Origin of the sequence: Pseudorhodobacter sp. MZDSW-24AT (assembly GCF_002794355.1) — a bacterium.
Classification (GTDB): Bacteria; Pseudomonadota; Alphaproteobacteria; order Rhodobacterales; family Rhodobacteraceae; genus Pseudotabrizicola.
The window spans coordinates 114214-171884 of the sequence record NZ_PGOI01000003.1 but is presented as its reverse complement, the minus strand read 5'-3'; the positions used below and the strand labels follow the sequence as shown (position 1 = coordinate 171884).

Genomic DNA, 57671 nt, shown 5'->3' with positions numbered 1-57671 from the left:
CCCACAACTCCCCCGGGTTCATCTTGTCAGACACGTCATGCTGAAAGCCGCCCTCGGTGGTGCGTGGCGCATCGCGCATCAAGCGGTTCGCCCAATCGTCCAGCACAGGTTGCCAGCGCGGATCTCTCGTCTCGCCCCACAAAAGCGACAAGGCCAGCATCGGCGCCGTGGTGTTGATGTTCAGCGCAGGCAAACCTTGGTCCAACTGCCGTGCATACCACGCTTCCAGCAACGCTTGCAGCGCGGGGTCACGATGCCGCCGCCACAGCTGCGCCAGCCCATACAGCCCCACGCCCTGAGGCCATTCCCAACTGTCAAAGCTGATGTAATCCCCTGCCGTCCCGTCAAGATTGGGCTCGTCAAACTGGCCTTCATGGCGCAGGTCGGTCAAACCCCGCACCAATTGCCCCAGCTTCTGCCGGATCAGGTCCGCCTGTGGTCGCATCTTCCCCCCTTGAGCCCGCTTTTTGAGCCGTTCTCAAATCATGGCACTGCAAAAAATTTGCACAAGATGAAAGTTTTTTGCAGAATGAAACGTCATTCAGGAAAGCCCCTCTCATGCGCACTGTTCCCTCTGGCAAAAGCGGCAAGCCCAGCCGCAGAATACGCCTCGATGATCTGGCAACCGCCTGCGGCGTCTCCGTGGCCACTGTCTCGCGCGCGCTCTCCGGTGCGCCGGGGGTCCGCCCCGAACTCGTCGAAAAGATCCAGCGCAAGGCGCAGGAGTTCCGCTACACCCTGCCCTCCACCCTCGCAGGCCAACGCCTTCTGATCCTCGCCAGCCCTGCCGCGATGGAGGATTACGCCCGCAGCCAATTCACCCTGAATGTGATGCAGGGCATCGAAGAGCGGGTGCGCCTCTTGCGGGCTGAACTGGTGACCCAAGCCATCACCTCCACCGCGCAAGAACGTGAGGCGCTTGCCGAAGCGGCAGCCGATCCCCGTGTCGCGGGTCTGTTGTTCCTGACGCTGGATGACGAAGACATGCTTGCCGCCGCCCGGCACTTTCCCAAGCCGGTGGTGCTGGTGAATGGGGACGATCCGCTGATGCGGCTGTCGTCTGTGGCACCTTCCAACCGTGCTGCCGCCGCCATGGCCACCGATTACCTGATGCGGCTTGGCCATCGCCGCATTCTCTTCCTCAGCCACCGTGGCCGCCGCACAATCGAGCGGCGGGTCGAAGGCTGGCGGGACCGCATGACGGCGGGCGGCGCTGTCCTAGACCCACAGCTTCAGATCGATCTCTCCGACTGGCTCCCCGACCGCGCATCCGAGGCCTTGCGAAAGCGTGTCGACTCCAAAGGGTTGGATTTTACCGCCGTTCTCTGCGCCAGCGACAGCCTTGCCTTGGGCGCGCTGCAGGGCCTTGCCACTTTGGGAATTGCGGTGCCACAGGATGTCTCGGTGCTGGGCATGGATGGTCTTGCACAGGGCGCCTTCTTCTCTCCGCCTTTGACCGCCTTGGAAATTCCGATGCAACACATCGGCGCCGCCGCTGTCGATCTGCTGCGCGACCTGACCTTGGGCACCCACATGCCCGCCCGCCGCATAGAACTGGCCTGCCGCCTCGTGGAACGTCAGTCTTGCGGCCCGGCACCCGACCGATTGCCGCAAAACGCAGGTTGACGCTCAGGCGCCGTCTTCGCCCCCAAAGCCGATGCCAAGCCGCCTTTAAAGCCTGCGCTTGCGGTGCAACCACATCCACACCGCAGGCTCGCAACACCTCCGGGTCGGCAAGCCGCGTTCACGCCTTAAAACCGCCCCGGGCTTTCGCACCGCCCCGCTCTGTCACAGGCCAACACGTCGATGCCTCGCGCGACCGAGTTCCCGTTGAATGAAGACACGTCACGGAATGACCCCAGAAGAAATCAACCAGCACGCGTTCCCCGCACACCACGCGCGTCAGAGCGAAGCCACGCCACAGCACGTCCCTCACGGCAGGCCATTCCCCTGTGCAGAAAAGAAACGCAATTGTTTTCAAGGATAATGGCGGACAGTGAGGGATTCGAACCCTCGAGACGGTTCCCCGCCTACACACTTTCCAGGCGTGCGCCTTCGACCACTCGGCCAACTGTCCGTGGCGGTGTCTTAATCGCGACTGGAACAAAGATGCAAGAGGGGAATTCGGGAAACCGGCACGGGATGCATTTTGGTCAGCATCGTTGCGGTCAAGGATGGAGCTGCCTGCGTCTCGATCAGGTGAATGTCCCGACACTGGCGCTCGCCCCCCCGCTTTTCGGCCCGAAACGCCACTGCATCCCCGACTTCGACTTCGATCATCGGATTGCGCCAAGCGGTCGGCCCGCGTGCCAGTCCCAGATCCCGGGAATCATCGCACCAGATGATGGCGCGGAAATCTTGACGAGAATACCAGATCACAACGCCCTGCATGAGCATCCGACTCTCTCCCCTATTCCGGGCGCGCCCCCGCAGGCCCGGCCCTTGAAATCTAGGCCTCTGACCGACTTGCAAACAGTGCATCTTCTGTGTCAGCGCTGACGCTGAACAACATCAAGACTTGCAGGACGTGACGCGCTTTGGCATCAATTTCGCGTCCCGCTGTTGTGACGATCGCGGGTTCAGCGCAGGACCGGATCACCAGATGACACGACGCGCCTCACCCAACCCGGCAGACCTCCGGATGATTCTGGGAGACAATCTGCGCCAGATGTCCCAGTCCTCGCCTTCGATCAGCGCCTTGTGCCGAACCATCGGGGTCAACCGCACGCAATTCAACCGCTATCTCTCGGGGGCGGCCTTCCCACGCCCCGATGTGCTGTTCCGGATCTGCACCCATTTCGGCGTCGATGCAAACATCCTGCTCCACCGTCTCGATCCGCCTGCCCAGCCCGTTGGTTCCGACGCCCCCGCACCCGCGCGCCTGACCATCGACACCAAACGCCCCTTTGACCACTACCTGCTGCCGGATGGCATTTATCGCTACTGGCGCAAATCCTTTCGCCAACCGGAACGGGCCTATTGCGGCATGGCGCGGATCTTTCGCAAGGGCAATGAGAAGCTGTGGAAAGGCTATGACATTCACGATGTGGCCATCCGCAGCGGCACCAAGCGCCATGCACGCTCCACCGGATATGAAGGGCAATTGTTCCAGCAATTCGATGGTTTCGCGCTGATGTCACGCACACCCTATAACGATCAGATGAACGTGACCTATTTCGAATATGGCCTTGATGCCATGCCCGATTATTACAGCGGAATCTCCTTCGTCACCCGCCGCCGCCTGCCCGAGGCCAATCGGCTGACCGCGATCGTGATGCAGCGCGTTGAAAACAGCTGCAGCAGCCGGCTGTCAGCCGCCCGCGCTTGCGGAACGCAGCCGCTGCAATCGCTCGCGCCGCATATACAGACGGCCCTGAACCGGGTGCCAGACAGGCTCTGAACGGCTCAGGCCGTCAGTGTCACGGTGACACGCCGGTTCTGTCGCCCTTTTTTCTCGATCTTGGAAATGTCGACGCGCCCGATTTCTCCGGTGCGCGCCACGTGGGTCCCGCCACAGGGTTGCACATCAACCTGATCCGGTCCCGCGCCGATTCTGACCAAGCGCACACGCCCCTGCCCCATGGGCGGCATCACCGACAGTGTTTTCACCAAGCCCGGGTTGGCACGCAGTTCGGCATCCGTGATCCAGTCATCGCTCACGGGCAGATCCCGGCCAATCAGGGCGTTCAAGGCGCGCGTCAGCTGCTCCAGATCGGCTGGCGGATCTGGCATGTCAAAATCCAGACGCCCCCGCTCTGCCCCGATCTGGCCACCGGTCACGGGCAGCGGGATGACCACCGACAAAAGGTGCAGGGCGGTGTGCATCCGCATGTGCCGGTGACGCCGCGCCCAATCCAGACGCTGGAACAGCTCGGTGCCGACCGGGGGCAATGCCAAGGGTTCGGCCGGAACCAGTGCAATCTGCCCCCCCTCAACCTTGACCGCGGTCGCAATCGTCAGGCGTCCACCGGCCCATTCGACCCAACCATTGTCGCCCGGTTGTCCGCCACCCGTCGGATAGAACACCGACCGATCCACCAAGATCCCCCCCTCGGGGGTGTGCCCGGTCACCCGTGACGCGATTTGCTGGGCATAGGCATCCGTGCGGAAGACGGCCTCGGTCATCGTCTAATCTCCAGATTTCTGCGTGCCGGGCGATGGCTCCGTCATCCCTTCGCCCGGGAATTGGTCACGCGGCAATGGTCCTTCGGGGCGGGCCTCCAATTGCCGCGCAGACGCATTCGCGGGCAGCGCGTTTTCGGTCATGCCAGCGCCTTGCACGCCCGGAAGCTGACGCAACAGATCGGCAATCTCGGCGGCATTGCGCAGCGTCACATCCGATTGGGCAAACGGAATCTCAATGCCTTCCTCGGCAAAGCGCTGTGCGATCTGATGGTTGATCTCGCTCCGCACCGACAGTGAAAAATTGACATCGCGCAAGATGATGCGGATTTCAAAGTTCAGCGAATCCGCCCCGAAGGCCATGAACACCACCATCGGCGGCGGGTTCAGAATGGCCAATGGCTGTGCCTCTGCGATCTCTTGCAAGATCCGCGTCACCTTGCGGGTGTCCGAGCCATAGGCGACGCCAACCGGCACGATCAGACGGCCTGACAGGTTGTAGCGCGTCCAGTTCGTCACGCGCCCCGCCACCAGATCGGTATTCGGCACGATCACATCGGTGCGGTCAAAGGTCTGGATGCGCGTTGATCGCACCGAGATCGACCGCACGGTGCCCTGCACGCCTCCCACCTCGATCCAGTCGCCCTCGCTCACCGGACGCTCGATGAGCAGAATGATGCCAGACACGAAGTTCGACACGATGTTCTGCAAGCCGAAACCGATGCCGACCGACAAGGCACCGGCAACAATCGCCAGCCCGGACAGGTCGATCCCGGCGGAATTGATCGCGATCAATCCCGCCAGAAAGATTCCCACATAGCCAACACCCGAAACAAGCGCATTGCGCGCGCCTTGGTCAAGGGATGTCCGCGGCAGGATCGACCCCCGCAACGCGCCCTGAAACAGGCGCGTCACGGTGATGCCCACACCGAACAGCACGGCAAAAAACAGAAAATTCGTGGGCGAAATCCGGGTTTCGCCCACCGTGAACCCTTCACGCAGGCGCGTCCAGATCTCGGTCAGATCCGCCACCCGCGCGCCCCAGATCAACGCGAAAACCGGCAGAGCCGCCAGCACCAGACCAAAGCCCACCAGCACGGGCACCAGCGCATTGCGCGCGCCGTCCTCGTTGCGGGTGATCACCGCATATACATCGGTCACCACAACCTGCAGGATGTAGAGAAGACCCAGCAAGGCCAAAGAGGTCGCCGCCGGAAAGACCAAAGCCGCCGCCGCCGGAACATATCCGATCGCTCCCAGCACCGGTGCCAAGAAGCCGATCAGGATGGCGCCGCGCCCCAATAGGGAAATGATCCGATTGCGAAACCCGACCTCGTCATCGCCGATCGCGTCGGCAGTGACCGTCAGCCGTATGAGGCGTCCGATACGCACCAAAAGCACTGCGGCCACAAGAATGGCCGGGAAGGCCAGCACGGCGCGTGCCGTCTCGGAAAGCGCCTGCTGATCGAAGATCGACAGCCGCAGCGCCTCAAGTGCCAAAACGACGCCGTAAAGCGCGGTCAGGAACCTGCCCTCCGCCCGCGCCTCCGGGCTCAGCGGCAAGGGCAGAAAGTCATAGTCATGCGGAAAGAGTTGCCCCCCGAGCCAGATCGCGGTGAACAACAGCAAGCCTGCGCCAGGAAGGGCATCCAGCAAGACATTTCCCACGATGCCGAACATGCCCGTCAGGCTTAGCGCATGGGACAATGCCATCACGCCCAAGGTCGGCACCACGATCTGCCCAAGCGACAGGACAAGGGTGCCCACCCGCACGCCACGGGCCGACCACCGCTTGTTGATCCGATCAACCACACTTTCCACCAGCGGTCGCCCGCGCCAGATCAGCACCACGCTGAACAGCAGCAGGAACAGGATGGCAGGCAGGTTGTTCACCAGCGTCTCATGCGCGGTCGGCGCAGCCCAGCGTCGCTGTGTCTCGGCCCAGATGCCCGACAACACGCCCGTCGCCACACGCACCGCTTCGGGCCAATTGGCAGGGTTCAGCGGCGATGGAAACAGCTGCAAAAGCTCATCCGCCTGCCGCTCCCGCAAGGTGCGGTCGATCTCCGAGATCAGACCGTCCGCACGGCGATAGGCTTCTTCTGCCGCGATGCCCGGGGCCTGGAGTCGGGCAAGTTGCTCGTTCAAGGCAGACCGGCGCGCGGCAATCTCTTCGGCCTCGGTCTGCCCTTCCTCGGGCGCCGGCCCGAGGGCCGAGATCTGCTGCCGCAGTGTTGCAATGCGCGAGGAATTGGTGTTCTGCGCCAAAAGCAAGGCCGCGCGCCATTCCACAAGCTGCGCGCGCAACACATCCAGCCCCACGGCGGGTGCGCTCGGGTCGGCCAAGGCAGCCTCGGCCTGTTCCGCCACTTGTTCCCAAGCGGCGTAATCCAGCTCTGACCCTTCCTGTGCCTGCGGCGCGGCCGATGGGGGCGGTGTTTGCACGGCTCCGCCAACACCTTGGCCAATGACTGGCCGCGTTTGCGCACCTTGCTCTGCACCGCCCGCCTGCGCCAAGGCAAGCGCAGGCAACAGCAGCAAAATCAGCGCGCCCAGAAAGGCGCGCAGGCGGGTCACATCACGGCGCATCCTCATGCGTCTTCAAACACGCTGGGCAAGGATTTCGGCGCGGCCTCCAACCAAGCCGGGACCGGTAGGCCCTTTTCGCGCAGGAAGGCTGGATTGTAGAGCTTGGACTGATAGCGATTGCCGTAGTCGCACAGGATGGTCACGATCGTATGTCCCGGCCCCATCTGCTGCGCCATCCGGATCGCACCCGCAATGTTGATCCCCGACGACCCGCCCAAGCAGATGCCCTCGTCCTCCAGCATGTCAAAGACCAAAGGCAACGCCTCGGCATCCGGAATGCGATAGCTGAAATCGGGGGTAAAGCCTTCAAGATTGGCGGTGATCCGCCCTTGTCCGATGCCTTCGGTGATGCTGTTGCCCGGGCTTTCCAACTTTCCGGTGGTATAAAACGCGTGCAGCGCGGCGCCTTCGGGATCGGCCAGACCGATCTTCACGCCCTTGGGCTGCAAGGCCATGCCCACCCCGGCAAGCGTGCCACCCGAGCCAACCGCACAGATAAAACCATCGACCTTGCCACCGGTCTGCTCCCAGATCTCGGGTCCCGTGGTTTCGATATGCGCCAGACGGTTGGCCACATTGTCAAACTGATTGGCCCAGATCGCGCCATTGGGTTCGGTCCGCGCCAAGGCTTCCGCCAGACGTCCGGAATAGCGCACGTAATTGTTCGGGTTCTTGTACGGGGCTGCGGGCACCTGCACCAGCTCGGCGCCCGCCAGCCGCAGCATGTCCTTCTTTTCTTGGCTCTGGGTTTCCGGGATCACGATCACCGTCTTGAACCCCATCGAGGCCCCCACCAAAGCAAGGCCGATCCCAGTGTTGCCAGCGGTGCCTTCCACAATGGTCCCGCCAGGCTTCAATGCCCCGCGCGCCACCGCATCGCGAATGATGTAAAGCGCCGCGCGGTCCTTGACCGACTGGCCCGGATTGAGAAACTCGCATTTGCCCAAGATGGTGCAGCCCGTCATCTCGGACGCGCGCTTGAGTTTCAGCAACGGGGTGTTGCCGATGGTGTCAGCAAGATCGGAATGGATACGCATGATCAGCCCTCTTGTCCTTTGTGTCCTGTGTAGGCAAGTCAGCGGCCAATCTCAAGCAGGGGTGCGCCCGCGCTGACGGGAAAGCGAACAGCGCGCGACCAAAGGAGGCCGCGCGCTGTGCAGGCCGGGGATGCCTCCGGCGGGAGTATTTGGGAAAGGTGCAAGCCTGATGCGGCTTTCTCCGAAGGTCAGCCCGCGACGAGAAGTCCGTCCGCCTTGAGCCCGGCATAGCATTCGTCAAGGCTGGTCCGGGCGCGGTCGATCAGAATGTCGATTTCGGACGGCGTGATCACCAAAGGCGGCGCAATGATCATCCGGTCGCCAACATGGCGCATGATCAGATTGTTGGCAAAGCAGCGTTCACGGCAGCGAAAGCCCACCGTGCCCTGCTCGCCTGCGAACTTTGCGCGCTTGGCCTTGTCCGGCGTCAGGGCGATGGACCCCATCAGTCCAGAAAGCTTCGCCTCCCCCACCAAAGGATGATCGGTCAGTGCCGCCCAGCGCTCTTTGAGGTAGGGATGCGCCACGTTGCGGACGTGTTCGACGATATGCTCTTCTTGCAGGATGCGCAGATTTTCCAGCGCCACCGCCGCCGCCACCGGATGGCCGCTGTAGGTGTAGCCATGGAAGAACTCGCCGCCTTCCGCCACCGTCGCCGCCACCTCATCACAGATGATCGACCCGCCGATGGGCTGATAGCCCGAGGACAGGCCCTTGGCGATGGTCATGATATGGGGCTTGATGCCAAAGGTCTGGCTGCCGAACCAGTTGCCGGTGCGGCCAAAGCCGGTGATCACTTCATCCGCGATGAAGAGGATGCCGTATTTGTCGCAAATGCGCTGGATTTCCGGCCAATAGGTTGCCGGGGGAATGATCACCCCGCCCGCGCCCTGCACCGGCTCGCCGATGAAGGCCGCGACCTTGTCGGCCCCCAGTTCAAGGATCTTGTCTTCCAGCTGACGCGCCCGCTCAAGGCCGAATTCGCCCTCGTCCATGTCGCCGCCTTCGCCCCACCAATAGGGCTGGTCGATGTGCACGATCCCGTCGATCTTGCCGCCATGCGCGTGGATCGGCGCCATGCCGCCAAGGCTGCCGCCGCCCATGGTTGACCCGTGATAGCCATTCTTGCGGCTGATGATGATCCGCCGCTCAGGCTGGCCTTTGACATCCCAATAGCGCCGCACAAGACGGATGTTGGTGTCATTGGCCTCAGATCCCGAACCCGCGAAGAACACGTGGTTTAGATCACCGGGGGCCAGTTCCGCGATCTTGGCGGCCAGCGCGATGGCCGGCACATGGGTCGTCTGAAAGAAGGTGTTGTAATAGGCCAACTCTTCCATTTGCCGCGCCGCAACCTCGGCCAGTTCCTTGCGACCATAGCCGATGTTCACGCACCACAGGCCCGCCATGCCGTCGATGATCTGGTTGCCTTCGGAATCGGTCAGCCAAACGCCCTTGCCACGCGTGATCACCCGCGCACCTTTGGCGGCAAGCCCGTTGGAATCCGTGAAAGGATGCATGTGATGGGCCGCATCCAAGGCCTGAAGCTCGGCGGTCGGCAGATGGTTGGTGATCATGTTCATGGCCATGCCCTTTCGTGTTGCTGCAGGACATCCAAGCCCCGGCTTGCACCGAAGATATGATCAAATCTGGCGCGGAGCAAGGAATTTGATCAAATTTTTACACGCAGAGACAGGCAGGGCCCTTGCTTCTCAGATCCCGCCCTGAGCCAAGGCCAGTTTCACCTGATCCACGCCTTGCGCGATATCGCGCTCAATCGCCTCACGCAGGCCTCCCGCAGCGCCCGCGCGCATCGCGGCCAATGCCTCCACATGGCGGTCAGGCAAGGCATCGCTGCCAAACCGCGTGCAGACCACCCGCAGCGAAGGACCAAAGCGCAGCCACATCGACTGCGCCATATCCACCAGAACCGGCGCGCCCGACGCTCCATACAGACAGAAGTGGAACGCGTGATTGGCTTGCAAATATCCCGGTATGTCCCCGGCGCGGATCGCGCTGTCCACGCTGTTGTCCAGCGCCTGCAACTGGTCGATCAGCGCGGGTGACAAATGTGCCGCCGCCATCTCGGCCAGTTTCGGCTCGATCGTCATCCGGGCAAAGGCCACCTGCTCCAGCACCGGCATTGTCATCCCCGGGACCGCCACCCGGCGGTTGCCCTGCGGCTCCAGCGCGCCTTCCGCCGTCAGCCGCCGGATCGCCTCTCGGACCGGGGTCATCCCTGCGCCCAGATCCGAGATCAGCCCTTGAATGGTCACGGCAGAACCGGGCTCCAGATGCCCGAACAGGATCATGTCGCGCAACCGCGCGTAGGTCACCTCATGGGTGGGAATCTTCCGGTTCTCCGCGTCCATCAGGCCTGCCCCCTCACACTGTCCCCTTATGACGGGTTCGGCGCCGCAATCAAGATGTGATCAAATCCGGTCGTCATATTCGAAACGCGTCACATCGGCCTGCCAGCCCTGCCCGGTCAGATCATGCGCCACCACGCCGACGAAGGCACCGGTAAAGCTCGCATGCTCCCCCTTGCCACCCTCGTCCGAGATCAGCGACGCGTCCAGCTCTGGCCCGATGTCCTGCCCGTTCAGCGTAAATTGCTGCGCGGCCCCGGCCACCCGGACCCCCAGCGTGACCTCCCCGTCCGGGCATGGAACGCGGGCGTGAAAGGTCAGCCGTTCCCGCTGCCAGTCGCCAAGGCAAGAGACAAGGCTCACCACCCGCGCGCCCGCCTCCCGCGTGATCAGCGCGGCATGGAACTTGTGGCGGTTGTAATAGGTGCACATCCCCACCGCCTGCTGCCAGCTGGGGGGATCGGCGCGGAAGGTGGCGCTCGCGGTATAGGCGCTCTCTTCTTGGCGCCGGGCAATCAGGCTTTGCTCATACCAAGACCCAAGGCTTTCCCGACCGGTCAGCCGCAGGCAGGTTCCGGTCATCGTGAACAGCCGCTCCGGGTAAGGCGTGCGCAGCCATTGGAACTCAAGCGGCAGGTCGGGTCCGTGAAAGTCGCAGACCTGCACCGAGCCAACCCGCTGCGCGCCCGCCAGCGGGAGTTCGGTCGGCGCAATCTGCCCGCCCGCCTTCAACCACAGCCAGCCGTCGCGCCATTCCACCTCAGCCAGCCCGGTCTCGCGTCCCGTCGCGCAGAAAGGCCCCTGCGGCCCCGGCATCGGGCGACCGCACAGAAAGCTGTGCCAATGGCGACCGTCATGCCCTTCGACATACTGCCCATGCCCCATCCGCTGCACAGGGTGATCGGGGGCGTGGCGGGCGGTGATCACATGCTGGGCGGGATGCGTCTCATAAGGCCCCTCGATCCGCCGCGACCGCGCCAGCGTCACCGCATGGTCATAGCCGGTGCCGCCCTCGGCGGTGGTCAGGTAATACCAGCCTTCCCGCCAGAACAGGTGCGGCGCTTCGGTCAGGCCAAGATCCGAGCCCGCGTAGATGTCATGCTTCGGCCCGAACAGCCCGCGCTCGGGCGACCACTCCTGCAACTCGATCCCGTCGAACCGGTCATGCGCCGCATTCACCCCGCTCCCGGCCCAGCGGTGGTTCCAGCGCATGTTGACAAACCACTTCCGGCCGTCGCGATCGTGGAACAGCGAGGGATCGAACCCCGAGGCGTTCACATACCACGGGTCGCACCACACCCCGTCGATCGTCTCGCAGGTGGTGATGTAATTGTGGGCGTCCTTGAAGTTGCCCTCCAGCCGCTTCACATCGGTATAGACCAGCCAGAACCGCCCCTCCGACCATGACAGGCAGGGCGCCCAGACCCCGCCCGAATCCGGGTTGCCCCGCATGTCCAGCATGGCCGCCCGGTTGAGGGGGCGCGCCACCAGCCGCCAGTTCACAAGGTCGCGGCTGTGGTGGATCTGCACCCCCGGATACCACTCGAAAGTGGAGGTGGCGATATAGTAATCCTCCCCCACCCGGCAAAAGCTGGGGTCGGGGTTGAAGCCGCGCAAGATGGGGTTCCGGACCATGTCGCTCCCTGTGTTACACATCGCAAATCCAAGCCTTTTCAACGACTTGCCTTTGCCACTTTAACCAATTTTTAACCCTTGCCCGCCTGTCATCTGTTTCCAAATATCCCGCGGGGGGTCCGGGGGGCGCGAAGCCCCCCGGTGCCGACATCCGGGCCGCGCCTACGCCAGAAGCGCGCGTGCCTCGTTGATGCCAAGCGCCTCGGGCCGCGTGCAGGTGGTCGTCAGGGTCACGAACCCCCCGCTTTCCCCCGAGGTCAGACAGGCCATCATCACATCCACCCCGTGCAGCGTCCGGTCGAGCGAGCAGCGCGCGTCGCGGCCCGCCATCAAGGCCTGCACCATATCCGCCAGCCCCGCCGTGCGGTAATTCGCCAGCGCGCCATGCTTGGGATGCTCTTGATTGGGCACGCCAAAGGGATGATCCCAAGGCGCCACCGCCTCCAGGCTGCCGTCCTTGTGGCCAATCTCGACCGCGCCGCCAAAGAAGTTGGGGTCGGGCACGTAAAGAGTGCCTTCGGTGCCATAAAGCTCGAAATGCCCGCGCTTGTGGTGCCAGACATCCCAGCTTGTCGACAGGTTGATCGTCGCGCCGCTGTGGAACTCCAACAGCGCATGGATGTTGGTGGGCGTCTTCACCGGCACGGTTTCGCCGTTGCGCGGACCGTTGGAAATGGTGCGCTCCGCCTGCGCCGAACTGGTGAGCGCCCCCACCCGCCGCACCGGGCCCAGCAGGTTGATCAGGTTCGCCACATAATAGGGGCCAAGGTCCAGCATCGGCCCGGCACCCGGCAGAAAGAAGAAATCGGGGTTGGGGTGCCAATGTTCCATCCCGTGGTTCAACACCGCCGCGCAACCGGCTGTAATCTCTCCGATTTTGCCTTCATCCAGCAGGGCGCGCGCCTGTTGGTGCGCGCCGCCCAGAAAGGTGTCGGGCGCGCAGCCCACCGCCAGCCCCTTGGACGCGGCAAGGGCGCGCAAGGTCTCGCCTTGCTCGAGCGAGAGCACCAGCGGCTTTTCGGAATAGGCGTGTTTGCCCGCCTCCAGAATGCGCTTTGTCACCGCGAAATGCGCGTCGGGTATGGTCAGGTTGATGACCACATCCACATCCGGATTGGCCAGAAGGTCATCGACCGATTGCGCCTTCACGTTGAACTCGGCCGCGCGGGCGGTTGCCGCGGCCATGTTCACATCGGCCACGGCGCGCACGTCCAAGCCTTTGAACAAGGGTGCCAGCCGCAGATAGCTGGTCGAGATATTGCCGCATCCGATGATGCCCAACCCCAGATTTGCCATGTTCAGAACCCCTTGGCGGATGCGATGGCGCGGGTGGCGAAGCGCGCGTGATCGGATGGGTTGTCATGTTCCATCACGAAATGCCGCACGCCGATGCCGCGCAAGGCGGCCATGATGGCGGGCCAGTCCACAGTGCCGTGGCCGACATCGGCCCAGCCATCTTCGGCTGCGTTCTCGCCTGCGGGGGCGATGTCCTTGACATGGGCGGCGGTGATGCGGTCGCTGTAGCGTTCGATCCATGCCAGCGGGTCGGCCCCGCCCCGGATCACCCAAGCCACATCCATTTCCCATTCCAGATGCGGGCCGCCGTTGAAGATTTCCTCTTGCGGGATGGCGCCATCGGCGGTGGGGCGGAATTCGAAATCATGGTTGTGCCAGCCAAAGCCATAGCCTTCGGCGCGGTAGACCTGTGCCGCCTTCTCCAGCCGCGCGCCAAAATCGTGCCAGCCTTGCCCGGTGGTGGGGCGCTCATCCGGCATGACGAAGGGGCAGTAGAGCTTTTCCATCTTCAGCGCGCGGGCGATGGCCAGCACCTTGGGCACTTCGTTTTCCAGCATCTGAAGGCTGAAATGCCCGGTGGGCATGGTCAGGCCGGTGGCGGCCAGCCCGGCCTTGGTCGCCTCGACCGCGGCATCATCGGCATAAAGCGCGCCATAGCCTTCGACCGCCGTATAGCCCGCCTCGGCCAGCATCTCAAACGTGGCGGACATGGGCGGGAAGTTGCGCGAGGAATAGAGTTGATAAGAGAACATGCGGAGAGGTCCTTTCAGGTGCCATAGGTGGCCGCGTGCAGGTGGCGCAGGGTGAATTGCGGTCTGCCCGGAGCAGCGGTGGTGAAGCGGATCACGCGCGGAGCGCCGGGGATCAGCGGAAATGCATTGTCGGAAAACTGCCCCGGCACATCGGATTCAAGTGCGGTGAAGGGGGCAAGCGTCTGGGCGCTGAGCGTGATGTCCCAGTCCTGCCCCTTTCGCGCAACGGTCTGGGTGATCTGCGGCGGGCGCAGCGCATAGGCCTTCCACGGCTGCGGGGCGAAAAGGTCTTCGCCCGTGGCCTCGGCCCCGTCGGACCAGTGCCAATGCAGGATTTCATCGGGGCGCAGCTGCGCGCGGTCGATCACGGTGCAAGGCGTGGCGCCCTTGGGGCACAGGTTGGCCTCGGTCACCACCAGCGGGCGGCGGCGGCCTGCCATGTCGATCGCCTGCACCTGCAGGGTGATCGGCAGGTCATGCCCGGTGTCGTTCACGCCCTTGAGCGTGATGCTGTCGCCTTCTGGCAGGGCGATGACGGTGACCGGGGCAAAGAAGCGCCGCGCCATATGGTGCAACAGCTTCCAGTTGCCGCCATGGTCCAGACTTGACCATGAGCACACCGGCCAAGTGTCGTTCAGCTGCCAGTAGAGCGTGCCCATGCAATGCGGTTTCAGCGCGCGCCAGGCGGTGACGGCGGTGTGGATGGCAAGGCCTTGCTGCACTTGGGACAGGTAGACGAAATGGGGGAAATCCACCGGAAAGCGAAAGGTGCGGAACAGGGTTTCCGCGATGCGGGCATTGCCGCCCGCGTTCTTCTGGTGGCTTTCCATCACCGGGGCGGCGATGTTCCAGTCTTGCGGGTCGGCAAAGCGGGCGATGGCCGACAGCGACGGATAGGATTGAAAGCCGAATTCGCTGCAAAAGCGCGGTTTCACGGCGCGGTAATGATCAAAATCGCGGCCCTCGTGCCAGACGCTCCAGAAATGCATGTCGCCCGAGGAATCGTCATGCCAGGCATCGCCAAAGGCCATCGGGCCGGGGCTGGGGCTGGAAGGCCACCAGTTGGCTTGCGGCAGCGTCTCGCGCAGGGCGGACTCGATGGTGCGGTTGAGGCGGTCGTAATTGACGAGGTAGCGGTCGCGGTCGCGGCGGGATTCGTCAAACCAGGTGAGCGCGCCGATGAGTTCATTGTCGCCGCACCACAGCGCGATGCAGGCGTGGTGGTTGAGCCGCGCGGTGACATCGCGCACCTCGGCCTCGACTTCGGCAAGGAAGTCGGGAGTGGAAGGGTAGAGGTGGCAGGCGAACATGAAATCCTGCCAGACCATCAGGCCCAGCTCGTCGCAAAGGTCATAGAACCAGCCAGGTTCATAGCGCCCGCCGCCCCAGACGCGGATCATGTTCATATGCGCGTCCTTGGCCGATTGCAGCAAGGCGCGGGTGTGCGCGGGCGTGATGCGGCCATGCAGCGCGTCGGCGGGAATCCAGTTGGCGCCTTTGGCAAAGACCGGGCGGCGGTTGACGTGGAAGGCAAAGCTGCGCCCGGCGGCATCGGGTTCGGAGATCAGGCGCAGATCGCGCAGGCCGATGCGGCGGGTGGCGGTGGCGGGGCCAGAGGTGACGGTGAGGATGTGGAGCGTCTGCGCGCCCTGCCCTGCGGGCCACCACAGATCGGGGTTGGCGATGCGCAAGGTGAGGGTGGCGGTGCCGTCAATGCTGGGCGCGGTGGCGGTTTGGCCGCAAAGCGTGGCGGTGGCCTCGGCTTCGGTGGTGGCGATGCGGCAGGTGACTTCCGCGAGCCCCGGGCTGTGGCGCTGGTCGATCAGGATGTCGCCGATGCGCGGGCCGGTGGGGTCAAGCGCGATGCGGCCCCAGAGGCCAAAGCTGGGCAGCGCGATGTTCCAGTCCCAGCCAAAATCGCATTGCGGTTTGCGCAGCATGTTGCCGTGGGGGATCGGGCAATTGGGCTGGTGGTAGGGGATGGGAAAGGGCTGGGCGGCGGCGCGCGCGGCGCCTTCGCGGACGACCGAGCGGAAGGTGATCTCGATGCGGTTTTCGCCTGCCCGCAGCAGGCCCGCCACCGGCACCCGCCAGCGGCGGTGGGCGTTGGCGGCGTGGAGCACGGGCATCCCGTTCAGCCGCAGCTCGGCCACGGTATCAAGGCCGTCGAGCACCAGCTCGGCGTCTGAGCCGTCATGGTCAAAGCTGCGGCTTGCGGTCCAGTCGCGGTCGGCGATCCAGCGCAGGCCGTATTCGTTCTGCCCCCAATACGGGTCGGGGATTGCCCCCGCCGCGTGCAGCGCGCTGATCCCGTCGCCGGGGAGCGCGAAAGGCACGTCATATTCCCCCGCCTCATCGCTGAGACGCCAGATGCCTGCCAGATCCATGGCTGTCAGATCCTTGTCTCGCTGCCCGCGTCAAACAGGCTCGCCTTGGCCATATCCACCCGCAGATGCACCTGGGTGCCGGGGGTCATCCGGCGTTCGACCGGCACGCGGACCGAAACTTGCGTCCCCGCCGCCTGAAGCCAGACCAGCGAATCCGCGCCCATGGGTTCATCCAGTTCCACCATCGCCGGGATCGTGAGGCCCGGTTCGGCATGGTCCTGCACCCCCAGATGTTCGGGGCGCAGGCCCAGGATCACCTTGTCGCGCGCGCCCACCCGCCCGCCTTCGTAGCCCGCGAGCGAGAGCGTCACATCGCCCTTGCGAAAGGCGTTCCCGCCATCGACCGTGGCCCCGGGCAGGAAGTTCATCGACGGGCTGCCGATGAAGCCTGCGACAAAGAGGTTGGCCGGACGGTTATAGATCTCTTGCGGGGCGGCCAGTTGCTGGATGATGCCGCCGCGCATCACCGCGATGCGGTCGGCCAGCGTCAGCGCCTCGATCTGGTCATGGGTCACATAGACCATGGTGTTTTTCAACTGCGCGTGCAGACGCTTGATTTCCACCCGCAGTTCCGAGCGCAGTTTGGCATCCAGGTTGGACAAGGGTTCGTCAAAGAGGAAGACATCCACATCGCGCACCAGCGCGCGGCCAATGGCGACCCGCTGCCGTTGCCCCCCCGACAGCGCGGCGGGCTTGCGGTCCAAGAGCGGGCCGATTTGCAGGATTTCGGCGGCGCGGGCAACGCGGCGGTCAATCTCGTCCCGCGCGACACCGGCGTTCTTCAGGCCAAAGGACAGGTTCCCGCGCACCGTCATTTGCGGGTAAAGCGCATAGGACTGAAACACCATGCCGATGCCGCGCGCGCTCGGCTCGGCCCATGTCACGTTCTTGCCTTTGATGAAGATCTGCCCGTCGGTGATTTCCAGCAATCCCGCAAGGCAGTTGAGCAAGGTGGATTTGCCACAGCCCGAAGGCCCCAGCAGCACCACGAATTCGCCTTCGGCCACGTTCAGGTTCATATTTTTCAGAACAGAGACCGCGCCGAAGTTCAGCGTGAGGTCCTTGACTTCAATCGAGTTGGTCATGTTGCAGATCAGCCTTTCACAGCACCGGCGGCGATGCCGCGAACAAACAATTTGCCGGAGATGAAGTAGATGAAGAGTGGCACCAGCCCGGTGAGCAAGGTGGCGGCCATGTTGACGTTGTATTCCTTGACCCCCTGCACCGAGTTGACGATGTTGTTGAGCTGCACGGTCATCGGGTACAGATCGGGTTTGGTGTAGACCACGCCAAACAGGAAATCGTTCCAGATTCCAGTGACTTGGAGGATGATCGCCACCACGAAGATCGGCAGGCTCATCGGCATCAGGATCTTGGCGTAGATCGCCCAGAAGCCTGCGCCATCGACACGGGCGGCCTTGAACAGCTCTTCGGGGATGGTGGAGAAGTAGTTGCGGAAGAGCAGCGTCAGGATGGGCATGCCAAAGATGGTGTGCACCAGCACCAGCCCCCAGAGCGAGCCATAAAGCCCCATTTCGCGCAAGAGGATGACGATGGGATAGAGCATCACCTGATAGGGGATGAAGGCCCCGAAGATCAGGATGGTGAAGAAGATGTCAGACCCTTTGAACTTCCAGAAGGTCAGCGCGTAGCCATTCACGCTTGCCACCGCGATGGACAGGATCACCGAAGGGATCAGGATGGTGACCGAATTCCAGAAGCCGCGCGACAGGCCATCGCAATTGAGCCCGGTGCAGGCCTGTGACCACGCCTTGACCCATGGTTCAAAGGTGATTTCCACGGGCGGGGCAAAGATATTGCCCATGCGGATTTCGGGCATCCCCTTGAGACTGGTCATCACCATGACCCAGAGCGGCAAGAGGTAATAGACGCTGAAGACCAGCAGCGTGCCATAGATCATGATGTTGCGGCCCGAGAGCGCGCGTTTGGGCTTGGCACCGCGCGGTTCGGCATCGCTGCGGCTGTAGGTGGCGGTGAGGTCAGCCATGTTTCTTGCCTCCGAATTCAAGGTAGGCCCATGGGATCAGCACGATCAGCACGCTGAGCAGCATCATGCTGGAGGCCGCAAAGCCTTGGCCAAGGTTCTGGGCTTGGAACATGTAGTCATAGACATACATGGCGGGCACTTGGCTTGCGGTGCCGGGGCCACCGCTGGTTTGCGCGACCACCAGATCATAAAGCTTGATGATGCCAGCGGCGACGATGACGAGGGTGGTGATGAACACCGGGCGCATCATCGGCAGGATGATCAGCAGATAGGTTTTCCAAGTGGGGATGCCGTCGACGCGGGCGGCTTTCCAAATATCTTCATCAATGCCGCGCAGACCTGCGAGCATGAGGCACATGACGAACCCTGTGCCTTGCCAAAGCCCGGCGATCAGCAGGCCATAGAGCACCAGATCGGGGTTGTTGAGCGGGTTGAAGGTAAAGCTTTCCCAGCCAAGGCCGCGGACGATGGACTGGATGCCGAATTCGGGGTTCAAGATCCATTGCCAGACAAGGCCCGTCACGATGAAGGACAGCGCAAAGGGGTAAAGCATGATGGTGCGGAAGCTGTCTTCAAAGCGGATCTTCTGATCCATTGCCACGGCAAGCAGAAAGCCGATGGAGATGGTGAAGATCAGGCTGAGGACGCCGTAGACCATCAGGTTTTCGATGGAGGTGAGCCAGCGCGAGTTGGACCAGAGCCGTTCGTATTGGTCAAAGCCCACCCAGCGTTCGCGCGGCAGCAGTTTGGAATCGGTAAAGGAATAGAGCACCGTCCAGGCGGTGCCGCCCACGAAAACCACCAGCGTTGTCAGTATCATTGGAACCGCCGCGATTTTCGCGTTCATGTTCCGCCACATGCGGTTGGCCCGCTGTGCCTTGGCCATCGGCCTGCCCTCCCCTGTTGTGCCGTCTGTGGTGCGGGCCGCCCTGCACGGGCGGCCCGGCCGTTAGCGCGGGATCACAGGCCCGACTTCAGATTCTCGACCCATTGGGCATGGGCCGTTTCAGGCGCCATATCGGATTTGAAGAATTCGACCATCAGGTCTTCGTTCTGCTTGACCACATCGGGGGACCACGTCATGTCGCCGGTTGGCAACAGATTGCCGCCCGCCAGCACTTCAAGCCCTTTCTTCATGCAGTCATTGGCCGCCGCCAGATCGACATCGCCCCGGATGGGCAGCGAGCCTTTCTTGAGATTGAAGGCCACCTGCACCTCGGGGCTGACCAGCACCGCGGCAAGGCGCTTTTGCGCGGCCTCGATCTCGGGATCGTCATTCTTGGGGAAATAGAAGGCATCGCCCCCGGTCGAGAGATAGGCGTTCAGGCCAAGGCCCGGCAGACAGGTGTAGTCGGTGCCCGCGACCTGACCCGCGATCTGGAATTCGCCTTGCGCCCAGTCACCCATGATCTGGCCCCCGGCCTCGCCGGTGATCACAAGGTTGGTGGCTTGGTTCCAGTCTTGCACGGTGGATTTGGCGGCCAGTTTGCGCGCATCGCCCACGGCGGTGAAGACGGCGGCCATTTCCGGGCCAGCGGCCACGTCCATGTTCTTGTCGACATTGACCTGTTTCCAGATGTCCAGCCCCGCCACCGCAACCGTGATGGCGCCGAAGGCAAGGTTCGATTGCCACGCCTGATTGCCAAGCGCGAGCGGGATCTTTCCTGCAGCCTCCAGTTGTGGGGCGGTGGCGACGAATTCCGTCCAGTTGGTGGGCACCGGGATGCCCGCGTCGGCATAGGCCTTGTTCGACAACCACAGCCATTCGGGGGAGTGGATGTTCACAGGCGCACAATAGATGCGACCCTCCACCGTGCAGGCGTCAAGGAGCGAGGGCGGGAACACCTTTTCCTTCCAGCCCTCGGCCTCGGCCACATCGGTGAGGTCCAGCATCAGCCCCGCCTCGACCAGTTCCAGCGCCTGCTGGCCGTGGTTGAATTGGGTGGCTCCCATCGGATCGCCGCCGGTGATCCGGCTGATCATGATGGGCCGCGCGGTGGACCCGCCACCGGCAATGGCGCCGTCGACCCATTTGTCCCCGCCCGCGTCAAACGCCTTGGCGAGTTCGGCGACGGCAGCGGCCTCCCCGCCGCTGGTCCACCAATGGGTGACCTCAAGATCAGTGGCGAAAGCCGTCGCAGGCAGGGCCACCGACGCCACAAGCGCCGAGGCCAGTTTCAAGGTTCTCATGCAGTCCTCCCAGTTTCTAAATCGTTATAGTAATTTCTATAACGTTATAGATTTACCGATCAAGCTTTCTTTTCGCTTGTGAACCGGTTGCTGCATGGCGTTCAATGCGCTGTCAGGACCCGGTCATTCTGGCCTCGACCCGCCCGGCCCAACCCGATACGAGAGTGAAATGCCGCAGTGCCGCACCCTGCCTAATCGCCCGAGATGCAAGGCCTTTGTGCCCGGCACGCCGGGCACCCATTTTGCAGGTGCAGCAGGCGCGCATCCGGCCGAGTCGCGCAGGCGTCCGGCCCAGCCGATTCGCCGCAGCGGAGAAACCTCATGAGCCCCAGCGTCGCCGCCCCGCCCCCTGCCGCCCTGCCCGATTCGGAGCATGAGCGCCCCACGCTCAAGACCATCGCTGCCGAAACCGGGCTGGCGGTGGCCACGGTCAGCCGCGCGCTGAAGGATGCCCCCGACATCGGTGAGGCCACCAAGCAGCGCGTGCGGGAAGCGGCGCACCGGCTTGGCTATCGCCCGAACCGTGCCGGTGTGCGTTTGCGCACCGGCAAGACCAATGTGATCGCGCTGGTGCTTTCGACCGAGGCGGATGTGATGAACCACACGTCCCAGTTGATCTATTCCATCGCCAATGCCTTGCGCGGCACCGCCTATCACTTGATCGTCACCCCCTTCTTTCCCGATCAGGACCCGATGGACCCGATCCGCTATCTGGTGGAAACCGAAAGCGCGGATGCGGTGATCCTGAACCAGACCAAGCCCGAGGACCCGCGCGTGCGCTATATGGCCGAGCGACATTTCCCCTTTGCCACCCATGGCCGCACGGAAATGGAGATCGCGCACAGCTATTATGATTTCGACAATGAAAGCTTTGCCGCCCTTGCCGTAGAGGCGCTGGCCACCGCCGGGCGCAAGCGGCTTTTGCTGGTGCCGCCGCCGCGCACACATGCCTATGCGCGCCACATGATCACGGGCTTTGTGCAGGCGGCGGGGGCGCATGGGCTGGCCTTTGAAGTGCTGACCACCGCCACCTCGGATTCGGGTGGCAGCGCCATCGAGGCCGCGGTGGTGGAGCATCTGCAAGCGAGCACGCTGCGCCCGGATGGCTTGCTCTGCGGGTCGACCACCGCCGCGATGGCGGCGGTGAACGCGGCCGAGCATTTGGGCATGGTGCTGGGGCGCGACTTCGATCTGGTGGCGAAAGAGGCGATCCGCTTTTTGCACCGCTTCCGCCCCGGAATCATGGTGGTGCACGAAGATGTGCGCCAAGCGGGCGATTTTCTGGCGCGCGCCGTGGTGGCCGCCATCGAACGCCGGGACAGCCCGGCCAAACAGGGACTGGAGCGGCCCGGACGGGTGGAGCGCGCCAGCGACAGCAAGGGAGACACAGGATGAAGGCGATCAAGGGACCGGCGCTGTTTCTGGCGCAATTCGCAGGCGACACCGCGCCTTTCAACAGCTGGGACAGCATCACGAAATGGGCCGCCGATTGCGGCTATGTCGGGGTGCAGATCCCAAGCTGGGACGCGCGGCTGTTCGATCTGGACAAGGCCGCCACCTCCAAGGACTATTGCGACGAGATCGCGGGCGTGGCGGCCGCCAATGGCATCGCCATCACCGAGCTGTCCACCCATCTGCAAGGGCAATTGGTGGCGGTGCATCCGGCCTATGACGCGGCCTTTGACGGCTTTGCGGCGGAAGCGGTGCGCGGCAATCCGAAGGCGCGGCAGGACTGGGCGGTGGATCAGGTGAAAAAGGCGCTGACCGCGTCAAAGCATCTGGGGCTGACCGCGCAGGCGACGTTTTCCGGCGCGCTCGCATGGCCATATGTCTATCCATGGCCGCAGCGCCCGGCGGGGCTGGTGGAAGAGGCCTTTGACGCGCTGGCCGAGCGCTGGGCGCCGATCCTTGACCATGCCGAAGACTGCGGCGTGGATCTGTGCTATGAGATCCACCCGGGCGAGGATTTGCACGATGGGATCAGCTTCGAGATGTTCCTTGACCGGGTGAAAGGCCACCCGCGCGCCAACATGCTGTATGATCCGAGCCATTACGTGTTGCAGCATCTGGATTATCTGGAGCATATCGACATCTATCACGCGCGCATCCGCATGTTCCATGTCAAGGATGCCGAATTGAATCCGACAGGGCGGCAAGGGGTGTATGGCGGCTTTCAGTCTTGGGTCAACCGCGCCGGGCGCTTCCGCAGCCTCGGCGATGGTCAGGTGGATTTCGGCGGCATTTTCTCGAAGCTGACGCAATATGGCTTTGACGGCTGGGCGGTGGTGGAATGGGAATGCTGCCTGAAGCACCCCGAGGATGGCGCTCGGGAAGGCGCCGATTTCGTGCGGGCGCATATGATCCGGGTGACGGAAAAGGCGTTTGACGATTTCGCGGGGGCCGGCACCGACCGGGCCGCGAACCGGCGGATGCTGGGACTGGACTGAGCGGGCGGACCGGGGCTCTGCCCCGGACCCCGGGATATTTGAGAACAGATGACAGCAGGAGGGCAGGACATGGCCATCACAGCGGCACATGTGGCGCGGGCACCGCGGATCAGATTGGGCATGGTGGGCGGCGGACGCGATGCGTTCATCGGGGCGGTGCACCGGATCGCGGCGCGGATCGACGACCAGTATGAGCTGGTGGCGGGGTGTTTTTCGTCGGATGCGGAAAAGTCGCTCGCCTCGGCCGCCGATCTGGGGGTGCCGCGGGCCTATGCGAGCTTTGCCGAGATGGCGGCCAAGGAAGCGCGGCGCAAGGATGGGATCGAGGCAGTGGCGATCGTGACGCCGAACCACATGCATGCGCCGGTGGCGCTGCAATTCCTCAAGCGCGGCATTCATGTGATCTGCGACAAGCCGCTGACCCATACATTGGCCGAGGCGAAGAAACTGGCACGCGCGGCAGAGGCCTCGGGCGTGGTGTTTGCGCTGACCCATAATTACACCGGCTATCCGATGATCCGGCAGGCGGCGGCGATGGTGGCGGCGGGGGAGTTGGGCGAGATCCGGCTGGTGCAGGTGGAATATGCGCAGGACTGGCTGGCCGAACCGGTGGAGGAGACCGGGCAGAAACAGGCGGGCTGGCGCACTGATCCTGCGCGCTCGGGCGCCGGCGGCAGCACCGGGGATATCGGCACCCATGCCTTCAACCTTGCAGGGTTCGTCAGCGGGTTGAGGGTCGAGGAACTGGCCGCCGATCTGCAGGCGTTCGTGCCGGGGCGGCGGGTGGATGACAATGCGCATGTGATGCTGCGCTATAAGGGCGGCGCGCGCGGGATGCTCTGGTGTTCCCAAGTGGCCGCGGGGCAGGAAAACGGGCTGCGCCTGCGGATCTATGGCACCAAGGCGGGGATCGAATGGGAGCAGGAGAACCCGAATGCGCTGTGGGTCGGGCCGCTGGGCCAGCCGAAATACCGCCTGACCCGCAATGGCGCCGGCGCGGGGCCCGAAGCGGCCCGAGTGAGCCGCATCCCCTCGGGCCATCCCGAAGGCTATCTGGAAGGTTTCGCCAACATCTATGCCGAGGCCGCCCGCGCCATCATCGCCCGGCGCGACGGCACCGCGCTGGACTCGGCGGTGACCTTCCCGGGCCTCAAGGAAGGGCTGGAAGGCGTGGCCTTTGTCGATGCTTGCGTGCGGTCTTCGGCGCGCAATGCGGCTTGGGTCAAGCTGAACCTTTAGGTTTGCGGCGGGGCGGGGTCAGCCTTGGGCCTTTAGCCGCGCGCGTTCGCGGTGCAGCCAGAACAGGGTGAGCACCAAGGGGGCGGTGGCGATTTCGCCGCTGTCCACCAAGGCCAAGGCCTGATCCAGCCCGATCAGGTGGCCGCGGATGTCTTCGGCCTCATGCGCGACGCCGAAGACACCGGCACTGCCATCGGGCAGGTCGGTCAGGGCGACATAGGAGTAGAGGAACTCTGTCTTGGCGCCCGGTGACGGGTAGGTGTTGGCCACCGGCAGCAAGGCGCCCAAGGTGAGGCCGGACTCCTCTACCGCCTCGCGGCGGGCGGCCGCTTCGGGGGTTTCGCCCGGGTCGATGCGACCGGCGATGGCCTCGAGCTGCCACGGGTGGCGGTCGCCGCGCACGAAGGGGGCGACGCGCATTTGTTCCACCAAGAGCACCCGGTCGCGGATCGGGTCATAGGGCAGCACGGTGACGGCATCGCCCGAGATGAAGGCCGCGCGGGTGACCACCGGGCTCATGCGCCCGTCGAAGCGGCGGAAAGAGAGGTCATATTCCTCGACCGCGAAGAACTGCGCATAGGGCTGGCGACGGGCGTGGACGACGATGGTGTCGGGCGCGCGGCGCAAGGCATGGGGGGCCGGGCCTGTGCGGGCGCGCAGGCGGCTGGCGGCGCGCACCATCAGCGGGCCAAGGCGCGCCTGCACGCGGGCGGGGGACAAGTGGCCCATGGCGCCCATCACCTCGGTCGCGGTTTCCACCGCGAGGGCCGCGTGATCGGCCCGCCAGAGGTCTGCGTCCCACGGCGGGGCGCCCGCGCTTTCGGCGGCGGGAAGGCTGTAGGCGATGGCGGGGTGGCGGCCTTGCGCGGTGCGCGCCTGCAGGCGGCGGCGGACAAGGCCCAGCGCGCGGGCGTAGAAGGCGAGCCGCGCCGCAGCCTCGGGCGGCATGGCGACCAGCGCGCCGTCGACCTGTGCGCCCGGACAGGGGCGCAGCGCGCAGGCGCCGGGTGCATCGACCAGATGGGCCGCCTGCCCGCGTGCGCTGGCCGGATCGAAGGACAGCGCCTCGGCCAGATCCGGCCCCAGAATGGCCGCCAGAAGCGGGCGGTGGCACAGCGGACCACACAGGAAGACAAGGGACATCAGCGTTTCTTTCCGGAAAGGTCAGGGCGGTTCACAGCGATCAGGGCCAACGCCGCCCGGCGGCATAGGTGATCGCCCCCGAGACCAGCCCGCCGAGCAACAGCACCCCCACCAGATCGGGGCGGGCGAGCGACGGCAGCAAGGCGAGCGCCTGTTCGAACACCCCCAGAAACGCATCCAGCGGCGTCTTGTAGCGGCCTCGCATCGCGCGGTCGAGCATGTCGGCGCAGGCAAAGATCAGCACCACGCTGACCACAATCGTCAACGTCGTGCGCACGCCGGTGGCCATCGCCTCGACCCCGCCGCGGGCGCGCTTGGCCGCGCCCCCCATGATCCGCCAGCCGCACAGCACCCCCACCGCGATGCTGACAAGATAGAGTGTCTCAAGCGGCTGCGCTTCGGACAGCGATTGCGCGTAGACATGGACAGCAATGGCCGACACCAGCGCGAAGGCAAAGGCGGCAACCAGTTTTGCGGCGGTGGGCATCGCGCGTCCTTTTCCCGCGCCGGATCAGGCCGGGCGCGTCACCGTGATTTGGGTCACATCACAGTTTCCGCCGCGGAAGGCTCCGGCGCAAGAGGCAAGGTAGAAGTTCCACATCCGGCGGAAGCGGTCGTCAAAGCCCTGACGCGCCACATCATCCCAGCGTTCGTTGAACACCTCATGCCAGCGGCGCAGGGTCTGGCTGTAGCTTTCGCCAAATTCGATCGAGGTTTTCAGCCGCAGGCCTGCGCGTTCCACCTCTTCCTTCAGGCGAAACGGCGCGGGCAGCATACCGCCCGGGAAGATGTATTTCTGGATGAAATCCACCCCGCGCTTATACACCGGCCAGCGGTGATCGGGCACGGTGATGATTTGCAGCGTGGCATGGCGGCCCGGTTTCAGCCGGTCGCGCAAGGTGTTGAAATAGGTCGGCCAGTAGCGTTCGCCCACGGCTTCGAACATCTCGATGCTGGCGATGCCGTCATACAGCCCGCGTTCATCGCGGTAATCCTGCAACTTGATCTCGACCCGATCGGTCAGGCCTGCGCGGGCCATGCGATCCACCGCGTAATCGTATTGCGCTTGCGAAATGGTCAGTGCGGTGACGCGCAGGCCGCGCTTGGCGGCGGCATATTCGGCAAAGCCACCCCAGCCGCAGCCGATTTCCAGCACGTGCTCCCCCGGTTGCGCGCCCATCTGATCGACCATCGAGGCGTATTTCTGCTCTTGCGCCTTTTCCAGACTTTCCTGCCCCGAGTGGAACAGGGCGCTGGAATAGGTCATGCTGTCGTCCAGCCAAAGACGGTAGAAATCATTCCCCAGATCGTAATGGGCATGAATGTTCTTTTTCGCTTGCCGCTTGGAATTGGATTGCAGCCAGAAGCGCAGCTTTTCAAAAGCGCGCACAAGGCCAAGGCCCGGAAAGCCATCTTGCACCGGGTTGTTCGAGGGCATCTGCACCAGATCCAGAAAGGCCTGCAAATCGGGGCTGGACCACCAGCCATCCAGATAGGCATCACAAAATCCCAGATCGCCTTCGCGGATCATGCGGGCGAACAACTCGTCGTTGTGGATCGCGATTTCCGCCACCGGGCCGGGCTGCGCGCCTTCAAGCCGGAAGCGGCGGCCATCGGGCAACACGAAATCCAGCCGCCCCTCACCCAACTTGCTGGCCACGGCGAAGGCCTGAGAGAAATAGCGCGGCAGATTGGTCTGGCCTTTGGTCGTCGTCAGAAATTCCATCTTCCCTCCCCGGGGAACTGTCGTCTTTTGTTTACAGTTTCAGATACGCAACGCGGGCTCAAGAGTTTCGGTCGGCATAGGCCGCAAGGGCAATCTTGCGCCCCTCTGCCAGATCGACCAGCGGCTTGGGATAGGGGCGGCCCGGGTCCAGCGCCCAAGATTTGGGCACCGCGTCGAAATAAGACAGGGCATCCCGCCCCGGCTTGCGCGCAAGTTCCGCGATGAAGCGGTGGCGGTATTCGGCCTTGGGGTCGAATTTTTCCACCTGTGTGGCCGGGTTGAAGATGCGAAAGAAAGGGGCGGCATCAGGGCCCGACCCTGCGGCCCATTGCCAGCCCATCGCATTGGCGGCCGGGTCCCAGTCCACCAGACAGTCGGCGAACCAGTGCAGGCCGATTTTCCAATGCGTCATCAGATGCTTGGTCAGATAGCTGGCCGCAATCATGCGGGCGCGGTTGTGCATCCGTCCGGTCACATACATCTCACGCATGGCGGCATCGACAAAGGGTTCACCCGTCAGGCCGCGCCGCCAGATTTCGGCGGTCTTGTTGTCATCCTTCCATGGGAAATCATCCCATTCGGGCTTCCAGTTGGCATGGGTGATCTGCGGCGTGTGGTGCATCAGATGGTAGGCAAATTCGCGCCAGACCAGTTCCTTGAGAAAGGTCTCGGCCCCGGCGGCGCCCTCGTGCAGCGCGCGCGAGCCTGCGGCCCAGACGGTGCGCGGCCCGATCTCGCCATAGGTGAGGTTTTCCGACAGGCCCGAAGTGCCATCGACGGCCGGAAGGTCGCGGGCATCGGCGTAATCGGCGATGCGGTCTTCGATGAAACGGTCAAGCCGCGCCAAGGCCTTGGCCTCGCCCACATGGATGTGGCGGGCCACGATTTCGGCGCCCCGGCGCATGGCGGCCCCCATCTGCCAGTCGGCCAGATCCTCACTCTCGGGCCAGTCCTTCGGGGCGATGAGGTCTTTGGGCGCGGGAAGCGGGGCTGCGACATCACGGCCGCGCACCGCTTTCCAGAACGGGGTGTAGACGCGGTAAAAGCCGCCGGTGCCGGTTTCCACCTCCCAAGGTTCAAACAAGAGGTGGCCGCCAAAGCTGCGCGGGGCAAGGCCCTGCTCTTTCAGCGCGGCCTTGACCTTCTTGTCACGGGCCACCGCATCGGGATCATAGAGCCGGTGCCACCAGACGGCATCGGCCCCGGTTTCCTTGATCAGCGCCTGCAACACGTCAAGCGCGGGGCCACGGCGCAGGATCAGCCGCGCGCCCAAGCCTTCCAGCGTCTTTGCAAATGCCGCGATCCCCAGCCCCAGCCGCCATTTCGGCGCGGCGCCAAGGCTTTCGGTTTCGGGGTCGAGAATGAACACCGGGATCAGCGGGCGGCCCGTGCGGGCCGCCGCGTCGAGCATCGGCGAATCCAACACGCGCAGATCGCGGCGCAGCCAGAGGATCAAGGGCGTGTTGGTCATCAGGCGGGCGCGCTCTCTTGTGGTCTGGGGTGGATACGGCCGGGCGGCCCTTTCGGATCACCCGGCGAAAGATTTTTGTTTACTTTTAGCGCCCTGCCCGTCTCCGGCAATGGGCCGCCGCGCACAGATCACAGCGCGCGGTCCAAGGCGGCGATCAGGCGGGTCACCTCGGCCGGGCTGGTGTAATGCGCAGCACTCATGCGCAAGACGCCCTGATCGAGCGGCACGCCCATCGCGGTGAGCGGGCGGACGGCGTAGAAATCGCCGCCCCCGCAGGCGATGCCATCGCGGCCCAGCGCCTGCGCCACCGGCAGCGCCGGACGGTCGAGCGCCACCGCCACCGTGGGCGCGCGCAAGGCCGCCGCCCGGGGGCCGATCAGGCGCAGATCATTGCGGGCGGCAAGGTAATCGAGCAAGGGCGCGATCACCGCCACCTCGGCCGCGCGCATCAGATCATGCACGGCGCGGTTGCGGGTGGCGGCGTCGCCGTCGATCCCATGCTGGGCGGCCAGCGCGTCGATGTAATCAGCCATCCCGGCGCAGGCGGCAATCTGGGCATGGTCGGGGCCAGCGGGGGTGTGGCGTTTGTAAAGAACCGACTGATTGAAGTAATGCGCCTGCCCCGGCAGCTCCATCCCGAAGGCCTCGCGCAGCACCATGATGCCCTGATGCGGGCCAAAGGTCTTGTAGGCGGAAAACAGATAGGCGTCGCAGCCCAAGGCGGCCACATCGGGAAAGCCATGCGGCGCATAGCTGACGCCATCCACCACAGTGCGCGCGCCTGCGGCATGGGCCATGGCGCTGATCGCCGCCACATCGTTGATCTCGGCCACCACATTCGAGCAATGCGGGAAGGCCACCAGCCGCACGCGGCCATCGGCCAGAAGGGTGGCCAGATCCTGTGGGTTCAGGCTGCCGGTTTGCGGATCGATCTGCCATTCGCGCACCTCGACCCCGTCTTCGGCCAGACGCCGCCAGACCCCGGAATTGGCCTCATGGTCCTGATTCGTCACCACAATCGCCGCATTTTCCCCGCGCAGCCAACCGCGCACGGCTTGGGCCAGCACATAGGTGTTGGCGCTGGTGGACGGGCCAAAGGACAGTTCCGGCCCCGTCACGTTCATCATCGCGGCAAGGCGCGTGCGGGCCTCGTCCATCTCGGACCCGGCGAGTTCCGACGACGGATAGGGCGCATAGGGCTGGACCTTGCGATGGGTGTAAAAGCGCGTCAGCCGATCCACCACCTGACGGCACGGATAGCTGCCACCGGCGTTTTCAAAAAACGCATGCGTGGACAGCACCGGGCTTTCGAACGCCGGAAACTGGTTCCGCACGAATTCCAGATCTAGCAGCATCTTGGCCTCCCTTTTGGTCGCGCCATGCTTGCCGGGGCCTTGGGCAAAGCGCAAGCGGATAGCGCCGGGCGGCGCCGCAAAGGCCAAGGTCGCAAACGGCGGCCGCAGGGTCGCCGCCGCTATGCGGCATGTCTTGCCCATGCCTATCCTGTCCGGGCAAGGGGCCGCAGGCCACGGCAGAGGCCACAGGCCTGCAAACCCGCCTTGCCCAAAGCCACCGCGGCGCGGGACGGGGCCCCTGCCCTGTTGCGCTCTGCCCTACAGTCACCGTTCCTGTGCGGGGAGGCATGGGACAAGCGAGGTTAAGATGCTCAGCCACGGCGAGATCACCGCTGAACTCCTGTCGCGCAAGTCCGGGTTCTCCCTTTCGCGCGATCTTTACGCCGATCCGGGCGTCTATCAGGCCGATCTGGAACAGATCTGGTATAAGGAATGGCTCTTCGCGGTTCCCGCCTGCGAATTGGCCAAGCCCGGTGCCTATGCCACCTTGCAGGTGGGCGCCTATCCGGTGGTGGTGATCCGCGGCAAGGACATGCGCATCCGCGCCTTTCACAACGTCTGCCGCCATCGCGGGCAGCGGCTGTGTTCCAAGGCCTCGGGCTCGACCCCCAACCTTGTCTGCCCTTATCACCAATGGACCTATGACCTTGAGGGCAAGCTGATCTTTGCCCGCGACATGGGCGAAGAGTTCGACGCCTCGGCCTTTGGGTTGAAAAAGGTGCATTGCGTGGATCTGGGCGGGGTCGTCTATATCTGCCTTGCCCCCGTGCCGCCGCCGATTGCCGAGCTGGCGAAAACCGCGATGACCTATCTGGCCCCTTCGGGTCTGGCAGAGGCCAAGGTGGCCTACAGCTCGACCATCATCGAAAATGGCAACTGGAAGCTGGTGATCGAGAACAACCGCGAGTGCTATCATTGCGGCGGCTCGCATCCTTCGCTGTGCCGGACGTTTTCCGACAATCCCAAGATCGGCGCGATGGACGGGCCGCATTCGGCCAGCCCCGAGATTCTGGAGCATTGGGCGCGATGTGAAGCGGCAGGCCTGCCGTCGCGCTTTGTGCATCACCCGGCGTTTCAATGGCGGCTGGCGCGGATTCCGCTGCTGAACAATGCCGAAAGCTATACGATGACAACCAAGGCGGCGGTGGCGCGGCGCATGGGGACAATGCCCTTCAACGATGCGGGCAGTTTGCTGATGTATCACTACCCCAACACCTGGAACCATTTCCTGGGCGATCACGCCATCACCTTCCGGGTGCTGCCCGTCAGCCCGACCGAGACGCAGGTCACGACCACTTGGCTGGTGCACAAGGATGCGGTGGAAGGCGTGGATTACGACCTCAAGACGCTGACCGAGGTCTGGATGGCCACCAATGACGAAGACCGTCAGGTGGTGGAGGAAAACCAGAAGGGCATCCTGTCGCCCGCCTATGAGCCCGGCCCCTATTCACCGATTCAAGAAGAGGGTGTGTTGCAGTTTGTCGATTGGTATTGCGATGTGATGCGCGCGCGCATGGCCCCGCACCCGGCGCAGGCGGCAAAATGATGAAGGCGAAGATCAACTGGTCGGGCAAGCCTTGGGACGACTCCGAGCCGCTGGAATGCGCCATGGTGGTGCCCGATGTGGCCGACACCGCGACATTCACCTTCCGCGCGCCTTCGGGCGCGTGGTTCGACTACCAGCCGGGGCAGTTCATCACGCTGGATCTGCCGGTGGACCCGAAGAAGGGGGCGGCGGGCCATGTGCAGCGCACCTATACCATCTCGTCCTCGCCATCGCGGCCCTTGTCGATTTCCGTGACCGTCAAGGCGCAGGCCAACAGCATTGGCACCCGCTGGATGCTGGATCATCTGAAGCCCGGGATGCGGATCAAGGCCTATGGCCCGAGCGGCATCTTCAGCTTTCACCGCCATCCGGCGCCCAAATACCTGTTCATCTCGGCGGGGTCCGGCATCACGCCGATGATGTCGATGACGATATGGGCTTGGGATTCGGGGCAGATGCCGGACATCACCTTTGTCCATGCCGCGCGCCGCCCGTCCGAGATCATTTTCCGCGAGCGGCTGGAGCAATTCGCCAACCGGGTGCCGGGGCTGCGGCTGCGCTTTACCGTGGAAGAGCCCGATCCGTTCCGGGCGTGGTCGGGCTATCAGGGGCGGCTGAGCCAGATCATGCTGGGGCTGATGGCCCCCGATTATCTGGAGCGCGAGGTGTTCTGCTGCGGACCCGAGCCGTTCATGCAGGGCGTGCGCGAGATGCTGGTGTCCTTGGGCTACAACATGGACCACTACCATCAGGAAAGCTTTGGCGCGCCCGCACGCACGCTGGCCGAGGTGCCGGTGCATGAGGATGTGGTGCCAGATGCCGACACGGGCGCGTCAATCCTGTTCGCGGCGTCACAGGTGCAGGCCACCTGTTCGCAGACCGATACGGTGCTGGCGGTGGCCAAGCAATCGGGGCTGAACATCCCCTCGGGCTGCACCTTCGGCCTGTGCGGCACCTGCAAGATCCGCAAGATCTCGGGCGATGTGCATATGGTCCACAATGGCGGCATTTCCGAGGATGAGGTGGCGGAAGGCTATATCCTTGCCTGTTGTTCGGTGCCGATCGGCGCGGTCAGCGTCGAGGTCTAGGGCGTGAGGGCTGCGACACCTTGGCTCTTTGGGGCCGGGGTGCATTGCGCGCGACCGCCTGCCCGCATAAGATGCGCGGCGGAGGATTTATGCCCACGACCCGCATCACCCGCATGATCACACGCGAGACTGGCATGGCGCTTGCCGTGCTGGCGCTGTGGATGCTGTCGTTGCTGGCGCCCTTGCACCAGACCTCGGGCGTGCTGCGCGAGATGGCGCGGGCCGGGCAGGATATTTCGGGCGCGTGGTCGATCTGCGTGACCTTGGCGCAGGATGACACCGGGGCCGAGCATCTGATTCAGCTGTGCCCTGCCAAGGCGATCGGCAAGACCGATCTGGCGCCGCCGCCGCCGGTCGTGGCCGTCACGGCCTTTGCGCCAGAAGCGCGCACGCCGGGCTTTGCCGATGGCGCGCGCCCCGGGCACCGCCCGCAAGACTTTACCCCCCAACAGCCGCGCGCGCCCCCGACGCTGGCCTGAGCCTGCGCATCCGGGTTGTCCTGCGTTTGCAGGCAAGGCCCGTTGGCGCTTTGGCTGCCTTCGCTGTGCTTGCCTTTGCTGTGCTTGCCCGTGCCACGCGCCGGGGCGCAGGCGAGGCCTGTTCTTGACCCTTTTTCTCGTCGTTCGCCTGCCTCTTGGCTGGCTCTGCGGCGCTGATCCGCCCCCAAGCCGGGGCGTGTCCTTGCACCCTTATTTTCTAGACAGAAAGACCGATACGATGTTCACGAAACTTCTCCCCGCCGCCGCTCTTGCCGCTTTGACCGCCGTTGCCGCCCCGGCCTTTGCCCATGCCACGCTGGAGGTGCAGGAGGCCAAGGTCGGTTCGACCTATAAGGCCGTGCTGCGCGTGCCGCATGGCTGCGGCACCGAAGCCACCCACACCGTGCGCGTGCAGATCCCGGAGGGATTCTACAGCGTGAAGCCGATGCCCAAGGCAGGCTGGACGCTGGAGGTGGTGACCGGCCCTTACAAGACGCCCTTCATGAACCACGGCACCGAAGTGACCGAAGGCGTCAAGGAAATCATCTGGTCGGGCGGCAATCTGCCCAATGAATTCTACGATGAATTCGTCTTCCGCGGCAGCTTTGGCAAGGATCTGGAGGTCGGGTCGACCTTCTACTTCCCGTCGGTTCAGGAATGCGCCACGGGCGAGGAAGCCTGGATCGACACCACGGGCGCGGAAAATGCCGAGATGCCGGCCCCGAAGGTCACGCTGATCGACGCCGACGCGCACCAGCATTGATCCAAGCCTTGGGCGGGGGCCAGAGTCTGGCCCCCGCCCCTTTTGACGAACCGGAGCCTGTGCCCCTGATGCCCCGCCTTTTGCCCCTTTTCGCGCTTGTGCTGTCCTTGCTCTGGGCGGCAGGCCTTGCGCAGGCCCATGCCGTGCTGCAAAGCGCCGACCCCGCCGATAGGTCCGTGCTGGAGGCCGCACCTGCCCGCGCGACACTCGGGTTCAACGAGCCCGTGGCCCCGCTGGCGATCCGGCTGATCGCGCCGGATGGAAGCGAAACCGATCTGACGGCCGCCGTCCCGGGCGGGCAGGTTCTGAGCCTGCCGCTGCCGCCGCTGGGACAAGGCACGCATCTGCTCTCGTGGCGGGTCGCGTCGGATGATGGGCACCCGGTGGCGGGCGCGCTGGTGTTTTCGGTGGGCGCCGAGAGCGGCGTGGCCCCGATGTCGAGCGGCAACAGGGCGGTGCAGGCGGCGGTCTGGGCCGCGCGCTGGGCGATGACGGCGGGGCTGGTGCTTGGGATCGGCGGCGCGGTCTTTGCCGCCTTCACGGGCGCGCCTGCACAAAGGCCAGTGGCGGCGGCCTTGCAGACGGGGCTGCTGGCGGCCCCGCTTTACCTTGGCCTGCATGGTCTGGATGCGCTGGGGCTTGCGCTGCCCGATCTGCTGACGGGCGCGCCTTGGGCCGCCGGATGGGGCACCAGCTTTGGCCCTTCGGTGGCGCTGGCGATGCTAGCGGCGGCGCTTGCGCTGATGGCGCTGCGCCTGCCGCGCGGGGCGCTGGCGGCCAGTCTTGCGGCGCTGGCCTTGTTGGGGATTGCCTATGCGATCAGCGGCCATGCCGGGGCGGCGGCGCCGCGCGCGCTGACGCGCGGCTTGGTCTTTGCGCATCTGGCCGCAGCGGTGCTGTGGATCGGCGCGCTTGCGCCGCTGGCGCTGTCCTTGCGGGGGGGCACCGCGCCCCTTGCCCGGTTTTCCGCCGCGCTTCCCTATCCGGTGGCGGTGCTGGCCCTGTCGGGCGCGGGCCTGACCGCGGTGCAACTGGGCGCCGACCCGGCGCAATGGCCTTCGGCCTATGGCGCGATCCTTGCGGGCAAGCTTGCGCTGCTTGGGCTGATCCTTGCGCTGGCGGTGCAGAACCGCCGCCTGACCGCTCCGGTGCTGGCGGGGGATGCCCCGGCGCGCGAGCGCTTGCGCCGGGGCATCCACGCCGAACTCGTGCTGGCCGTGCTGCTTCTGGCACTCACCGCAGGCTGGCGCTTTACCCCGCCGCCGCGCGCGCTGGCCATGGCGGCCCCCGCCGCCGCCCCGGCCTATGCCCATCTGCATTCCGACACGCTGATGGCCGATCTGACGCTGACCCCCGGCCGCGCAGGCCCGGTGACGGCCGAGCTTTTCATCACCGATGGCACTGGCCAGCCGGTGGACCCTTTTGCCGTGACGCTTGCCTTGTCGCTGCCCGACCGCGGGATCGAGCGCATCAGCCGCACCGCCACCGCCATCCCCGGCACGCCGGGCCTGTGGCGGGTGGAAGGGCTGGTGCTGCCGGTGCCCGGGCGCTGGAGCCTCACGCTTGACCTGCGGCGCACCCGCTTCACCCTTGTGAAGCTGGGTGCAGAAATTGTCATCAACTGAACCCGAAAGGCCCCGAGGATGAAACACCTGCTCCACGCTTTCCTGATCGGCACCGCGCTGGTCGCCCCCCCGCTCTGGGCAGAAACACCAAGCCCCTCTGGCCTCGCCATGGTGCAGGTGGGGGAGTTGCAGCTTTCGGGCGCGTTCACCCGCGCCACCCTGCCCCGCGCGCCCGTCGGCGGCGCGTTCCTGACCATCACCAATCAGGGCACGGTGGATGACCGCCTGATCGCCGCCACCGCCCCGGTCGGGCGCGAGGTGCAGATCCATGAAATGGCGCATCAGGGCGGCGTGATGACGATGCGCGAACGGCCCGAAGGCCTGCCGATCCCGGCGGGCAGCACGGTCGCGCTTGCCCCCGGCGGCTATCACCTGATGCTGATGGGGCTGACCGAGCCCTTGGTGGAAGGCGAGACGCTGGACATCACCTTGCGCTTTGAACAGGCCGGAGAGGTGACGCTGTCCTTTGCCATCGGCCCGATCAACGCAGGCGCGGGATCGGCGCGAGGCGGGCATGGCGCCGGGCACAGCGGGCACGGCGGGCACGGTGCTGGGCATGGCACCGGGCACGGCGCTGGCCATGGAACGGGAAACTGAGATGGCGACACCTGCATTGCGCCGCTTGCGGCTTGCGCTTTGGGGCCTTGTGCTGATCACCGGCCTTGGCGCCACTTGGGCACTGATGCCCGGCCCCGCGCCCGAAACGCTTGTGACCGAGGCTCAAGTGACCGATACGCTGGGCCAAGGCGATTACCGGCTGGAAACCACCACCGGCGCGCCCTTCACGCAAGACAGCCTGACAGGTCAGCCTTCGCTGGTGTTCTTTGGCTTCACCCATTGCCCCGATGTCTGCCCCACCACCTTGGGCGATATCATGGGCTGGCAGGAAGATCTTGGCCCCTTGGCCGAAGGCCTGAAGGTCTGGTTCCTGACCGTCGACCCCGAACGGGACAGCGCCGAGGTGCTGCGCGACTATGTGTCATGGCTGCCGGGCGCGGTGGGGGTGACGGGAGAGGCCGCCGAGGTGCAAAAGGCACTGTCGGCCTTTCGCATCTACGCCCGCAAGGTGCCGCTGGGCGACAGCTACAGCATGGATCACAGCGCCTATGTGATGCTGTTTGATGCCCAAGGGCGCTACAACCAGATCTTCAACTATCAGGAAGACCCGGCGCAAGTGACGGCCAAGCTGCGCCGTTTTCTTGAGACGCAAGGATGACCCGCGCGCAGCAGATCCTGATGGCGGTGGCCTTGGCGACCGTGGCAGGCTTGGGTGCCGGCGCGGGCTGGCTTTTGCTGCGAGATGGCGCAAGCGCGGCACTGGTGCCTGCCGATTTCGGGCAAGGCGATTACCGGCTGGAAACCACCACCGGCGCGCCCTTCACGCAAGACAGCCTGACCGGCCAGCCTTCGCTGGTGTTCTTCGGCTTCACCCATTGCCCCGATGTCTGCCCCACCACCTTGGGCGACATCATGGGCTGGCGCGACGCCTTGGGCCCGCGCGCCGAAGATCTGCGCATCTCCATGGTCAGCGTCGACCCCGAGCGTGACCGTCCCGAGGTGCTGGCCGCGTATCTTGGCTGGCTGCCCGGCGCGGTGGGGGTGACGGGAGAGCCCGCGCAAAGCCTCAAGGCACAGCAGGCCTTCCGCGTCTTTGCCCGCAAGGTGCCGCTGGACGGGGGCGATTACACGATGGACCATTCCTCCTCGGTGCTGGTCTTCAACGCCGAAGGGGCCTTCGTGACCCATATCCCCTATCAAAGCCCGCCCGAGACGGCGCTTGCCCGCATCGCGCAGGCGATGGAGTGACGCAGGCGCCTTGATCTGCGTGCGCGGCGGCCCTAGCCCAAAGGCCCGGGCCGCCGCTCTTCGGTCAACAGCACATTGGCCTCGACGTTGCCCACCCCCGGCAAGGTCATGATCCGCCGCCGCAAGACGCGTTCGAAATCGGCAATGTCGCGCGCCACCACCCGCAGGCGGTAATCGAACAGGCCCAGCACATGCTGCACCACCTGCACCTCCGGAATCGCCTGCACCGCGCGCTCGAAATCTTCCAGCGAGACGCGGCCCCGTGTGGCCAGCTTCACCCCCAGAAACACCGTGACGCCAAAGCCCAAGGCGGCGCGGTCCACCTCCACCCGGCGGCCCGCCAGCACCCCCGCCTCTTCCAGCCGCTTCACCCGGCGCCAGGCGGCAGGCTGGCTCAGGCCAAAGCGCCGCCCCAGCTCGCCTGCCGAGACGCCCGCCTCTTGCGACAGCACGCGCAGGAAGGCGCGGTCCAGATCGTCCAGATCCATCATATCGGCAACCCGTCCTGCTCCTTGATGGTGGCAATCAGCATCAGGGCGTCAAGCTCGGCGATATGCGGCAAGGTCAGGATGCGGCGGCGGTAGATCTCTTGATACTGCGCCATGTCGCGCGCGATCACCGTCAACCGGACATCGACGCGGCCCAGAAAGGTTTCGATGGTCACCACCTCGGGCACCGCGCGGCTGGCCTCGATGAATTCGTCAAAGGCGCGCGGATTGGTCTTGTCGAGCGTGAAGCGCAGGCTCACCTCCACCGCATAGCCCAAGGCGCGCCAGTCGATCACCGCCGCCTCGGCCCGGATCACCCCGCCTTCGCGCAACCGCTCCAGCCGCCGCCACAGCGTGGCCGCCGTCACCCCGGCCCGTTCGGCCAGCACCGCGCGCTCCAGCCCCGGCTCGGCAAGGTAATGCCGCAGGATGCGCCGGTCCGCTTCGTCTAAAAGCATGATAAATTCACCTGATCGAAGATCGACGCATGAATTTTCGCAGAAAATTCGTTATTCGTCAAACAATGCACGCGATCACCCCAAAGATCGCGTATGGTGCCCCCATCATATCAAGGAGACCGCCATGCGCGTGTATTACGACCGGGACTGCGACATCAACCTGATCAAGGACAAGAAAGTGGCCATCCTTGGCTACGGGTCCCAAGGCCATGCCCATGCGCTGAACCTGCGCGACTCGGGCGCCAAGAACCTTGTCGTCGCCCTGCGCGAAGGCTCACCCTCGGCCAAGAAAGCCGAAGGCGAAGGGCTCAAGGTCATGGGCATCGCCGAAGCCGCCGCGTGGTGTGACGTGATCATGTTCACCATGCCCGACGAATTGCAGGCCGACACCTATCGCAAATATGTGCATGACAATCTGAAAGAAGGCTCCGCCATCGCCTTCGCGCATGGCCTGAACGTGCATTTCGGCCTGATCGAGCCGAAGCCCGGCGTAGATGTCATCATGATGGCGCCCAAAGGCCCCGGCCACACCGTGCGCGGCGAATACACCAAAGGCGGCGGCGTGCCTTGCCTTGTGGCCGTCCATCAAGACGCAACCGGCCGCGCCATGGAAATCGGCCTGTCCTATTGCTCCGCCATCGGCGGTGGCCGTTCGGGCATCATCGAGACCAACTTCCGCCAAGAATGCGAAACCGACCTCTTCGGCGAACAGGCCGTTCTCTGCGGCGGTCTCGTGGAACTGATCCGCATGGGCTTTGAAACGCTTGTCGAAGCGGGCTACGAGCCGGAAATGGCTTATTTCGAATGCCTGCACGAAGTGAAGCTGATCGTGGACCTGATCTACGAAGGCGGCATCGCCAACATGAATTACTCGATCTCGAACACCGCCGAATATGGTGAATATGTCTCGGGCCCGCGCATCCTGCCCTATGACGAAACCAAAAAGCGCATGAAAGAGGTTCTGACCGACATTCAGACCGGCAAGTTCGTGCGTGATTTCATGCAGGAAAATGCCGTCGGCCAGCCTTTCTTCAAGGCCACCCGTCGCATCAATGACGAGCACGAGATCGAAAAGGTCGGTGAAAAGCTGCGCGCGATGATGCCTTGGATCTCCAAGGGCAAGATGGTCGACAAGGCGCGCAACTGATCAGGATCAGCGTAAGGTGCGTGCGCGCACGCACCCTACACACACGCCAAAGGCCGGGGGTTTTCCCCGGCCTTTTCCATCAGCGCAGAAGACGGTGGCGCTGACGCTCGGCAAGCGGCTTCAGGAAGGCGACACCGCCGTATTTGCCATCCCGTGCCAGCGTCGACTTCGGCGCGTTGGGGTCATGGCGGCGCTCCTCCACCCGGGCCTTGCTGACCAAGGCAAAGATCAGAACCGCCAACATCGTCAGCAGCGACAGAAACGGAATCAGGGCTCCGGTCATCAGAAACTCCTACAGTTGAAAGCCCCGCAGAGGGCGCGGGAGGCGGTGTGAGCGTCGGGCAGAGGTGCCTCCCGTCGCACGCGCAGTGGCGGTGACGAAAAGGGTGCGCTGGCCGGTGAAACGTGGATCTGAGGTCACAACGCCCGCACGCGCGGATTGGTTCCCCTTCGCATGCGGCGCGTTGCACAGGCGGCGCGCACTGGGCAAAGCGCACGAAAATCAAGCCGAGGGCTCGCCGCTAAAAGCCGGGGCGCGGGGTCGTCCGGGGCGATCCTCCGGGGCGATGGCCGGAAAATGCCCGCTGCCGGGTTGTAATTTGATCATATTCCTGTCATCTAGGCGGCCTCCGCCGGGTGCGCGGCATGTTTCCGCCACCCCAAATCGGCCCATCAGCGGCCGGTCGCTGAGGTCCATACGGAACGCGCGGCCCTTGGCCGGGTTAAGGTGGGCCACCGAAGGAAAGGACAGTCATGATTCCGCCCGAGAACGCGCCCCCGCGCGATGATCCCGCATTAAACGACCCCGATCACATCGACCCTCTCACCGACCTCGCCCAAGAGGGTGAAGCCGTGCCCGCCCCCGAAGGCGAGACCGAGATCATCGAAACCGATTATGAAATCGGCCAGCACAATGTGGCCCCCCGCTATGTGCTGGAATTCGACTTTCACCAGAAGGTATTCTCTGTCTCGGCCTTGGGCGTGATCGCCTTCACCATCCTGACACTCGCCTTTCAGAACACCGCCGAGCCGTTTTTTCTGGGCCTGCGCGACTGGCTGACGGGCAATCTGGGCTGGTTCTTCCTGCTCTCGGGCAACATCTTCGTTCTGCTCTGCCTTGGCCTCATCGTCTCCCCCTTGGGCAAGATCCGGCTGGGCGGGCCAGAGGCAACCCCGGATTACGGCTATGTCGGCTGGTTCTCGATGCTGTTTGCCGCCGGGATGGGCATTGGCCTGATGTTCTACGGCGTGTCAGAGCCGCTGTCGCATTACACGGCGGCCTTGGGCGGCGTCACCACGGATGCGGCCGGAGCCCGCACCGACTGGGCGCCCTTGGGCGGCGCCGAAGGCGATGCCGAAGCCGCGGTGCGCTTGGGCATGGCGGCCACCATCTTCCACTGGGGCCTGCACCCTTGGGCGATTTATGCCATCGTCGCGCTGTCACTGGCGCTGTTTGCCTATAACAAAGGTCTGCCGCTGACCCTGCGCTCGGCCTTTTACCCGATCTTTGGCGAAAAGATCTGGGGCTGGCGGGGCGATATCGTCGATATTCTGGCCATCTTCGCCACCATCTTCGGCCTTGCCACCTCGCTTGGCATCGGCGCGCAGCAGGCGGCGGCGGGGCTCGACTTCCTGTTCGGCTTTGGTCAATCCGATTCCCGGCTGATCCTTCTGATCATCGTCATCACGCTGATCGCAATTGTCTCGGTGATCCGGGGGCTGGATGGCGGGGTGAAAATCCTGTCCGAGGTGAACATGGGCCTTGCGGCGGCGCTGTTGATCTTTGTCATCGCGCTTGGGCCGACCGCCGATATCTTCACGGGATTCTTCACCAATCTGGGCGCCTATGGCCAGCATCTTCCCGCGCTGGCCAACCCCTTTGGCCGCGATGACACCAACTTCATGGCAGGCTGGACCGCCTTTTACTGGGCGTGGTGGATCAGCTGGTCGCCTTTCGTGGGCATGTTCATCGCCCGCGTGTCGCGCGGACGCACGGTGCGCGAATTCCTGATCGCGGTGCTGATCGTGCCCAGCCTGCTGTCGGTGCTGTGGATGACAGCCTTGGGCGGCACCGCCATCACGCAAGTGGCGGGCGGCTTTGCCGGGGTGCAGGATGCGGCGCTGGAGTTGCAGCTGTTCCAGATGCTGGGGCAATTGCCGCTGGCCTCGATCACCTCGCTGGTCGGCATCCTTCTGGTGGTGATCTTCTTCGTCACCTCCTCGGACTCGGGCTCGCTGGTGATTGACACCATCGCCGCGGGCGGCAAGACCAATGCGCCGACGGTGCAGCGCGTGTTCTGGTGCACCTTTGAAGGCCTGCTTGCGATCGCGCTTTTGCTGGGCGGCGGGCTGGGCGCCTTGCAGGCGATGGCGGTGTCCACCGGCCTGCCCTTCACGCTGGTGCTGTTGGCGGCCTGTTACGCCATCGTGCGCGGGTTGCTGAACGAACCCCGCTGACAGTCAAAGGGGCGGCCCGCCGGGCCGCCCCTTTTTCGTCAAATCCCTCTGACTTCAGACACTTCGACCTTAGACCACGGCCTCGACGGCGCCGACGATCTCGTCCACCACATGCGCCAGCATCGCCTCGTCCTCGCATTCCGCCATCACCCGGATCAGCGGCTCTGTCCCCGACTTGCGGATCAGGATGCGGCCCTTGCCTGCGATCCGCGCGGTATTGGCGGCAATCACGGCCTGCACCGAAGGCGCGTCCAGCGGCGCCATGCCCGCAGAGAACCGCACGTTCTTCAGCAGTTGTGGCACTGTCTCGAACTGGCGCACCAGCGTGCTGGCGGGCTGGCCGGTGCGCACCATCTCGGCCAGAAATTGCAGGCCCGCGATCAGCCCATCGCCGGTGGTGGCGTAATCGGTCATCACGATATGCCCCGATTGTTCGCCGCCCAGATTGAACCCGCCCGCGCGCATCCGTTCGACCACATAGCGGTCGCCCACGGCGGTGCGTTCCAGACCCACCCCTTGCTGCGCCAAGAACCGCTCCAGCCCAAGGTTCGACATCACCGTTGCCACCAGCGCCCCGCCGCGCAACCGCCCTTCGGCGGCCCAGCGGGCCGCCATCAGCGCCATGATCTGATCGCCATCGGCCACGCGCCCGGTTTCATCCAGAATCATCACCCGGTCGGCATCGCCATCCAGACAGATGCCCACATCCGCCCCATGCGCCACCACCGCCTCGGCGGCGGTCTGGGTGTGGGTGCTGCCGCAGCGGTCGTTGATGTTGGTGCCATTGGGCGCCACCCCCACCGGCACCACTGTGGCGCCAAGCTCCCACAGCACCTCGGGCGCGGCCTTGTAGGCGGCCCCGTTGGCGCAATCGATCACCACCTTCAGCCCATCAAGCCGCACCCCGGCGGGAAAGGTGGTCTTGACGAATTCCTGATAGCGCCCGCGCCCGTCCTCGATCCGCCGCGCGCGGCCAATGTTCATGGCCTGCGCCAGCTGGATCTCTCCGGCGACCAAGGATTCGATCTCAGCCTCGGCCTCATCCGAGAGCTTGAAGCCGTCGGGGCCAAAGAACTTGATGCCATTGTCCTCATGCGGGTTGTGGCTGGCGGAAATCATCACGCCCACATCGGCGCGCATGCTGCGGGTCAGAAACCCCACCGCCGGTGTCGGCACCGGACCCAGCAACAGCACATTCATGCCGGTGCTGGTCAGCCCCGCCGTCAGCGCGTTTTCCAGCATATAGCCCGAAAGCCGTGTGTCCTTGCCGATCACCACCCGATGCGCCGAGCCGCCGTCGCGGCGGAAGAAGCGGCCCGCCGCGGCCCCCAGTTTCAGCGCCATCTCGGCGGTCATCGGATGGGTGTTGGCGCGTCCCCGCACGCCATCGGTTCCGAAAAGTTTGCGCGTCATGGGTTTTCCCTTCTGTTGCGTCTGGTTATGCCGGTTTCGTCTCGGCCTGCGTCACCGCCTGCCACAGGGTCAGCGCGGCGCGGGTCTCGGCCACGTCATGCACCCGGATCATCTGCACGCCTTGCGCCACGCCCGCCAGCGCCACGGCAAGGCTGCCGGGCATCCGCCGCGCGGCCTCTTCCTCGCCGGTGAGGGTGCCGATGAACCGCTTGCGGCTGGCCCCCAGCAGCACCGGCAGGCCAAGGCTGTGAAACAGGCTCAGCCGGGCCAGCAGCGCAAGGTTATGCGCCAGCGTCTTGCCAAAGCCGATGCCGGGGTCCACCGCGATGCGGGCGCGCGCGATGCCCGCCGCCTCGGCCTCGGCCACACGGGCGGCCAGCGCGTCATAAACATCCAGCAGCACATCGTCATATTGGGGCGCGTCCTGCATGGTGGCGGGGGTGGCGATGGAATGCATCAGGATCACCGGCACGCCCGCTTGCGCCACCACGCCCGCCATCTCGGCATCGAACTGCAAGGCGGTGACGTCGTTCACGATCCCCGCCCCCGCCTTCAGCGCCGCGCGCGCCACCGCCGCCTTGCGCGTGTCGATCGAGACCGCGCGCGCGATCCCGGCCGCACGCAGCGCCGCGATCACCGGGGCGGTGCGGGCGGTTTCCTCGGCCACCGCCACCTCTGTCGCGCCGGGCCGGGTGCTTTCGCCGCCCACGTCCAGAAGATCGGCCTGCGCCGCCATCGCGCGGGCCTGCATCATCGCGGCCTCGGGCTTCAGGAACAGGCCGCCATCGGAAAAGCTGTCGGGCGTCACGTTCAGAATGCCCATCAGGCGCGGGCGGTCCAGCGTCAGCCCGGCGAAATCCGGGCGCGGCGCCAGAAGCGGCGACAGCAGGCTGGGCGGCGCCTCCGCCGCGGGCAGCACCACCGGCGCGCGCCCGCGTTCCAGAACCTCGACATGGGTAAAGCGACACCAGCCCCCGGCCAAAACAAGCGCGTCAGAGGGGCGGGCGGCATCGGCAATCGGGATGGGGCGCAGATATGTCATGCCCCCGGATTAGGCTGTCCGCCTGCGTCTTGGCAAGCGCGACGCTCAGCCTTGTTCCACGGGAACGCGGCTTCCTGCCGGGAGTGCAACATTCCCGTGAACGATCAGCCCGCGCGCCGCCATTTCCTCGGCCAGCCACAGCGCAAGCGCCACCGGTTCGGCGCTTTTCGGGCCATCCACCGCGTCCAGCACCATCTTTGACGGTGCCCAGACCACGGATTGCCCCCGCTTGATCGCCCAATCAATCTCGGTGCGGGTGGCCACCACCACACAGCGCGGATCGCGCGCGGCAAGGCTCCATGCGTTTTGCTCGATGGCCAGCAGATCCACCCGCCGCTGCGTCGGGCGGTGGCCGGTCTGCGGACGCGGACCGTCGGGCAGGCCCACCGCCAGAATCAGCGGCGCACCGCGCGCCAGCAGCGCATCCAGACGCTGGGCGAGTTCGGGTGCAGCGATGCTGGCATTGTCCAGATAGACCACCAGCGGATGCACCGCCGCTTCCAGCCCGTCCTGCCCGACCACCCGCAACGGCACCTCGGCCCGGCTGCGCGCGATTTCCACGCCCAGCCTATAGGGGCCAATGTCCAGCTTTTCGATCCGCACAAAGGCGCGCATCGCTTGCGGCTCGGCCAGAATGCGCTCGGCCACCCGCTCGGCCAGCGTTTCCAACAGGTTCAGCCGCTCTGCCGCAAGCTCATGCGCGATGGCCCAAGTGATCCGGTCATAAGACAGGATGCGGTCGACATCATCATTGAGCGGCGCCGACACGGGCGCGACCTCGACCACCACGTTGAACATCACGCGCTGCTTGTGCCCGCGTTCTTGCTGAAACGCGCCGATGTCCACCTCGACCACGTGATCGCGCAGGGAAATCCGGTCGCGCGGATCGGCACTGGCCGAGGCTTGGCTGCGCTCTTCCGGATGCGCAAAGGCGAGGCGGATGTCGGTTGTCATCTGGCCCCCCATCGGCCCCAAGGGATTGGGCGCAGGCTACACCCTGCGCCCCGGCTCCCGATTGCCCGAACCCGACCCCGGGTGCAACCCCTGCGACATCGGCAGGCCAGCACAGGCTCAGGGCTGGCGGTAAAAGAGATGCGCGCCAATGGCGGCGGTGCGCGGGAATTGCCGCGCCCAGTTCGGGTTCACCGCCCTTGTGTGAAAATGGGTCGCCCCGGCGGTCAGCCCGCGCGGCGCGCCATTCATCATGATCGCCGCGATCCGCCCGGCCTTGTCGGCAGCCTGACGGTCACGCATCACATCGCTATAGCCGTCGCAGACATAGCTGAACTGGCAGCCATTGCGGCCGCCCTGTTTCACCACGCCGCAAACCGAATTGGGATATTCCCGGCTGTCGACGCGGTTCAAGATCACCTCGGCCACCGCGAATTGCCCGCGCAGGCTTTCGCCGCGCGATTCAAAATACAGCGCCTGTTGCAGGCATTGCCATTGCGCATCGCCCTTGGGGGCGGGTTGCGCGGCAAGGAAACTGTCTTCATAGCGGATCAGCACCGGCACCGCCGGCTGGGCCTCCGCCTTGGCCCCAGCTTCGGCCTTTGGCTGCTCCTTGGGCGCAGGGCCCATGGCCAGCGCGGCCAGCCGCGACTCTGGCACTGCCTTGACCGTGGCATGTTCTGCCCCCATCAAAGACACCATCTGTTCAGCCAAACCCAGATCCGGGCTGTTGGACTGGCTCACCGTCACATCGGCGAAGGCCGCTCCACCCGTGGCCAGAGCTGCACAGGCAGCCGTGGCCAAGATTTGTCGCAAGCGCATTGTCTTCTGTTCCGTTCTGTTGCCTCGCGTCGCCCGTCCCGCCTTCACGGAAATGTGCGACAGCCGCGGTTCATACGGCACAGCCCCGGCCAGAGTCCACGCATGTTGCAAAAAGATCACGCTTTTGCGGCGCCGATCGGCGGATCTCCGCGCAAAACTTGAAGTTGTTTCTGAGGAAATCCGCGCAGCCACATGATATTGTGCGGTTTTTCGCGTTAACTACTACGGTCCCGCAAAGCCAGATGCGCCGCCGCAAGCCGCGCCAGAGGCACCCGATAGGGCGAGCAAGAGACATAATCGAATCCCGCCTTGCGGCAAAAGGCGATTGATTCGGGGTTCCCGCCATGTTCGCCGCAAATGGAAACGGTCAGATCTGCGCGCGTCTTGCGCCCGCGCTCGGCCCCGATCAGCAAAAGCTCCCCCACCCCGTCCACGTCCAGAATGTGGAACGGATCTTCGGGAAAGACGCCCTGCTGCACATAGGTGTTCATGAAACGTCCGGCATCGTCCCGGCTCAGACCATAGGTCATCTGCGTGAGGTCATTGGTGCCAAAAGACAGAAAGGCCGCGTGCTGGGCGATTTCTCCGGCGCGCAGGGCGGCGCGCGGGGTTTCCACCATCACCCCCAGCTTATAGGCAAAATCCTGTCCGGCCTTGACCCGCACCGCCGCCGCCACCGCATCCACGCGGGTCTTGACCAATTCGACCTCGCGCCGGGCGCTGACCAGCGGGATCATGATTTCGGGCACCACCGCAGCACCGCGCCGCGCGACCTCGACCGTGGCCTCGAAAATCGCCTGTGCCTGCATGTCGTAGATTTCCGGCAGCACCACACCCAGACGCACGCCGCGCATGCCCAGCATCGGGTTGAACTCGGTCAGCGCCTCGGCCCGGCGGGTGACTTCCGACAAGGGCTTGTCCAGCGCCTCGGCCAATTCGCGCAGGCCTTCGCGGCTATGGGGCAGGAATTCGTGCAAGGGCGGATCGAACAGCCGGATGCAGACCGGCAATCCGGCCATGATTTCAAACAGCTGCACGAAATCCGCGCGCTGCATCGGCAACAGCCGCGCCAAAGCCGCCGCGCGGTCTTGCGAGGTGTCGGCAAAGATCATCTCGCGCATGGCGACAAGGCGGTTTTCTTCAAAGAACATATGCTCGGTCCGGCACAGCCCGATGCCTTGCGCGGCGAACTGGCGCGCGGTGGCGGCATCGGCGGGCGTGTCGGCATTGGCGCGCACCCCGATGTCGCGGAATTCATCCGCCCAGCCCAGCAGCGTCTGGAAATGGCTGTCCAGCGCCGGGGCCAGCATGTCCACCGCCCCCGCCAGCACCTGCCCCGTGGTGCCATCCACCGTGATCACATCGCCTTCGCCAAAGCTGCGGCCTTCGGTGTGGATGCGCTTGTTGCGGGCGTCGAGCCGCAGATCGGCGCCCACCACGCAGGGCAACCCCAAGCCCCGCGCGATCACCGCCGCATGGCTGGTGACGCCGCCGCGTTCGGTCAGCACCCCGGCCGAGGAATGCATGCCCCGGATATCCTCGGGCGCGGTTTCGCGGCGCACCAGAATGCAGGCCTCGCCGCGCGCGGCACTGGCCTGCGCGGCATGGCTGGAAAACACGATGCGCCCCACCGCCGCGCCGGGGCTGGCGGCGATGCCGCGCGCGATCAGGTCGCGCTGGCCGCGCGGGTCCACCTGCGGGTGCAAGAGTTCCGAAAGCGCGCGCGGCTCCACCCGCAGCACCGCCTCTTCGCGCGGGATCACCCCGTCGGTTGCCAGCGCCACCGCCACCCGCAAGGCCGCCCGGGCCGAGCGCTGCACCTTGACGGCGTCGATCACCGCCAGACGCCCGTCCTCGATGGTGAATTCGATCTGCATCTCTTCGCGCAGCCGCGCCCGGCAGGCCGCGCCGTGCCGGATCAGCTCGTCCAGCAGATCGGGCGCGATGTCTTGCAGCGAAGGCCCGCGCGCATCGCGGGTCAGGAACATGGCCTGCGGCGCCTTGAGCACATCGCGCCCTTGGCCTTGCCCCAGATAACGCCCGGTGATCTGCCGCTCTCCGGTGACGGGATCGACGAATTGCACCACGCCCGAGCCAGAGAGCCCCTGCCCCAGCCCTTGGGCCATCGCCTGCACCACCAGCCCCAAAGGCGCATCCACCGGCGCGCCCTTGGCCTGCCGCAAAAGCCGGGCGGTGGTGCCTTCCCATGCGCGCGCCATCGAGCGCAGCACCTCGGCCAATTGCCGGGCCGGGTCTTGCGGGAAGTCTTCTTCCATCTCGGTGGCATAGACGCGCAAGGCTGCCGTCACCGCTTCGGGGGAAGGCGCGGTGGCCGCGAACATATCGGGATCAAGCCGCGCCACATGGGTGGCATAGGCCTGCACGAAGCGCAGGTAAATGGCATCCGCCGCCTGCTGGCCGTGGCGCTGCGCCAATTCCTTGTGGCGTTCTGCGTTCAGCCCGATGTTGAGCACGGTGGCAGGCCCGCCCCAATCGGGGTTTTCCGGGCTGGGCCGCACCGAGATCAGCGGCGCGGGGCCGAATTCCGCCAGAATCGCCGCGCAATCCACCGGGGTTCCGGCGGCAATGGCGCGCACCGTGCGCGCGGGCAGCGCCACCGTCAGCGGCACCGGCAGATCCAGCCGCACCAGCCGCTGCAGGCATTTGGCACGCCAGCCATGCGCCACCCGGTCGATGCGGGCGGTGGGCGTGACAGCGGTGAAGCCGATCAGCGGATCGGCAAGGGCGGCCTCGGGTTTCTGCACTGCGGCAATCCTTCTTCTGCGCCGACACTACACCGATTCGGGGGGCAGACAAGCGCCGCATATGGGCGGGGTTGCGCCTTGGGCCGATGTGGCAAGGGGGGGCTCGCCCCCCCTCGTCGCTGACGCTCCTCACCCCCGGAGGATATTTGGAAACAGATGAGCTTAGCCGTCGAGTTTGCCCAAGTCGGCCACCGAGAGGCAGATGGCGCGGATGCGGTGCAGAAGGTTCAGCCGGTTGCGGCGCAGGATAGGATTGTCGCTGTTGATCTGCGTCGCGGTGAAGAAGGCGTCAATCGGCGCGCGCAAACCGGCCATGGCCTGCATGGCGGCGGCGAAATCCTCGCGCGCCATGGCGGGGGCGATGGCGGCCTCGGCCTGATCGAGCGCGGTGAAGAGCGCGCGTTCCTCGTCGGTTTCGGCGAATTTCGGATCGGCACCGAAGGAATATTCGACGCCGTCCTTGGCCTCGGCCTGCGCAAGGATGTTGCTGGCGCGCTTGCTGCCCGCGACGAGGTTGGCGCCGTCTTCGGTCTGCAAGGTGGCTTGCAGCGCCTGCGCGCGCTTGACCAGCAGCGTCAGGTCGTCATTGCCGGGCATGGCGAGGCAGGCGTCGATCACGTCATGGCGGATGCCTTGGTCCTTGAGGAAGACCTTCAGGCGGTCGTGGAAGAAGGCGAGGAGGTCAGAGGTTTTTGCGTCCTCGCCATCGGTTCCGAAGTGAGACAGCCTCTCGGCCATGGCCGTGCCGAACAGCGTCGAAAGGCCCAGCCGCACCTCATTGCCCAAGACCAACCGGATCACCCCCAGCGCCGCGCGGCGCAGGGCGAAGGGGTCTTTGCTGCCTGTGGGTTTTTCGTCGATGGCCCAGAAGCCGGTCAGCGTGTCGATCTTGTCGGCCAGCGCCACCGCGACCGAGACAGGCTCGGTGGGCACCGCATCGGAAGGCCCCAGCGGCGCGTAATGGTCGCGGGCGGCATGGGCCACCGCCTCCGGCTCCCCTGCCGCTTGCGCGTAATACAGGCCCATCAGGCCTTGGAGTTCGGGGAATTCACCGACCATGGCCGAGCGCAGGTCGAGCTTCGCGAGGCGCGCCGCGCGTTCGGCCAGATCAGGATCGGCGCCAACCATTGGCGCGATCTCACGCGCGAGCGCCGCGATGCGGGCGATGCGGTCGGCTTGCGAGCCGAGCTTGTTGTGGAAAGTGACCGACTTCAGCCCCTCGGCCCAGTCGGCCATGCCGAATTTGGCCACCCGCAGATCGTTTTCCCAAAAGAAGCGCGCATCCGACAGGCGGGCCGCCAGCACCTTTTGATTGCCTTTCAGGATGGTTTCCCCGTGATCCGCCGTCACCGTATTGGCCACGGTGACAAAGCCTTCGATGCGGCCGGTTTTCGGGTTCTTCACCGAGAAGAACTTCTGATGTTCCTTCATGCTGGTTTGCAGCACCTCGGGCGGGAGGTGAAGGAAATCCGCGCCGATGCGGCCCATCAGCGGCACCGGCCATTCCACCAGCCCCGCCACCTCTGCCAGAAGCCCGCGGTCTTCGACCAGTTCCATCCCGGCGGCAAAGGCGAGCGTCTGCGCCTCGGCCCAGATGGTGTCTTCACGCTCGGCACTGTCGAGGATGACATGGGCGCGCTTGAGCTTGGCCGCGTAATCCTCGAAATTGTTTACGGAAAATGCGCCCGGCGACAGGAAGCGGTGGCCGCGAGTGCTGTTGCCCGAGACGATGCCATCGACGCTGAGCGGCACCACCTCGGCGCCGCCTTCGTCCGACAGAAGGCACAGGATGCTGTGAAGCGGGCGCACCCAGCGCAAGCTGCCCGCGCCCCAGCGCATGGATTTCGGCCAAGGGAAGGTGCGGATGGTGGTTTCGAGCACGTCGGCGATGATCAAAGGCGCGGCGCGGCCCGGTTTCTCGATCACCGCGAAATAGACCTCGCCCTTCTTGTCGGCGCGCTTTTCGAGCTGATCGAGCGAAAGCCCGGTCGAGCGCAAAAAGCCTTCGACCGCTTGGGCCGGGGCCGAGGTGCTGGGGCCCTTGCGTTCCTCGCGCACCGCGCGGCTTTCGGCCGAGAGGCCTTCGATCGCCAGCGTCAGGCGGCGCGGGGTGGAAAAGGCGGCGGCATGGGCATAGGTCAGCCCCGCCTCGACCAGACCATCGGTCACCAGCTTTTGCAGGTCGGCGCGGGCGCGGGCCTGCATCCGGGCGGGGATTTCCTCGGAAAACAGCTCGATCAGCAGATCAGACATCGGATCAATCCTTGGCGGCGGGGTTCAACTGATGCCAGGCAAAGGCCCGGCCATCGGGAAAGACGGCGACCACGCGGTCGACATCGGTGGCGACATCCGCCTGCGACAGAAAGGCCAGCGCCTCGCCGCGCTCCAGCGCGGTGCCGATGGCGACGGCATCAAAGCAATCGAACCAGCCCGGCGCCACCAAAGGCTCGGCCCCGGCATAGGAGACATAGGTTTCCGACAGCATCGCCTGCGTGAGCGGCGTGGTGAAACAGGCGCGGAAGCGCAAGGGGCTGCTGTCGGCGTCGATCCCGGTGACATCCTCGGCCAGAATGGGCTCGGGCTGGCCGGATTCGATGGTGGTCAGGGTGATTTCCTGCCCCGGAGTGAAGGAAACCGGTTCATAAAAGGCGTAGACCTGCAAATACCAGATCGCCACGCCCGCCACTGCTGCTGAAATCACGATTGCCCCCGCTGCGATCCTGCCGTTCATGCCGCGCCCTCGGACGCATCCGCCCCGGCCTCGGTCTGGCGGAAGGCATCGGCGCATTTCTTGGCCAGCGCGCGCACGCGCCCGATATAGGCCTGCCGCTCGGTGACCGAGATCACGCCGCGCGCGTCCAGCAGGTTGAACAGATGGCTGGCCTTGATGCATTGGTCATAGGCGGGATGCGCCATGATGATGCGCTTGCCCGAACTGGGGTCTTGCGGATCAAAGCCCAGCAGACGGTCGCATTCCGCCTCGGCCTCGGCGAAGTTGCGCAACAGCTTGTCGGTGTCGGCCCCGTCAAAGTTGTGGCGGCTGTATTCTTCCTCGGTCTGGCGGAAGATATCGCCGTAGGTGAGCGCGATGGGCGCGTCAGGGTCGTTGAAAGGCATGGTCATCACATGGTCGATGCCCAGCACATACATGGCCAGACGCTCCAGCCCATAGGTCAGCTCGCCCGAGACGGGGCGGCAGTCATGGCCGCCGACCTGTTGGAAATAGGTGAACTGGCTGACTTCCATACCGTCGCACCAGACCTCCCAGCCCAGGCCCCAGGCGCCCAGCGTGGGGGATTCCCAGTCATCCTCGACAAAGCGGATGTCATGCAAGGCGGGGTCCAGCCCGATGGCGCGCAAGGAGCCAAGGTAAAGCTCTTGCAGATCAGGGGGCGAGGGTTTGATGATGACCTGATACTGGTAGTAATGCTGCAGGCGGTTGGGGTTTTCGCCATAGCGCCCGTCGGTCGGGCGGCGCGAGGGTTGCACATAGGCGGCGGCCCAAGGCTTGGTGCCAAGGCTGCGCAGCGTGGTGGCCGGGTGGAAGGTGCCCGCCCCCACCTCCATGTCATAGGGCTGCAAGACGGCGCAGCCCTTGGACGCCCAATAGGACTGCAAACGCAGGATGATCTCTTGAAAGGACCGTGGCGCGGTGATCGCCTCCGGTTCCGCGCGCGCTGGCTGCCTGTCTGACATGGTGTTGCCCCCTTTTGCCACGCAAAACCCTTGAAATGCCCGGCTGTCATAGGCAAGAGGCTCGGCAGGGTCAATGCGCCGCCGCAGGGCGGGCGGCGCCGGGACTGCACGGCGGGAAACGGCGGGGCGCCTTGCAGGCGCGCCACGGCACAAGATGCGCTGCGAAAGTGGCGATGGGTCAGGCGGAAGGAACAGGATGCGGCGCGCGGTCTTTGGGCTTTGGATGATGGCGGTGATGCTTTGGGCCGGGGGGGCCGTGGCACAAACGCAAGCCTGGGTGCAGGTCGAGGCGCAGCCGACGCTGGCCGAGGCCGAGGCGCGGGCGCGCGCCTATGCCGCGGCCTTTGCCGATGTGCAAGGCTATCGTCTGGGTTCGCGCTGGTATGGCATCGCCTTGGGCCCCTACAGCCCCGAGGAGGCCGCCGCCAAGCTGGCCGAATTGCGCCGCGAGAACCTGATCCCGCGCGACAGCTATATCACCGATGGCACCAATTTCCGCGAAGCCTTCTGGCCCGCCGGGACGCCAGAGCCGCTGTCTCCCGAGGCGGTGTTCCCCGACGCGGGGTTCCCAGAGACGGTGTTCCCAGAGACGGTGCCGCCGCTGGCCGATGTCACCCCGCTGGCCCCCGATGCGCCGGTGGAGGTGACCCCGCTGGCGCCCGAGGCGATGGCCGAACCCGCGCCCGGGGCGGAAGGGGCCGCAGCCCCTCAGGCGGAAGCTGCGCCGCCTGCCGAGATCCCCGCCGAAATCCCTGACGAAACCGTGGCCGAAGCCCGCCGCAGCGAGGCCGAGCTGCCCCGTGCCGCGCGCGAAGATGTGCAGCGCGCCTTGCAATGGCAAGGCTTTTACAGCGCCGCCATCGACGGCGCCTTTGGCTCGGGCACCCGCAGCGCCATGGCCGCTTATCAAGGCGCGATGGGGCTAGAGCCGACCGGCGTGCTGACCAGCCGCCAACGCGCCGCGCTGATCGCCGATTGGCAGGCCGAGATCGCGGCCTATGGCTTTGAAACCGTGACCGAAGCTGAAGCGGGCATCGAGATCACCCTGCCCTTGGGCTTGGTGCAGTTTGACCATTACGAGCCGCCCTTCGTGCATTTCGCCGCAAAAGAGGCGGACGGCATGCGGATCATCCTGATCTCGCAGCCCGGTGACAAGGATGTGCTGTATGGGCTGTATGACATCCTGCAAAACCTGAGCATCATCCCGCCCACGGGCGAGCGCGGCTTGGGCGAGCGGTCCTTCGAGATCACCGGACAATCAGAAACCCAATACGCCCATGCCTTCGCCGAAACCCGTGCAGGCCTTGTGAAGGGCTATCTGCTGGTCTGGTCGCCCGCGCAGGCCGAACAGGCGGGCCGCGTGTTGGGGCTGATGCAATCCAGCTTCCGCCCCGTCGGCAACCGGGCGCTGGACCCCGGCATGGTGCCGATGACCGAGGCCGCGCGCCGTGGCCTGCTTGCAGGTCTTGATCTGCGCCGCCCGCGCCTGACCGCATCGGGCTTTTATGTGGATGCCACCGGCCATGTGCTGACCACCGCCGAGGCCGTGGCCGCCTGCGGGCGCATCACGCTGGATCAGGTGACCGAGGCCGAGCTGCGCTTTGCCGATGCCGCGAAAGGCGTGGCGCTTCTGGCGCCGAAAACCCCGCTGGCCCCGCCTGCCTTCGCCGGGTTCCAGCCCGAGACCGACCGGATCGGGTCGGAGGTGGCGGTGGCGGGCTATGCCTATGGCGACGCGCTGCCCGCGCCGGTGATCACCTTTGGCATGCTGGACGCCGTGCAAGGGCTGAACGGCGAGCCGGGGATCAAGCGGCTGGGCATCACCACCCTGCCCGGCGATGCCGGCGGCCCGGTGCTGGACGGCACCGGGGCGGTGCTGGGGATGGTGCTGCCGCGCGCCGCCGACCCGGCCCGGGTGCTGCCGCAAGGGGTGGAATTCGCCGCAGCCGCAGCCGAGCTGCGGGCGCTGCTGGAAGCGCAAGGCCTGACCCCCGGCCTCGCCCTCCCCGGCGGCGCGCTGGCCCCGGAAGACCTGAGCCGCAAGGCGCTGGGGATGACGGTGCTGGTGAGCTGCTGGGAGTAACGCCCCAAGGCGCGCCTTTTGCCAGCGGTGACGGGGGGCCAGCCCCCCGTCGCGTGCCGCGACTCCCCCCGGGATATTTGGGAACAGATGAGCGGGAAGACAGGGGAAAGGCTGCGCAGTGAAGGGCTGAGCGGGGTGGGCGCGTCTAGTCTTGCCAGAAGCGGCGCATGAACAGGACGTAGACGGAGAGCAATTCCAGTCGCCCCACCAGCATGCCCGCCATCATCATCCATTTGGCGGCCTCGGGGAAATCGGGCACCGCGCCGGTCGGGGCGACCTCGCGGCCGAAGACGGGCCCGACATTGGCGATGCTGGTCCAGGCGGCGGTGACGCTGGTGCGGAATTCCAGCCCGGTGAGCGACAGACCCACCGCCAGCACCCCGAAGGTGAGGATGAAGAGGGTGAAGAAGACGATCACCGAATCCAGCACATCGCGCCCGACGCTGCGCCCGTCATAGCGCAGCGGGTTGACCGAAGACGGGTTGTGCAGCCGTTTGATCTGCACCTTGATCGCCTCGAACAGGATCAGATAGCGGAAAACCTTCACCGAACAGCCGGTGGAAGAGGTGCAGCCGCCGATCAGCCCGACGATGATCAGGATGACAAAGGGGAACGGCCCCCAGCCCGACAGATCGACCGAGGAAAAGCCGGTGCCCGAGAAGGTGGAGACGATGTTGAAGGCGGATTCGCGCAAGGCGACCCCGAAGGCCATGTCATGCGTGATCACCTCATAAAGCAGCACCAGCAGGATCGCATAAAGGTTCCAGCGCAGATAGGCGCGCACCTGCGGGTCGCGCCAGAGCGGCGCGAACAGGCCTTGTGCCATCTGCACGAAGCGGATGAAAGGCAGGCTGCCCAGCAGCATGAAGACCACCGCCGCATATTCGAGCGGTCCCTGAAACATCCCGAAGGACGCGTCATAACTGCTCATCCCGCCGGTGGAGACGGTGGTGAGCGCATGCATCACCGCGTCAAACCCGCTCATCCCCAAGGCGAAATAGGTGATGGCGCAGGCGACCGTGAGCCAGAGGTAGATCTGGATCAGCGCCGAAGAGATGTCGAGCGCGCGCGGCAGCACCTTGCCCAGCGTGTCAAAGCCTTCGGAGCGGAAGAACTGCATCCCCCCCACCTTCATCACCGGCAGGAACAGCAAGGCCACGATGACGATCCCAAGCCCGCCCAGCCATTGCAGGATGCCGCGCCACAGGTTGGCGCCCATCGGCAGCGCATCCAGCCCCACGATCACCGTGGTGCCGGTGGTGGTCATGCCCGAGACCGATTCGAACAGCGCATCGGTGAAGGACAGGCCGGGCGCGCCCAGCATCAAGGGCAGCGCGCCAAAGGCAGGCAGCGCCACCCAGACGCCGGTGGTCAGAAGAAAGATCTGCTGCAGGCTCATCGACCCGCCCGCGCCATTGGCCGAGGCCAGCGCCGTGCCGCCCCCCGCCACCACGCACAGGATCGCCGCCTGCAAAAAAGCGCGCCAGTTGGGGTCGCCCGCCGCATGGTCCAGCGCCAGCGGGAACAGCATGAACACCCCCATGGCGGTCACCAATAGGCCGATCACATAGGTCACGGGGCGCAGGTCGATCATGCGCCCGAGCCTTGGCGAAGCCTGCCGCTCAAGTCAATCAGCCCGCGCGCTTTAGCGGCGCCAGAAGGACGGCAAAGCCACAACCAGCACCGCCAGCAATCCCAGCCGCCCCAAAAGCATGGTCAGCGTCATCAGCCATTTGGCGGCATCGGGGAAATCGCGAAAGGTGCCGGTGTCGCCCAGCATCGGCCCATAGCCATAGCCGATATTGCCCAAGGCCATCCAGATCCCGAACAGGGCCGAGATCATGTCGACCTCCACCAGCGACATGGCCACCGTCAGCACGCCAAGGATCAGGATATAGCCGGTGACATAGAGCATCAGCGCATTGATCACCTCATCCTCGACCCGGCGCCCCGCATAGCGCACGGGCGCGACGCGATCGGGCGCGTGGATGCGGGCGATCTGCGCCTGCACCGCCGCCCAGGCCACCTGCACCCGGAACACCGACAGCGCCCCCGAGGAGGAGCCCGAACAGCCGCCGATCAGCCCCACGATCAGCGCCACCGCCATGGAATAGCCGCCCCATCCCACGAAAGAGCCGCTGAAAAATCCGGTGCCGGTGATGATCGACACCAGATTGAACAGGGATTCGCGAAACGCAGGCTCGGCCCCCATCTCTGATGTGGCCAGTCGCCACAGCGTCACGCTGCCCACGGCATAGGCCGTCCAGCGCAGCAAGGCCCAGACCTGCGCATCCCACAGCACCGCCCCGCGCTGCCCCACCGCCATCCCCGCGTAAAGGATATAGGGAAAGCTGCCCAGCAGCATGAACAGCGCCCCCGCATATTCCGCCGCCCCCGGATATTTCCCAAAGGACGCATCCGAAGGCGAAAATCCCCCGGTGGCGATGGTGGCCGCGCCGTTGACCACCGCATCCAACCCTGACATGCCCAAGGCCCGATAGGTCAGGATGCAGGCCAGCGTCAGCCCGGCATAGACCGCCAGCAAGGCAAGCGCGATGTCGGTGGCGCGCGGCAGCGCCTTGCCCAGCGTGTCAAAGCCTTCGGTCCGGAAAAACTGCATCCCGCCCACGCGCATCACCGGCAAAAAGATCATCGCAACAAAGGCGATCCCCAGCCCGCCGATCCAGTTCAGCAGCCCGCGCCAAAGGTTCATGCCATCGGGCAAGCGGTCCAGCCCCACGATCACCGTGGCCCCGGTGGTGGTCAGTCCCGAGACCGCCTCGAAATAGGCATCTGTAAAGCCAAGTCCGGGCGCCCCCAGCACGAAGGGCAGGCAGGCGAACAGCGGCAAGCCCGTCCAGACCATCACCGTCAGCAGATAGGCCTGCCGCCGGTCCAGCCGCGTCAGATTGGCATTGGCGGTGGCGATCCGCAGGCCAAGCCCGATGCCGCCCGTGATCAGCGCGGATTCCAGAAAATCGCGGGCATTCGAAGAGCCTGAGCGAAAATCAATCAAGGCCGGTGCCAGCATCATGCAGGCCAGAAAGATCAGCAGCGCACCGATCACATAAACAAGGGGCCGGACGTCGACCATGGTATCGGCGCTTCTACGCCTGCGCTCCACAGGCGTCAATCCGGGCCATGACGGCCCGGATCACGGCAAACCACGCTCAGCCGATGTGGAACAGCGACTGGAACAGGCGCGGGTCAAGGCTGTCTTGCGCGAAGGTCGGTCCTTCGGTCAGCAGGCTCACCGCATCATGGCTGTGCAGGCTT

50 protein-coding genes and 1 tRNA gene (2 of these 51 only partly in view) are annotated in these 57671 nt (G+C 65.1%); 16 read left to right on the top strand and 35 right to left on the bottom strand.

Features of this window, described 5'->3' with window-relative positions; all coding sequences use genetic code 11:
* Positions 1–445: the 5' end (the start) of a glycoside hydrolase family 105 protein gene (locus CUR21_RS04175; protein WP_100195759.1), read on the bottom strand. It extends 656 nt beyond the left edge of the window; 445 of the gene's 1101 nt are visible here — the first part of the coding sequence; its start codon is at positions 443–445; the stop codon falls past the left edge of the window.
* A 113-nt stretch (positions 446–558) separates the two neighbouring features.
* Between CUR21_RS04175 and CUR21_RS04170 the strand changes: the two genes are divergently transcribed.
* Positions 559–1626, top strand: a complete 1068-nt coding sequence (locus CUR21_RS04170) for a LacI family DNA-binding transcriptional regulator (RefSeq protein WP_100195758.1) — start codon at positions 559–561, stop codon at positions 1624–1626.
* A gap of 361 nt (positions 1627–1987) precedes the next feature.
* On the opposite strand, the gene CUR21_RS04165 is transcribed toward CUR21_RS04170, so the two are convergent.
* A tRNA-Ser gene (locus CUR21_RS04165) sits at positions 1988–2077 on the bottom strand.
* An 11-nt stretch (positions 2078–2088) separates the two neighbouring features.
* Entirely contained in the window at positions 2089–2397 is a 309-nt protein-coding gene (locus CUR21_RS04160; RefSeq protein WP_100195757.1) for a hypothetical protein, read from the bottom strand.
* 205 nt (positions 2398–2602) lie between these two features.
* Here CUR21_RS04160 and CUR21_RS04155 point away from each other — a divergent pair, with 205 nt between their 5' ends.
* Positions 2603–3400 (top strand): helix-turn-helix domain-containing protein, encoded by a 798-nt coding sequence (locus CUR21_RS04155; protein WP_157791929.1) that lies wholly within the window; start codon positions 2603–2605, stop codon positions 3398–3400.
* A 5-nt stretch (positions 3401–3405) separates the two neighbouring features.
* Here the strand turns inward: CUR21_RS04155 and CUR21_RS04150 are convergent, their stop codons facing one another.
* The 13 genes from CUR21_RS04150 to CUR21_RS04090 all read right to left on the bottom strand — a co-directional run bounded on the left by CUR21_RS04150 (position 3406) and on the right by CUR21_RS04090 (position 20376).
* Positions 3406–4125, bottom strand: coding sequence for an alanyl-tRNA editing protein (locus tag CUR21_RS04150; protein ID WP_100195755.1), 720 nt, complete (start codon positions 4123–4125; stop codon positions 3406–3408).
* Positions 4126–4128: 3 nt separating this feature from the next.
* Positions 4129–6711 (bottom strand): DUF3772 domain-containing protein, encoded by a 2583-nt coding sequence (locus CUR21_RS04145; RefSeq protein WP_100195754.1) that lies wholly within the window; start codon positions 6709–6711, stop codon positions 4129–4131.
* Between the two features lie 2 nt (positions 6712–6713).
* Positions 6714–7748 (bottom strand): cysteine synthase A, encoded by a 1035-nt coding sequence (locus tag CUR21_RS04140; RefSeq protein WP_100195753.1) that lies wholly within the window; start codon positions 7746–7748, stop codon positions 6714–6716.
* Positions 7749–7936: 188 nt separating this feature from the next.
* Complete coding sequence (locus CUR21_RS04135) at positions 7937–9331, bottom strand: aspartate aminotransferase family protein (RefSeq protein ID WP_100195898.1); 1395 nt, start codon at positions 9329–9331, stop codon at positions 7937–7939.
* A 129-nt stretch (positions 9332–9460) separates the two neighbouring features.
* Positions 9461–10120 carry a GntR family transcriptional regulator gene (locus tag CUR21_RS04130; RefSeq protein ID WP_100195752.1) on the bottom strand — a complete coding sequence of 220 codons (660 nt, stop codon included), beginning with the start codon at positions 10118–10120 and terminating at the stop codon, positions 9461–9463.
* Between the two features lie 60 nt (positions 10121–10180).
* Positions 10181–11752: a glycoside hydrolase family 43 protein gene (locus tag CUR21_RS04125; RefSeq protein WP_100195751.1), complete on the bottom strand. Its 1572-nt coding sequence runs from the start codon at positions 11750–11752 to the stop codon at positions 10181–10183.
* 162 nt (positions 11753–11914) lie between these two features.
* Entirely contained in the window at positions 11915–13048 is a 1134-nt protein-coding gene (locus CUR21_RS04120) for a Gfo/Idh/MocA family protein (RefSeq protein ID WP_100195750.1), read from the bottom strand.
* 2 nt (positions 13049–13050) lie between these two features.
* The gene (locus CUR21_RS04115; RefSeq protein ID WP_100195749.1) at positions 13051–13800 is read right to left on the bottom strand and encodes a sugar phosphate isomerase/epimerase; all 750 of its coding nucleotides are present in this window, start codon (positions 13798–13800) and stop codon (positions 13051–13053) included.
* Positions 13801–13814: 14 nt separating this feature from the next.
* Positions 13815–16187, bottom strand: a complete 2373-nt coding sequence (locus CUR21_RS04110; RefSeq protein WP_100195748.1) for a glycoside hydrolase family 2 protein — start codon at positions 16185–16187, stop codon at positions 13815–13817.
* A gap of 5 nt (positions 16188–16192) precedes the next feature.
* A complete protein-coding gene (locus CUR21_RS04105; protein WP_100195747.1) occupies positions 16193–17272 on the bottom strand; it encodes an ABC transporter ATP-binding protein in 1080 nt (359 codons plus the stop codon).
* 8 nt (positions 17273–17280) lie between these two features.
* Positions 17281–18195, bottom strand: coding sequence for a carbohydrate ABC transporter permease (locus tag CUR21_RS04100; RefSeq protein WP_100195746.1), 915 nt, complete (start codon positions 18193–18195; stop codon positions 17281–17283).
* Positions 18188–19081, bottom strand: a complete 894-nt coding sequence (locus CUR21_RS04095) for a carbohydrate ABC transporter permease (RefSeq protein ID WP_100195745.1) — start codon at positions 19079–19081, stop codon at positions 18188–18190. The genes CUR21_RS04100 and CUR21_RS04095 overlap by 8 nt, the downstream gene beginning before the upstream one ends.
* A gap of 74 nt (positions 19082–19155) precedes the next feature.
* Positions 19156–20376: an ABC transporter substrate-binding protein gene (locus CUR21_RS04090; protein ID WP_232622686.1), complete on the bottom strand. Its 1221-nt coding sequence runs from the start codon at positions 20374–20376 to the stop codon at positions 19156–19158.
* A gap of 330 nt (positions 20377–20706) precedes the next feature.
* Here CUR21_RS04090 and CUR21_RS04085 point away from each other — a divergent pair, with 330 nt between their 5' ends.
* From CUR21_RS04085 to CUR21_RS04075, 3 genes are all read left to right on the top strand, one after another.
* Complete coding sequence (locus CUR21_RS04085; RefSeq protein WP_100195743.1) at positions 20707–21780, top strand: LacI family transcriptional regulator; 1074 nt, start codon at positions 20707–20709, stop codon at positions 21778–21780.
* Entirely contained in the window at positions 21777–22832 is a 1056-nt protein-coding gene (locus tag CUR21_RS04080; RefSeq protein WP_100195742.1) for a sugar phosphate isomerase/epimerase, read from the top strand. The genes CUR21_RS04085 and CUR21_RS04080 overlap by 4 nt, the downstream gene beginning before the upstream one ends.
* Before the next feature lie 69 nt (positions 22833–22901).
* Entirely contained in the window at positions 22902–24071 is a 1170-nt protein-coding gene (locus tag CUR21_RS04075; RefSeq protein WP_100195741.1) for a Gfo/Idh/MocA family protein, read from the top strand.
* A gap of 18 nt (positions 24072–24089) precedes the next feature.
* Here the strand turns inward: CUR21_RS04075 and CUR21_RS04070 are convergent, their stop codons facing one another.
* The 5 genes from CUR21_RS04070 to CUR21_RS04050 form a co-directional block, all read right to left on the bottom strand.
* Positions 24090–25214 (bottom strand): NUDIX domain-containing protein, encoded by a 1125-nt coding sequence (locus tag CUR21_RS04070; protein WP_100195740.1) that lies wholly within the window; start codon positions 25212–25214, stop codon positions 24090–24092.
* Positions 25215–25254: 40 nt separating this feature from the next.
* Complete coding sequence (locus CUR21_RS04065; protein ID WP_100195739.1) at positions 25255–25701, bottom strand: TrgA family protein; 447 nt, start codon at positions 25699–25701, stop codon at positions 25255–25257.
* A 24-nt stretch (positions 25702–25725) separates the two neighbouring features.
* On the bottom strand, positions 25726–26940 hold the full coding sequence (locus CUR21_RS04060; RefSeq protein WP_100195738.1) for a cyclopropane-fatty-acyl-phospholipid synthase family protein: 1215 nt from the start codon (positions 26938–26940) through the stop codon (positions 25726–25728).
* Positions 26941–26998: 58 nt separating this feature from the next.
* The gene (locus tag CUR21_RS04055) at positions 26999–28414 is read right to left on the bottom strand and encodes a deoxyribodipyrimidine photo-lyase (RefSeq protein ID WP_232622685.1); all 1416 of its coding nucleotides are present in this window, start codon (positions 28412–28414) and stop codon (positions 26999–27001) included.
* Between the two features lie 125 nt (positions 28415–28539).
* Positions 28540–29766, bottom strand: a complete 1227-nt coding sequence (locus CUR21_RS04050) for an aminotransferase class V-fold PLP-dependent enzyme (RefSeq protein WP_100195897.1) — start codon at positions 29764–29766, stop codon at positions 28540–28542.
* 307 nt (positions 29767–30073) lie between these two features.
* Here CUR21_RS04050 and CUR21_RS04045 point away from each other — a divergent pair, with 307 nt between their 5' ends.
* The 8 genes from CUR21_RS04045 to CUR21_RS04010 all read left to right on the top strand — a co-directional run bounded on the left by CUR21_RS04045 (position 30074) and on the right by CUR21_RS04010 (position 37073).
* Complete coding sequence (locus tag CUR21_RS04045) at positions 30074–31312, top strand: aromatic ring-hydroxylating dioxygenase subunit alpha (RefSeq protein ID WP_100195736.1); 1239 nt, start codon at positions 30074–30076, stop codon at positions 31310–31312.
* On the top strand, positions 31309–32400 hold the full coding sequence (locus CUR21_RS04040) for a hybrid-cluster NAD(P)-dependent oxidoreductase (protein ID WP_100195896.1): 1092 nt from the start codon (positions 31309–31311) through the stop codon (positions 32398–32400). Before CUR21_RS04045 ends, CUR21_RS04040 begins: the two co-directional genes overlap by 4 nt.
* 89 nt (positions 32401–32489) lie before the next feature.
* Positions 32490–32879 (top strand): hypothetical protein, encoded by a 390-nt coding sequence (locus CUR21_RS04035; RefSeq protein ID WP_100195735.1) that lies wholly within the window; start codon positions 32490–32492, stop codon positions 32877–32879.
* A gap of 238 nt (positions 32880–33117) precedes the next feature.
* On the top strand, positions 33118–33642 hold the full coding sequence (locus tag CUR21_RS04030) for a YcnI family protein (RefSeq protein WP_100195734.1): 525 nt from the start codon (positions 33118–33120) through the stop codon (positions 33640–33642).
* A gap of 68 nt (positions 33643–33710) precedes the next feature.
* Positions 33711–35267, top strand: coding sequence for a copper resistance protein CopC (locus CUR21_RS04025; RefSeq protein ID WP_198431613.1), 1557 nt, complete (start codon positions 33711–33713; stop codon positions 35265–35267).
* A gap of 18 nt (positions 35268–35285) precedes the next feature.
* Positions 35286–35864: a copper chaperone PCu(A)C gene (locus CUR21_RS04020; RefSeq protein WP_100195732.1), complete on the top strand. Its 579-nt coding sequence runs from the start codon at positions 35286–35288 to the stop codon at positions 35862–35864.
* A complete protein-coding gene (locus CUR21_RS04015) occupies positions 35782–36483 on the top strand; it encodes an SCO family protein (protein ID WP_369802504.1) in 702 nt (233 codons plus the stop codon). The genes CUR21_RS04020 and CUR21_RS04015 overlap by 83 nt, the downstream gene beginning before the upstream one ends.
* A complete protein-coding gene (locus CUR21_RS04010) occupies positions 36480–37073 on the top strand; it encodes an SCO family protein (RefSeq protein WP_100195731.1) in 594 nt (197 codons plus the stop codon). The genes CUR21_RS04015 and CUR21_RS04010 overlap by 4 nt, the downstream gene beginning before the upstream one ends.
* 32 nt (positions 37074–37105) lie before the next feature.
* On the opposite strand, the gene CUR21_RS04005 is transcribed toward CUR21_RS04010, so the two are convergent.
* Both CUR21_RS04005 and CUR21_RS04000 read right to left on the bottom strand, forming a co-directional pair.
* The gene (locus CUR21_RS04005) at positions 37106–37564 is read right to left on the bottom strand and encodes an Lrp/AsnC family transcriptional regulator (RefSeq protein ID WP_100195730.1); all 459 of its coding nucleotides are present in this window, start codon (positions 37562–37564) and stop codon (positions 37106–37108) included.
* Positions 37561–38019, bottom strand: coding sequence for an Lrp/AsnC family transcriptional regulator (locus CUR21_RS04000; protein WP_100195729.1), 459 nt, complete (start codon positions 38017–38019; stop codon positions 37561–37563). The genes CUR21_RS04005 and CUR21_RS04000 overlap by 4 nt, the downstream gene beginning before the upstream one ends.
* Before the next feature lie 124 nt (positions 38020–38143).
* Between CUR21_RS04000 and ilvC the strand changes: the two genes are divergently transcribed.
* Positions 38144–39166 (top strand): ketol-acid reductoisomerase, encoded by a 1023-nt coding sequence (gene ilvC, locus CUR21_RS03995; RefSeq protein ID WP_100195728.1) that lies wholly within the window; start codon positions 38144–38146, stop codon positions 39164–39166.
* A 79-nt stretch (positions 39167–39245) separates the two neighbouring features.
* Here ilvC and CUR21_RS03990 read toward each other — a convergent pair whose 3' ends face one another.
* Positions 39246–39449 (bottom strand): hypothetical protein, encoded by a 204-nt coding sequence (locus CUR21_RS03990; RefSeq protein WP_100195727.1) that lies wholly within the window; start codon positions 39447–39449, stop codon positions 39246–39248.
* A 470-nt stretch (positions 39450–39919) separates the two neighbouring features.
* Between CUR21_RS03990 and CUR21_RS03985 the strand changes: the two genes are divergently transcribed.
* Entirely contained in the window at positions 39920–41623 is a 1704-nt protein-coding gene (locus CUR21_RS03985) for a BCCT family transporter (RefSeq protein WP_100195726.1), read from the top strand.
* Positions 41624–41692: 69 nt separating this feature from the next.
* On the opposite strand, the gene glmM is transcribed toward CUR21_RS03985, so the two are convergent.
* From glmM to CUR21_RS03945, 8 genes are all read right to left on the bottom strand, one after another.
* A complete protein-coding gene (gene glmM, locus CUR21_RS03980; protein ID WP_100195725.1) occupies positions 41693–43036 on the bottom strand; it encodes a phosphoglucosamine mutase in 1344 nt (447 codons plus the stop codon).
* Between the two features lie 25 nt (positions 43037–43061).
* A complete protein-coding gene (gene folP / locus CUR21_RS03975) occupies positions 43062–44078 on the bottom strand; it encodes a dihydropteroate synthase (protein WP_100195724.1) in 1017 nt (338 codons plus the stop codon).
* A 45-nt stretch (positions 44079–44123) separates the two neighbouring features.
* The gene (locus CUR21_RS03970) at positions 44124–45032 is read right to left on the bottom strand and encodes a dihydroneopterin aldolase (protein WP_100195894.1); all 909 of its coding nucleotides are present in this window, start codon (positions 45030–45032) and stop codon (positions 44124–44126) included.
* Positions 45033–45149: 117 nt separating this feature from the next.
* Positions 45150–45851 carry a cell wall hydrolase gene (locus CUR21_RS03965; RefSeq protein WP_100195723.1) on the bottom strand — a complete coding sequence of 234 codons (702 nt, stop codon included), beginning with the start codon at positions 45849–45851 and terminating at the stop codon, positions 45150–45152.
* 215 nt (positions 45852–46066) lie between these two features.
* Positions 46067–48616: a putative PEP-binding protein gene (locus CUR21_RS03960; RefSeq protein WP_232622678.1), complete on the bottom strand. Its 2550-nt coding sequence runs from the start codon at positions 48614–48616 to the stop codon at positions 46067–46069.
* Positions 48617–48778: 162 nt separating this feature from the next.
* Positions 48779–50869: a glycine--tRNA ligase subunit beta gene (glyS, locus tag CUR21_RS03955; protein WP_100195722.1), complete on the bottom strand. Its 2091-nt coding sequence runs from the start codon at positions 50867–50869 to the stop codon at positions 48779–48781.
* Between the two features lie 4 nt (positions 50870–50873).
* The gene (locus tag CUR21_RS03950; protein WP_100195721.1) at positions 50874–51347 is read right to left on the bottom strand and encodes a DUF6446 family protein; all 474 of its coding nucleotides are present in this window, start codon (positions 51345–51347) and stop codon (positions 50874–50876) included.
* Positions 51344–52312 carry a glycine--tRNA ligase subunit alpha gene (locus CUR21_RS03945; RefSeq protein WP_100195892.1) on the bottom strand — a complete coding sequence of 323 codons (969 nt, stop codon included), beginning with the start codon at positions 52310–52312 and terminating at the stop codon, positions 51344–51346. The genes CUR21_RS03950 and CUR21_RS03945 overlap by 4 nt, the downstream gene beginning before the upstream one ends.
* 196 nt (positions 52313–52508) lie before the next feature.
* On the opposite strand from CUR21_RS03945, the gene CUR21_RS03940 reads away from it, so the two are divergent.
* Entirely contained in the window at positions 52509–54395 is a 1887-nt protein-coding gene (locus CUR21_RS03940) for a serine protease (RefSeq protein ID WP_100195720.1), read from the top strand.
* Between the two features lie 145 nt (positions 54396–54540).
* Here CUR21_RS03940 and CUR21_RS03935 read toward each other — a convergent pair whose 3' ends face one another.
* The 3 genes from CUR21_RS03935 to folE2 form a co-directional block, all read right to left on the bottom strand.
* Positions 54541–55989 carry a TrkH family potassium uptake protein gene (locus tag CUR21_RS03935; protein ID WP_100195719.1) on the bottom strand — a complete coding sequence of 483 codons (1449 nt, stop codon included), beginning with the start codon at positions 55987–55989 and terminating at the stop codon, positions 54541–54543.
* A 51-nt stretch (positions 55990–56040) separates the two neighbouring features.
* Positions 56041–57489, bottom strand: a complete 1449-nt coding sequence (locus CUR21_RS03930; RefSeq protein WP_100195718.1) for a TrkH family potassium uptake protein — start codon at positions 57487–57489, stop codon at positions 56041–56043.
* 76 nt (positions 57490–57565) lie between these two features.
* On the bottom strand, positions 57566–57671 hold the end of the coding sequence (folE2, locus tag CUR21_RS03925; RefSeq protein WP_100195717.1) for a GTP cyclohydrolase FolE2. 983 nt of this gene lie beyond the right edge of the window; only the last 106 of its 1089 coding nucleotides appear in the window; its start codon lies off the right edge, out of view — the gene reads right to left on this strand; it ends in the stop codon at positions 57566–57568.

Bases quoted from the DNA above. Each gene is read 5' to 3' on its own strand.
- CUR21_RS04170 (WP_100195758.1), top strand. From the start codon at position 559: ATGCGCACTGTTCCCTCTGGCAAAAGCGGCAAGCCCAGCCGCAGAATA.
- CUR21_RS04160 (WP_100195757.1), bottom strand. From the start codon at position 2,397: ATGCTCATGCAGGGCGTTGTGATCTGGTATTCTCGTCAAGATTTCCGC.
- CUR21_RS04155 (WP_157791929.1), top strand. From the start codon at position 2,603: ATGACACGACGCGCCTCACCCAACCCGGCAGACCTCCGGATGATTCTG.
- CUR21_RS04150 (WP_100195755.1), bottom strand. From the start codon at position 4,125: ATGACCGAGGCCGTCTTCCGCACGGATGCCTATGCCCAGCAAATCGCG.
- CUR21_RS04145 (WP_100195754.1), bottom strand. From the start codon at position 6,711: ATGCGCCGTGATGTGACCCGCCTGCGCGCCTTTCTGGGCGCGCTGATT.
- CUR21_RS04140 (WP_100195753.1), bottom strand. From the start codon at position 7,748: ATGCGTATCCATTCCGATCTTGCTGACACCATCGGCAACACCCCGTTG.
- CUR21_RS04135 (WP_100195898.1), bottom strand. From the start codon at position 9,331: ATGAACATGATCACCAACCATCTGCCGACCGCCGAGCTTCAGGCCTTG.
- CUR21_RS04130 (WP_100195752.1), bottom strand. From the start codon at position 10,120: ATGGACGCGGAGAACCGGAAGATTCCCACCCATGAGGTGACCTACGCG.
- CUR21_RS04125 (WP_100195751.1), bottom strand. From the start codon at position 11,752: ATGGTCCGGAACCCCATCTTGCGCGGCTTCAACCCCGACCCCAGCTTT.
- CUR21_RS04120 (WP_100195750.1), bottom strand. From the start codon at position 13,048: ATGGCAAATCTGGGGTTGGGCATCATCGGATGCGGCAATATCTCGACC.
- CUR21_RS04115 (WP_100195749.1), bottom strand. From the start codon at position 13,800: ATGTTCTCTTATCAACTCTATTCCTCGCGCAACTTCCCGCCCATGTCC.
- CUR21_RS04110 (WP_100195748.1), bottom strand. From the start codon at position 16,187: ATGGATCTGGCAGGCATCTGGCGTCTCAGCGATGAGGCGGGGGAATAT.
- CUR21_RS04105 (WP_100195747.1), bottom strand. From the start codon at position 17,272: ATGACCAACTCGATTGAAGTCAAGGACCTCACGCTGAACTTCGGCGCG.
- CUR21_RS04100 (WP_100195746.1), bottom strand. From the start codon at position 18,195: ATGGCTGACCTCACCGCCACCTACAGCCGCAGCGATGCCGAACCGCGC.
- CUR21_RS04095 (WP_100195745.1), bottom strand. From the start codon at position 19,081: ATGGCCAAGGCACAGCGGGCCAACCGCATGTGGCGGAACATGAACGCG.
- CUR21_RS04085 (WP_100195743.1), top strand. From the start codon at position 20,707: ATGAGCCCCAGCGTCGCCGCCCCGCCCCCTGCCGCCCTGCCCGATTCG.
- CUR21_RS04080 (WP_100195742.1), top strand. From the start codon at position 21,777: ATGAAGGCGATCAAGGGACCGGCGCTGTTTCTGGCGCAATTCGCAGGC.
- CUR21_RS04075 (WP_100195741.1), top strand. From the start codon at position 22,902: ATGGCCATCACAGCGGCACATGTGGCGCGGGCACCGCGGATCAGATTG.
- CUR21_RS04070 (WP_100195740.1), bottom strand. From the start codon at position 25,214: ATGTCCCTTGTCTTCCTGTGTGGTCCGCTGTGCCACCGCCCGCTTCTG.
- CUR21_RS04065 (WP_100195739.1), bottom strand. From the start codon at position 25,701: ATGCCCACCGCCGCAAAACTGGTTGCCGCCTTTGCCTTCGCGCTGGTG.
- CUR21_RS04060 (WP_100195738.1), bottom strand. From the start codon at position 26,940: ATGGAATTTCTGACGACGACCAAAGGCCAGACCAATCTGCCGCGCTAT.
- CUR21_RS04050 (WP_100195897.1), bottom strand. From the start codon at position 29,766: ATGCTGCTAGATCTGGAATTCGTGCGGAACCAGTTTCCGGCGTTCGAA.
- CUR21_RS04045 (WP_100195736.1), top strand. From the start codon at position 30,074: ATGCTCAGCCACGGCGAGATCACCGCTGAACTCCTGTCGCGCAAGTCC.
- CUR21_RS04040 (WP_100195896.1), top strand. From the start codon at position 31,309: ATGATGAAGGCGAAGATCAACTGGTCGGGCAAGCCTTGGGACGACTCC.
- CUR21_RS04035 (WP_100195735.1), top strand. From the start codon at position 32,490: ATGCCCACGACCCGCATCACCCGCATGATCACACGCGAGACTGGCATG.
- CUR21_RS04030 (WP_100195734.1), top strand. From the start codon at position 33,118: ATGTTCACGAAACTTCTCCCCGCCGCCGCTCTTGCCGCTTTGACCGCC.
- CUR21_RS04025 (WP_198431613.1), top strand. From the start codon at position 33,711: ATGCCCCGCCTTTTGCCCCTTTTCGCGCTTGTGCTGTCCTTGCTCTGG.
- CUR21_RS04020 (WP_100195732.1), top strand. From the start codon at position 35,286: ATGAAACACCTGCTCCACGCTTTCCTGATCGGCACCGCGCTGGTCGCC.
- CUR21_RS04015 (WP_369802504.1), top strand. From the start codon at position 35,782: ATGGCGCCGGGCACAGCGGGCACGGCGGGCACGGTGCTGGGCATGGCA.
- CUR21_RS04010 (WP_100195731.1), top strand. From the start codon at position 36,480: ATGACCCGCGCGCAGCAGATCCTGATGGCGGTGGCCTTGGCGACCGTG.
- CUR21_RS04005 (WP_100195730.1), bottom strand. From the start codon at position 37,564: ATGATGGATCTGGACGATCTGGACCGCGCCTTCCTGCGCGTGCTGTCG.
- CUR21_RS04000 (WP_100195729.1), bottom strand. From the start codon at position 38,019: ATGCTTTTAGACGAAGCGGACCGGCGCATCCTGCGGCATTACCTTGCC.
- ilvC (WP_100195728.1), top strand. From the start codon at position 38,144: ATGCGCGTGTATTACGACCGGGACTGCGACATCAACCTGATCAAGGAC.
- CUR21_RS03990 (WP_100195727.1), bottom strand. From the start codon at position 39,449: ATGACCGGAGCCCTGATTCCGTTTCTGTCGCTGCTGACGATGTTGGCG.
- CUR21_RS03985 (WP_100195726.1), top strand. From the start codon at position 39,920: ATGATTCCGCCCGAGAACGCGCCCCCGCGCGATGATCCCGCATTAAAC.
- glmM (WP_100195725.1), bottom strand. From the start codon at position 43,036: ATGACGCGCAAACTTTTCGGAACCGATGGCGTGCGGGGACGCGCCAAC.
- folP (WP_100195724.1), bottom strand. From the start codon at position 44,078: ATGACATATCTGCGCCCCATCCCGATTGCCGATGCCGCCCGCCCCTCT.
- CUR21_RS03970 (WP_100195894.1), bottom strand. From the start codon at position 45,032: ATGACAACCGACATCCGCCTCGCCTTTGCGCATCCGGAAGAGCGCAGC.
- CUR21_RS03965 (WP_100195723.1), bottom strand. From the start codon at position 45,851: ATGCGCTTGCGACAAATCTTGGCCACGGCTGCCTGTGCAGCTCTGGCC.
- glyS (WP_100195722.1), bottom strand. From the start codon at position 50,869: ATGTCTGATCTGCTGATCGAGCTGTTTTCCGAGGAAATCCCCGCCCGG.
- CUR21_RS03950 (WP_100195721.1), bottom strand. From the start codon at position 51,347: ATGAACGGCAGGATCGCAGCGGGGGCAATCGTGATTTCAGCAGCAGTG.
- CUR21_RS03945 (WP_100195892.1), bottom strand. From the start codon at position 52,312: ATGTCAGACAGGCAGCCAGCGCGCGCGGAACCGGAGGCGATCACCGCG.
- CUR21_RS03940 (WP_100195720.1), top strand. From the start codon at position 52,509: ATGCGGCGCGCGGTCTTTGGGCTTTGGATGATGGCGGTGATGCTTTGG.
- CUR21_RS03935 (WP_100195719.1), bottom strand. From the start codon at position 55,989: ATGATCGACCTGCGCCCCGTGACCTATGTGATCGGCCTATTGGTGACC.
- CUR21_RS03930 (WP_100195718.1), bottom strand. From the start codon at position 57,489: ATGGTCGACGTCCGGCCCCTTGTTTATGTGATCGGTGCGCTGCTGATC.